This is a genomic window from Erythrobacter sp. JB2-19 (assembly GCF_057365005.1).
On the sequence record NZ_CP200290.1, the window covers coordinates 2,493,376 to 2,551,046 of the forward strand.

Annotated in this window: 46 protein-coding genes and 1 other RNA gene (2 of these 47 only partly in view); 22 read left to right on the forward strand and 25 right to left on the reverse strand. The window is 58.1% G+C overall.

The window, feature by feature from the left end; translation table 11 throughout:
* On the forward strand, positions 1–1,489 hold the 3' end of the coding sequence (locus AC0V6O_RS12045) for a TonB-dependent receptor domain-containing protein (RefSeq protein ID WP_486144305.1). 1,559 nt of this gene lie to the left of the window's left edge; only the last 1,489 of its 3,048 coding nucleotides appear in the window; its start codon lies beyond the left edge, outside the window; it ends in the stop codon at positions 1,487–1,489.
* 475 nt (positions 1,490–1,964) lie between these two features.
* Entirely contained in the window at positions 1,965–5,054 is a 3,090-nt protein-coding gene (locus tag AC0V6O_RS12050) for a TonB-dependent receptor domain-containing protein (RefSeq protein WP_486144307.1), read from the forward strand.
* Positions 5,055–5,227: 173 nt separating this feature from the next.
* Here the strand turns inward: AC0V6O_RS12050 and clpB are convergent, their stop codons facing one another.
* Positions 5,228–7,807, reverse strand: coding sequence for an ATP-dependent chaperone ClpB (gene clpB, locus AC0V6O_RS12055; RefSeq protein WP_486144309.1), 2,580 nt, complete (start codon positions 7,805–7,807; stop codon positions 5,228–5,230).
* A 169-nt stretch (positions 7,808–7,976) separates the two neighbouring features.
* Between clpB and AC0V6O_RS12060 the strand changes: the two genes are divergently transcribed.
* From AC0V6O_RS12060 to AC0V6O_RS12090, 7 genes are all read left to right on the forward strand, one after another.
* Positions 7,977–10,208, forward strand: coding sequence for an acylase (locus tag AC0V6O_RS12060; RefSeq protein ID WP_486144311.1), 2,232 nt, complete (start codon positions 7,977–7,979; stop codon positions 10,206–10,208).
* Between the two features lie 102 nt (positions 10,209–10,310).
* Entirely contained in the window at positions 10,311–13,157 is a 2,847-nt protein-coding gene (locus tag AC0V6O_RS12065; RefSeq protein WP_486144313.1) for a M16 family metallopeptidase, read from the forward strand.
* 127 nt (positions 13,158–13,284) lie between these two features.
* Positions 13,285–13,587, forward strand: a complete 303-nt coding sequence (locus AC0V6O_RS12070; RefSeq protein ID WP_486144315.1) for a hypothetical protein — start codon at positions 13,285–13,287, stop codon at positions 13,585–13,587.
* A 134-nt stretch (positions 13,588–13,721) separates the two neighbouring features.
* The gene (locus AC0V6O_RS12075; protein ID WP_472639507.1) at positions 13,722–14,351 is read left to right on the forward strand and encodes a hypothetical protein; all 630 of its coding nucleotides are present in this window, start codon (positions 13,722–13,724) and stop codon (positions 14,349–14,351) included.
* A 140-nt stretch (positions 14,352–14,491) separates the two neighbouring features.
* Positions 14,492–16,090, forward strand: coding sequence for a peroxidase family protein (locus AC0V6O_RS12080; RefSeq protein WP_486144318.1), 1,599 nt, complete (start codon positions 14,492–14,494; stop codon positions 16,088–16,090).
* An 83-nt stretch (positions 16,091–16,173) separates the two neighbouring features.
* On the forward strand, positions 16,174–16,821 hold the full coding sequence (locus AC0V6O_RS12085) for a hypothetical protein (protein WP_486144320.1): 648 nt from the start codon (positions 16,174–16,176) through the stop codon (positions 16,819–16,821).
* Positions 16,802–17,833, forward strand: coding sequence for a hypothetical protein (locus AC0V6O_RS12090; RefSeq protein WP_486144322.1), 1,032 nt, complete (start codon positions 16,802–16,804; stop codon positions 17,831–17,833). Before AC0V6O_RS12085 ends, AC0V6O_RS12090 begins: the two co-directional genes overlap by 20 nt.
* 117 nt (positions 17,834–17,950) lie before the next feature.
* Here AC0V6O_RS12090 and gatB read toward each other — a convergent pair whose 3' ends face one another.
* From gatB to rpsU, 9 genes are all read right to left on the reverse strand, one after another.
* A complete protein-coding gene (gene gatB, locus AC0V6O_RS12095) occupies positions 17,951–19,447 on the reverse strand; it encodes an Asp-tRNA(Asn)/Glu-tRNA(Gln) amidotransferase subunit GatB (RefSeq protein ID WP_486144324.1) in 1,497 nt (498 codons plus the stop codon).
* On the reverse strand, positions 19,447–20,304 hold the full coding sequence (locus AC0V6O_RS12100; protein WP_486144326.1) for an FkbM family methyltransferase: 858 nt from the start codon (positions 20,302–20,304) through the stop codon (positions 19,447–19,449). Before AC0V6O_RS12100 ends, gatB begins: the two co-directional genes overlap by 1 nt.
* On the reverse strand, positions 20,301–21,482 hold the full coding sequence (locus AC0V6O_RS12105) for a glycosyltransferase family 4 protein (RefSeq protein ID WP_486144328.1): 1,182 nt from the start codon (positions 21,480–21,482) through the stop codon (positions 20,301–20,303). The genes AC0V6O_RS12100 and AC0V6O_RS12105 overlap by 4 nt, the downstream gene beginning before the upstream one ends.
* A complete protein-coding gene (locus tag AC0V6O_RS12110; RefSeq protein ID WP_486144330.1) occupies positions 21,475–21,732 on the reverse strand; it encodes a hypothetical protein in 258 nt (85 codons plus the stop codon). The genes AC0V6O_RS12105 and AC0V6O_RS12110 overlap by 8 nt, the downstream gene beginning before the upstream one ends.
* Positions 21,733–21,736: 4 nt before the next feature.
* Positions 21,737–22,069 (reverse strand): hypothetical protein, encoded by a 333-nt coding sequence (locus AC0V6O_RS12115; RefSeq protein ID WP_486144332.1) that lies wholly within the window; start codon positions 22,067–22,069, stop codon positions 21,737–21,739.
* Entirely contained in the window at positions 22,066–23,547 is a 1,482-nt protein-coding gene (gene gatA / locus AC0V6O_RS12120) for an Asp-tRNA(Asn)/Glu-tRNA(Gln) amidotransferase subunit GatA (protein ID WP_486144334.1), read from the reverse strand. The genes AC0V6O_RS12115 and gatA overlap by 4 nt, the downstream gene beginning before the upstream one ends.
* Before the next feature lie 125 nt (positions 23,548–23,672).
* The gene (gene gatC / locus AC0V6O_RS12125; RefSeq protein ID WP_472639515.1) at positions 23,673–23,975 is read right to left on the reverse strand and encodes an Asp-tRNA(Asn)/Glu-tRNA(Gln) amidotransferase subunit GatC; all 303 of its coding nucleotides are present in this window, start codon (positions 23,973–23,975) and stop codon (positions 23,673–23,675) included.
* A gap of 21 nt (positions 23,976–23,996) precedes the next feature.
* A complete protein-coding gene (locus tag AC0V6O_RS12130) occupies positions 23,997–24,593 on the reverse strand; it encodes an FKBP-type peptidyl-prolyl cis-trans isomerase (RefSeq protein WP_486144337.1) in 597 nt (198 codons plus the stop codon).
* Between the two features lie 114 nt (positions 24,594–24,707).
* Positions 24,708–24,914 carry a 30S ribosomal protein S21 gene (gene rpsU, locus AC0V6O_RS12135; RefSeq protein ID WP_006834591.1) on the reverse strand — a complete coding sequence of 69 codons (207 nt, stop codon included), beginning with the start codon at positions 24,912–24,914 and terminating at the stop codon, positions 24,708–24,710.
* Between the two features lie 287 nt (positions 24,915–25,201).
* Here rpsU and crcB point away from each other — a divergent pair, with 287 nt between their 5' ends.
* The 5 genes from crcB (at position 25,202) to AC0V6O_RS12160 (ending at position 28,450) form a co-directional block, all read left to right on the forward strand.
* Positions 25,202–25,582 carry a fluoride efflux transporter CrcB gene (crcB, locus tag AC0V6O_RS12140; RefSeq protein WP_486144339.1) on the forward strand — a complete coding sequence of 127 codons (381 nt, stop codon included), beginning with the start codon at positions 25,202–25,204 and terminating at the stop codon, positions 25,580–25,582.
* On the forward strand, positions 25,579–26,865 hold the full coding sequence (locus AC0V6O_RS12145; RefSeq protein WP_486144341.1) for an RluA family pseudouridine synthase: 1,287 nt from the start codon (positions 25,579–25,581) through the stop codon (positions 26,863–26,865). The genes crcB and AC0V6O_RS12145 overlap by 4 nt, the downstream gene beginning before the upstream one ends.
* Positions 26,862–27,521, forward strand: a complete 660-nt coding sequence (locus AC0V6O_RS12150; protein WP_486144343.1) for an HAD-IA family hydrolase — start codon at positions 26,862–26,864, stop codon at positions 27,519–27,521. Before AC0V6O_RS12145 ends, AC0V6O_RS12150 begins: the two co-directional genes overlap by 4 nt.
* Positions 27,518–27,751 carry a hypothetical protein gene (locus tag AC0V6O_RS12155; RefSeq protein WP_472639520.1) on the forward strand — a complete coding sequence of 78 codons (234 nt, stop codon included), beginning with the start codon at positions 27,518–27,520 and terminating at the stop codon, positions 27,749–27,751. Before AC0V6O_RS12150 ends, AC0V6O_RS12155 begins: the two co-directional genes overlap by 4 nt.
* Before the next feature lie 66 nt (positions 27,752–27,817).
* Positions 27,818–28,450, forward strand: coding sequence for an ATP12 family protein (locus tag AC0V6O_RS12160; RefSeq protein ID WP_486144345.1), 633 nt, complete (start codon positions 27,818–27,820; stop codon positions 28,448–28,450).
* A gap of 11 nt (positions 28,451–28,461) precedes the next feature.
* On the opposite strand, the gene AC0V6O_RS12165 is transcribed toward AC0V6O_RS12160, so the two are convergent.
* From AC0V6O_RS12165 to AC0V6O_RS12180, 4 genes are all read right to left on the reverse strand, one after another.
* Positions 28,462–29,097: an ABC-type transport auxiliary lipoprotein family protein gene (locus AC0V6O_RS12165; protein ID WP_486144347.1), complete on the reverse strand. Its 636-nt coding sequence runs from the start codon at positions 29,095–29,097 to the stop codon at positions 28,462–28,464.
* 14 nt (positions 29,098–29,111) lie between these two features.
* Positions 29,112–30,059 (reverse strand): MlaD family protein, encoded by a 948-nt coding sequence (locus tag AC0V6O_RS12170; RefSeq protein ID WP_486144349.1) that lies wholly within the window; start codon positions 30,057–30,059, stop codon positions 29,112–29,114.
* A 66-nt stretch (positions 30,060–30,125) separates the two neighbouring features.
* Positions 30,126–30,938: an ABC transporter ATP-binding protein gene (locus AC0V6O_RS12175; RefSeq protein WP_472639524.1), complete on the reverse strand. Its 813-nt coding sequence runs from the start codon at positions 30,936–30,938 to the stop codon at positions 30,126–30,128.
* A gap of 2 nt (positions 30,939–30,940) precedes the next feature.
* Positions 30,941–32,053 (reverse strand): ABC transporter permease, encoded by a 1,113-nt coding sequence (locus AC0V6O_RS12180; RefSeq protein WP_486144352.1) that lies wholly within the window; start codon positions 32,051–32,053, stop codon positions 30,941–30,943.
* A 234-nt stretch (positions 32,054–32,287) separates the two neighbouring features.
* On the opposite strand from AC0V6O_RS12180, the gene AC0V6O_RS12185 reads away from it, so the two are divergent.
* A complete protein-coding gene (locus AC0V6O_RS12185) occupies positions 32,288–35,359 on the forward strand; it encodes a valine--tRNA ligase (RefSeq protein ID WP_486144354.1) in 3,072 nt (1,023 codons plus the stop codon).
* Positions 35,360–35,522: 163 nt separating this feature from the next.
* Here the strand turns inward: AC0V6O_RS12185 and AC0V6O_RS12190 are convergent, their stop codons facing one another.
* Positions 35,523–36,338, reverse strand: coding sequence for a hypothetical protein (locus AC0V6O_RS12190; RefSeq protein ID WP_486144356.1), 816 nt, complete (start codon positions 36,336–36,338; stop codon positions 35,523–35,525).
* A gap of 130 nt (positions 36,339–36,468) precedes the next feature.
* On the reverse strand, positions 36,469–37,371 hold the full coding sequence (locus tag AC0V6O_RS12195) for a hypothetical protein (protein WP_486144358.1): 903 nt from the start codon (positions 37,369–37,371) through the stop codon (positions 36,469–36,471).
* Positions 37,372–37,757: 386 nt separating this feature from the next.
* Here AC0V6O_RS12195 and AC0V6O_RS12200 point away from each other — a divergent pair, with 386 nt between their 5' ends.
* Positions 37,758–38,501 (forward strand): 7-carboxy-7-deazaguanine synthase QueE, encoded by a 744-nt coding sequence (locus tag AC0V6O_RS12200; protein ID WP_486144360.1) that lies wholly within the window; start codon positions 37,758–37,760, stop codon positions 38,499–38,501.
* Here the strand turns inward: AC0V6O_RS12200 and AC0V6O_RS12205 are convergent.
* The 5 genes from AC0V6O_RS12205 to AC0V6O_RS12225 all read right to left on the reverse strand — a co-directional run bounded on the left by AC0V6O_RS12205 (position 38,498) and on the right by AC0V6O_RS12225 (position 44,782).
* The gene (locus tag AC0V6O_RS12205) at positions 38,498–40,330 is read right to left on the reverse strand and encodes an ATP-binding protein (RefSeq protein WP_486144362.1); all 1,833 of its coding nucleotides are present in this window, start codon (positions 40,328–40,330) and stop codon (positions 38,498–38,500) included. The genes AC0V6O_RS12200 and AC0V6O_RS12205 overlap by 4 nt on opposite strands.
* A 110-nt stretch (positions 40,331–40,440) precedes the next feature.
* Positions 40,441–41,205: a TIGR02186 family protein gene (locus tag AC0V6O_RS12210; RefSeq protein ID WP_486144364.1), complete on the reverse strand. Its 765-nt coding sequence runs from the start codon at positions 41,203–41,205 to the stop codon at positions 40,441–40,443.
* Entirely contained in the window at positions 41,202–42,113 is a 912-nt protein-coding gene (locus AC0V6O_RS12215; RefSeq protein ID WP_472639531.1) for a sulfite exporter TauE/SafE family protein, read from the reverse strand. Before AC0V6O_RS12215 ends, AC0V6O_RS12210 begins: the two co-directional genes overlap by 4 nt.
* Before the next feature lie 90 nt (positions 42,114–42,203).
* Positions 42,204–43,376 (reverse strand): hypothetical protein, encoded by a 1,173-nt coding sequence (locus AC0V6O_RS12220; RefSeq protein ID WP_486144367.1) that lies wholly within the window; start codon positions 43,374–43,376, stop codon positions 42,204–42,206.
* The gene (locus AC0V6O_RS12225) at positions 43,373–44,782 is read right to left on the reverse strand and encodes a glycosyl transferase family protein (RefSeq protein ID WP_486144369.1); all 1,410 of its coding nucleotides are present in this window, start codon (positions 44,780–44,782) and stop codon (positions 43,373–43,375) included. Before AC0V6O_RS12225 ends, AC0V6O_RS12220 begins: the two co-directional genes overlap by 4 nt.
* A 101-nt stretch (positions 44,783–44,883) precedes the next feature.
* Here AC0V6O_RS12225 and nhaA point away from each other — a divergent pair, with 101 nt between their 5' ends.
* Complete coding sequence (gene nhaA, locus AC0V6O_RS12230; RefSeq protein ID WP_486144370.1) at positions 44,884–46,107, forward strand: Na+/H+ antiporter NhaA; 1,224 nt, start codon at positions 44,884–44,886, stop codon at positions 46,105–46,107.
* Positions 46,108–46,193: 86 nt separating this feature from the next.
* Here the strand turns inward: nhaA and AC0V6O_RS12235 are convergent, their stop codons facing one another.
* A complete protein-coding gene (locus AC0V6O_RS12235; RefSeq protein WP_486144372.1) occupies positions 46,194–46,631 on the reverse strand; it encodes a VOC family protein in 438 nt (145 codons plus the stop codon).
* 195 nt (positions 46,632–46,826) lie between these two features.
* Here AC0V6O_RS12235 and AC0V6O_RS12240 point away from each other — a divergent pair, with 195 nt between their 5' ends.
* Positions 46,827–47,477 carry an SIMPL domain-containing protein gene (locus AC0V6O_RS12240; protein WP_486145619.1) on the forward strand — a complete coding sequence of 217 codons (651 nt, stop codon included), beginning with the start codon at positions 46,827–46,829 and terminating at the stop codon, positions 47,475–47,477.
* Between the two features lie 151 nt (positions 47,478–47,628).
* On the opposite strand, the gene AC0V6O_RS12245 is transcribed toward AC0V6O_RS12240, so the two are convergent.
* Positions 47,629–48,489, reverse strand: coding sequence for a TorF family putative porin (locus tag AC0V6O_RS12245; protein WP_486144374.1), 861 nt, complete (start codon positions 48,487–48,489; stop codon positions 47,629–47,631).
* 272 nt (positions 48,490–48,761) lie between these two features.
* Between AC0V6O_RS12245 and AC0V6O_RS12250 the strand changes: the two genes are divergently transcribed.
* The 4 genes from AC0V6O_RS12250 to AC0V6O_RS12265 all read left to right on the forward strand — a co-directional run bounded on the left by AC0V6O_RS12250 (position 48,762) and on the right by AC0V6O_RS12265 (position 56,133).
* Positions 48,762–49,565: a metallophosphoesterase family protein gene (locus AC0V6O_RS12250; RefSeq protein ID WP_486144376.1), complete on the forward strand. Its 804-nt coding sequence runs from the start codon at positions 48,762–48,764 to the stop codon at positions 49,563–49,565.
* Entirely contained in the window at positions 49,562–50,872 is a 1,311-nt protein-coding gene (locus tag AC0V6O_RS12255) for a UDP-glucose dehydrogenase family protein (protein WP_486144378.1), read from the forward strand. The genes AC0V6O_RS12250 and AC0V6O_RS12255 overlap by 4 nt, the downstream gene beginning before the upstream one ends.
* Before the next feature lie 209 nt (positions 50,873–51,081).
* Positions 51,082–54,483 (forward strand): autotransporter domain-containing protein, encoded by a 3,402-nt coding sequence (locus AC0V6O_RS12260; RefSeq protein WP_486144380.1) that lies wholly within the window; start codon positions 51,082–51,084, stop codon positions 54,481–54,483.
* Between the two features lie 165 nt (positions 54,484–54,648).
* On the forward strand, positions 54,649–56,133 hold the full coding sequence (locus AC0V6O_RS12265; RefSeq protein WP_486144382.1) for an FMN-binding glutamate synthase family protein: 1,485 nt from the start codon (positions 54,649–54,651) through the stop codon (positions 56,131–56,133).
* Between the two features lie 863 nt (positions 56,134–56,996).
* Here the strand turns inward: AC0V6O_RS12265 and rnpB are convergent.
* An RNA gene (gene rnpB, locus AC0V6O_RS12270) (RNase P RNA component class A) lies at positions 56,997–57,438 on the reverse strand.
* A gap of 105 nt (positions 57,439–57,543) precedes the next feature.
* Positions 57,544–57,671: the 3' portion of an aquaporin Z gene (gene aqpZ / locus AC0V6O_RS12275; protein ID WP_472639541.1), read on the reverse strand. Its footprint extends 586 nt past the window's final position; only the last 128 of its 714 coding nucleotides appear in the window; its start codon lies off the right edge, out of view — the gene reads right to left on this strand; its stop codon occupies positions 57,544–57,546.

Here is a 57,671-nt window from a genome sequence, read left to right on the forward strand (position 1 = left end):
TGAAGCCATCGCATTCATCGATACCGGCAACCAACAGTCGAACTTCAACGAACTGCTCCAGGTTGGCGGCTTTATCTCCGGTGAACCAGGCCTTACCCTGCCATGGGCAGAAAACGGCGTTAACTTCGTGCTGGGCGTAGAGTATCGTGACTACTTGGCCGGTACTGCTTCGGACGTCGCATCGCAGACTCCTTCAGAAGTTCTCGGTAACGGCGCGGCCGCTGTCGACTTCACAGGTTCATACGATGTGTCGGAAGTCTTCGGGGAGCTTGTCATTCCGGTTGTTGAGGGCGCGTCATTCGCTGACGAGCTGACCCTGCAATTGGGTGGTCGTATTTCCGACTATTCAACCACGGGCACGGAATACACCTGGAAAGTTGGTGGCACATGGTCACCGGTGCCTTCGCTGCAGGTTCGCGGTAACTTCCAACGCGTGACACGTGCTCCGAACACTTTCGAGTTGTTCTCGCCACTGGTCACCGGTCTCGCAAACTTCTCAGCTGACCCATGTGCCGGAGGCACTCCGGCCGGTAACGCCGATCTTCGGGCAATCTGCCTTGCGCAGGGTGCCGATGCGAGCCAGATTGGTTCGATCATCGTCGACCCGGCTGGTCAGGTGAACGTGACATCGGGCGGCAACCCGAACCTGGATGCGGAAGACGCCGATACGTGGACCATCGGCATGGTGTTCCAGCCGGACTTTGCTCCTGGTCTCGTTGCGACGATTGACTACTACAACATCACCGTCACCGACGCGATCACACAGGCTACTGAAGATGACATCTTCGCGCTTTGTTTTGGCACAGACTACGCTCAAGGCAATTTCGCGATCGATGGCGCTTCGGCTGCTGATCCGAACTGCACCAGTATCCGTCGTAACCCGGCGACTGGTAACCTGTTCGGTGAACTGGCAACCACTCCTGGCCTGCCACAGCCTTTCTCCAACCAGGGCACCATCTTTACTGACGGTATCGACATTAACGTTAGCTACAGCACTGATCTAACCGCAGATATCGGATGGTCATCCAACTTTGCTGGTAACTGGACTGCGAATGAAGAATTCCAGTCGTCGGCAGTTGGCGTTAATCGTGAATGTGTCGGGTTCTTCTCGACCAACTGCGGTGGAGTCGGTTCGGGTGCTCTTAACCCGGAACTCTCGTTCAACTGGCGCAACACGTTCACTTATGATGTGCTTGCATTGTCACTAAACTGGCGTTGGATCGACAGCTTCGAAATCGAACCGGCCCAGGCAGGAAACTTCCAGCCTGAGTTCGAATCGATCGATGCATTTAGCTACTTCGATCTGACACTTCGTGCCGATCTGGACCCACTGACTGTTGTCGTTGGCATTCAGAACTTGCTCGACAAGCAGCCGCCAATCGTAGGTTCCAACATTGGTTCAACTGCCAACAACTCGGGCAATACATTCCCGTCGGTCTACGATATTCGTGGGCGGAGCTACGCAGTGTCTGCGAAGTTCGCATTCTAACTGTTGCTATAGGTAACACCCAAAGGAGGGGGTGGCGGTTTTCCGCTGCCCCCTTTTTTGCCCATCACCCAGTTCGCCAGGCAATTCAACTTTCCTGCCATCAGATTGAGCGCCGCCAGCAACACATCAACTGCCGTTCCAGAGCGGCAATCTTGGACGCCCAAAGTCGACTTTATTGCCTCCATTTTGCAGGTGATCTGCTATGTTGCAATTCTGATACACTGCGCGTTCATTTTCAAAAGTCGCGATGTAACGCTTCACATTCAAACCCAGAACGGTCTTAACTCAGTGCAGGAATAGCTGGCTTAGAGTCTTGGCGTTGCAGCGTCGAATTTTGGCTGGCTAGTACCTTATCGAAGGAGAGAACGTCATCGTAAAGTCGCACAACGCCTAGGCGATGAGTGCTTTCCTAAAAGAATGCCAATTATCGCATTCACAAAAAAGATTTGGACCAATCATAGGGGTATGAAACCAAATGAAAATCTCAACACAACTCCGGCTTAGTGCCGGATCGTTGGCAGTCGGGCTCGCGCTCGCATCAACGCCAGCATTTGCCCAAGATTCAGAGGTTGCGGAGGACGTAACCACTGAATCAGCCGAACTAGAGAATGAGCGCAGCATCATTGTTACGGGTTCGCGTATCCGCAATCCGAACATTGAAAACCTTGAGCCGACTCAGTTTATTGATGATGCGTATCTTCGTGATCGTAACTTCATCAACGCTGCGGACGCGCTGAACGACCTTCCGGCTATTCGGAACTCCGTCACGCCAGATGGCAACCAAGGTGAGTCAGGTGTTGGCGCCAACTTCATCAACATCTTCGGTCTTGGCTCACAACGCTCTCTGACCCTGATCAATGGTCGCCGCGTTGTCTCATCGAACTCACCCGCGAACAATGGTCTGGCTAACCCTGGCGTTCAGGTCGACTTGAATATTCTGCCAACCGCTCTCATCGAACGTATCGACGTCGTATCGATCGGCGGTGCACCGATTTATGGTTCGGACGCTATCGCCGGTACCGTAAACTTCATCCTCAAAGATGATTTTGAAGGTCTTGAACTTGGTGGCACCTCCGGGATCACCGAAGAGGGCGACAGCTTTCAGTACCAATTGACTGGTACCTTCGGCACAAACTTCGATGGTGGCCGTGGTAACGTTACTGCAACTGCATTCTATTCTCGCCAAGACGGTCTTCTCTCGAACCAGCGCGCAAACGAGCGTGCGGCGATTGCGGGCTGCTCGAACGCTGTCGGGATTGATCGCACAACGAACTTGAATCCGAATATCGGCGCTGACACGGGCGCGGGCGACGGCATCCCAGCGATTGTGCTTTGCACAGGCTTCGGTCTGCCTGGCATTACCCAAGGCGGTGTTGTCGATCTCACAGGCGGTGCTGGCTTCTTTGATCCGGCAGCTCGCGCAAACAACTTCGTTTTCAATCCAGACGGAACTCTGCGTCCGTTGGACCCAGGCACGCAAGACCGCGCGTTCTTCGGTCGTGACGGCGATGCTTTCCGCTTCGCTGACTTCGAGCAGCTGACATCTGATCTTGAGCGTTTCAGCGCTCAGGTTTATGCCAACTACGATCTGACCGATAATGTCGAGCTGTTCTTCGAAGGCATGTACTTTGAATCGGTAGGCACAAACCTTGTTGAGCAACCCGGTTTCAACACCTCACTGCTCGGCGGGAGCCTTGGTTCGGTATTCTTCCGCGCAGCCAACCCGTTGTTGACCGATCAGGCCCGTGGTATTCTTGTCGGGCTTGGCGACGATGACGCTGATCCGACCACTGAAAGACTGTTCGAGATTTCTCGTGTAAACCTTGACCTTGCGAACACTTCGACCAGCACAGAAAATCAACTGCTGCGTTTTGTTGGCGGCGTCCGTGGTGAGTTCGAAGTTTTTGGCGACCGTGCCTGGAACTACGAAGCGAGCTTGAATTACGGTCGTTCAAAGATCGTTGACCTTCGTCAGGACATCGACCTGCAAAATTACGTCAACGCACTCAGCGAGTGCCGTACGGACCTCGATTTCGTGGCATTCCCAGGTCTTGAGGCAACCAGAGGCATCCTTCCGATTGCTGACCCGAACTGTACACCGGTCAGCCTGTTTGGCTTCGGCACGGCGACGGATGAAGCGATTGACTACATCACATTCGAAAATCGTAACGTGTCCACACTCGAACAGTATGTCTTCAACGCCAACGTTGGTGGTGACCTGATCGAATTGTTCAGCAACCCAGTATCGTTCAACGTGGGTTACGAATTCCGCCGCGAAGAAGGTTTCTTCGATGCGTCTGAACCTGCAGAAGAAGGTCGCGGTCTAAACGCCGCAGTTTCTGACATTGGCGGTTCCTTCGAAGTCAATGAATTGTTCGGCGAACTTTTCGTTCCGATCATCACTCCTGAAAATGACTTCTTCATCAACCGTCTCGATGCCTTCGGTCGCGTCCGTTACGTCGACAACTCGGTGAATGGTAGCTTCACAGCATGGAGTGCTGGTGGTGCGTTCGGCATCATTCCGGACATCACCTTCCGTGGTAACTTCACCCGTTCGTTCCGTGCACCAGCGATTACTGAGCTCTTCGCTCCACAAATCGTCGTCCGCGGATTTATTGGTGATTTCTGTTCACCACAGAGCATCGGCGCTGGTGCTGTTCCCGAAACTCGGACAGCCAACTGTAACGCGTTCTTGGCACAATTCCCGGGCGCAACCCCGCTTCTGGCACAGAACGCTTCGGTTTCGCAGCTTACTGGTGGTAACCCGAACCTGCGCAACGAAGTAGCAGACAGCTTTACCTTTGGTGTGGTGATTGAACCACGTTGGATTCCAAATCTGGCGATCACTGTTGATTATATCGATATTGAATTGGCCGACCCGATCGTTAACCTGACAGGTGGACAGATCGCGGCAGCTTGCTTCGACAACTCGAACTTCGACACCACAGACACGGCAAATGCGAACCAGTTCTGTTCTCTGATCCGCCGTGATGCCAATGGTCAGATCCCTGACGATCCAGGCAACCCAGCTGTGACGACTGGTACCGTGAACGGTGCTCTTATTGAGTACTCAGGTATCGAAGGCACGATGAACTACCGTACCAGCCTCGACGGCATCGGCCTGCCAGGTGATATCGCTCTTCGGGGTAACCTCACCTATGTCCGTGAGCGTTTCAACTCGTCGACCGGTGTTAACGTGCAACGTATCGATGCTATCGTTGATGATCCCGAATTCCGTGGTCAAATCGGCTTGAATTACAGAGTTGATAACTTCGGTTTCGGTACCGTTGTAAACTATACTGGTGAGCAACTGGTTTCACGGTTCAACCGTGCACCCGGCCCGAACGACACTCGCGAGTTTGACCAGTACGAAGACTTCGTAACGGTTGACGCGAACTTCTCGTTCACCACTGAATCGGACTTCCGCTTCAACTTCAACGTGACCAACCTGTTTAACCGTCAGGGCCAAGAATACTTCGGTTTCTTGATCCCTGCTACGTTTACCGGTGCCGGTGGCGATCCATTCGGTCGTCGCTTCACCGTAGGCGTTTCCAAGTCGTTCTAATCAACGACAGGTTCAAACATGACCTAAAAGAAAGGGCCCCGGGAAACCGGGGCCCTTTTTTCTATGTGGGCAGTGGATTTTGGGCGTTCAAGCCTTCCTCTAGGGGGCGACTTGAGCAGGCAGCTAGAGGTCGCGGCCTATGAGAGCCGCACGCCCGGCCCCTCAGCCCGCCCCTAACTCTCGACGTCCATCTTCAGCTCCCCATCGCCTTCGTCGATCTTCACCGTCGAGCCATCCGGAACACCACCCTCCAGCAGCTTTTCTGCCAGCGGATCCTGTAGATAGCGCTGCACCGCGCGCTTCAATGGCCGCGCGCCATAGACCGGATCATAGCCCACCCGGCCCAGCCAGCGCAGCGCCGCCTCGGTCAGATCAAGTTCGATCTTGCGGTCCTTAAGCAGCTTTTGCACGCGCTTCACCTGGATCGCGACGATCGGCGCCATGTGCTCCATCGCGAGGCGGTGGAACAAGATGATCTCATCCAGCCGGTTGAGGAACTCTGGGCGGAAATGCCCGCGCACCACATCCATCACCTCATTTTCGACATCGGCCACCTTACCATCGTCGGGGAGGTTGGAGAGGAACTGACTGCCCAGGTTTGAGGTGAGGATGATCAGCGTGTTCGCAAAGTCGACAACCCGACCCTGCCCATCAGTCAGGCGGCCATCGTCGAGCACTTGCAGCAGCACGTTGAAGACATCGGTGTGCGCTTTCTCGACCTCGTCGAACAGCACCACCTGATAAGGCCTGCGCCGCACCGCCTCGGTCAGCACCCCGCCCTCGTCATAGCCGACATAGCCGGGAGGCGCGCCGATCAGCCGGGCAACCGAATGCTTCTCCATAAACTCGCTCATATCGATGCGGACCAGCGCCTGGTCATCGTCAAACAGGAATTCAGCCAGCGCCTTGGTCAGCTCGGTCTTGCCGACGCCGGTTGGGCCGAGGAACAGGAATGAGCCTAGCGGGCGGCCCGGGTCTTGCAGGCCGGCACGCGCGCGGCGCACAGCCTTGGAGACGGCAACAATCGCATCGGACTGCCCGATCACGCGCTTGCCAATGATCTCTTCCATCTGCAGCAGCTTGTCGCGCTCGCCCTCCATCATCCGCTCCATAGGGATGCCGGTCCAGCGGGCCACAACGCCTGCGATGTCCTCTTCGGTCACTTCTTCGCGCAGCAGCGCGTCTTCATTGAGGTCTTCGGCCTCTTCCAGGCGCTTCTCCAGCTCGGGGATCTTGCCGTAGGAAAGCTCACCGGCTTTGGCGAGATCGCCGACCCGCTGGGCCTGCTCCAGCTCTAGCCGGGCGGCATCAAGCTCTTCCTTGATCTTGCCCTCAGCCTGGATCTTATCGCGCTCATTCTGCCAACGTGTGGTCAGCTCCGCGCTCTCCTGCTCCAAATTGGCCAGCTCTTCCCGCAAAGCGACCAGCCGGTCCTTGGAATTGGCATCGCCTTCTTTTTCAAGCGCGCTTTCCTCGATCTTCAGCTGGATGATCCGGCGATCAAGCTCGTCGACCTCCTCCGGCTTGCTCTCCACCTCCATACGGATGCGGCTCGCGGCCTCATCCATCAGGTCAATCGCCTTGTCGGGCAGGAAACGGTTTTGGATATAACGGTTCGATAGCTGCGCCGAGGCAACCAGCGCACCGTCGGTAATCCGCACGCCGTGGTGCAGTTCATATTTCTCTTTCAGCCCGCGCAGGATGCTGATCGTGTCCTCGACGCTCGGCTCATCGATATAGACCATCTGAAAGCGCCGCTGCAGCGCCGGATCTTTCTCGACATATTTCTGATACTCATCAAGCGTGGTCGCACCGATGCAATGCAGCTCGCCGCGCGATAGGGCAGGCTTCAGGAGGTTGGAGGCATCCATACTGCCTTCACTTGCACCCGCCCCGATCAGAGTGTGCATCTCGTCAATGAACAGGATGATCTGCCCATCGGCGTTCTTCACTTCGTCGAGCACAGATTTCAGCCGCTCTTCAAACTCGCCGCGATATTTCGCGCCCGCGATCAGCGCGCCCATATCGAGCGACATCAGCGTGCGCCCCTTCAGGCTGTCCGGTACATCACCATTGGCGATACGCAGCGCTAGGCCTTCTGCAATCGCAGTTTTGCCCGTGCCGGGTTCGCCGATCAGAGCCGGGTTATTCTTGGTCCGCCGCGCCAGGATCTGGATCGTCCGGCGGATTTCCTCGTCCCGGCCGATCACCGGATCCAGCTTACCATCGCGCGCCGCCTGGGTCAGATCGCGAGCGAATTTCTCCATCGCATCGTAAGAGCTTTCGGCATTCGCGCTGTCGGCTTTGCGTCCGCCGCGTAGCTGATCAATGGCGGAATTGAGGCTTTGCGGAGTCACGCTTGCGGCCTTCATCGCCTCACCAGCGGCACCCGATGCGAGTGACAGAGCGACCAGCAGCATTTCGACCGTCACATAGCTGTCCCCGGCCTTCTCTGCGATCTGCTCCGCATTATCGAGCACGCGCACAGTGTCATTGTCGAGACCAGGGGTCTGCTGAGCGCCGCCGCCGGTCACAACCGGGATCTTGCCCAGCCCTTCGTCGACCTGGCTGACCGCCAAGCCAGCCTCTCCGCCCGCACGCTGGATCAATCCTGCTGCCATGCCCTCTTCATCTTCGAGCAATGCCTTCAGCAAGTGCAGCGGCGTAATCCGCTGATGGTTCATGCGAATCGCAACAGTCTGCGCGCTTTGCAAAAAACCCTTGGCCCGGTCGGTGAATTTCTCGAGATTCATAAAAGACCCCTCATTCAAAAATTAGCTGCCCTCAAAAGAGGTGTATTACTAGACTAGGTGGGTTCCCACCGGCGCTTTGCAAGTCCTGTATGCGACACCGCTTCGCAGTTGACCTTGTCTGGCATGCGGGCGATGCTGGGGCAAATATTGTCCCGGGAGAGGCACGTCGATGAAATGGTTTAAGCGCAGCGCGGCGACGCTGCTGGTATTGCTGATCGCGGGCTTTATTGGATTGGCGACGTGGGAGCCGTTTTTTGCCACCTCCGCTGAGGCTCCGGAAAAGAACCAATACAGCGCTGAAATCATTCGCGATGAATTTGGCGTGCCGAAGATTTACGGCAAGACCGATGCCGATGTCGCCTTTGGTGTGGCGATTGCTCAGTCAGAAGATGACTTTTTCACACTGCAGGATGTCGCGGCTATGTCTCGCGGACGCTACGGCGCGATTGCGGGCGAGGAAGGCGCGCAGTTCGACTTTGCTTATCACCTGCTCGATGCCCGCGGCACGGCGGACCGGCACTATGACGCTTTGCCAGCGGACACTCGCGCCTTGTTTGAAGCCTACGCCACCGGCCTCAACCAATATGCGGCGGACAATCCCGGCGAGGTGAAGCTAGCAAATCTGTTTCCTATGAACGGCAAAGATGTGGCCGCCGGATTTGCCCTGCGCCAACCGTTTTTCTTTGGGCTGGGCAATGTGATCGGGCCGCTGGTTGCTGGAGAGGAGCTGCGCCGCGAGTTTGGCCCCGACATTCCCGGCTTTCCCCGCGCGCCCGGACCAAGCAATGATGCACCGGGAGAGGCGCAAGCTGAGAGCGAACAGACCTCCTACCGACCTCACCCCTTGCCCGCCGCGGGCGATGATGCCGGATTGCTGGGGTCCAACGCCTTTGCCGTAACGCCGGACAAGTCGGGCGGGCCGACAACACTGATCTCGAACTCGCACCAACCGCTGCGCGGCGGGGTCGCGTGGTACGAACTGACAGTGGAGAGCGAGGAAGGTTGGCATTTCACCGGGGCCAATTTCCCCGGATCGCCCTTCCCATTCCTTGGCCATAACCGGCACCTTGGCTGGACCAATACGGTCAACCGCGCAGATATGACCGATATTTACGAACTGACCCTGGACGAGAGCGGCACGCGGTACGAGCTCGACGGTGAATGGCGCGATCTTGAAAGCAAGACCGTGACCCTGCCGGTGAAGCTCGGCCCGATCACCCTGCCTGTACGCCGTACGGTGCATCGCAGCGTCCACGGCCCGGTCATCATCAATGACAAGGGCGCCTTTGCGATCCGCTATGGCGCGATGGACAGCCTCGATCAGCTCGACGCCTATTACCGCCTCAACAAGACGACCGATCTGGAGGAATGGCAGGCGCAAATGGCGCGAATGGACATTCCCAGCACCAATTTCATCTATGCCGATAAGGCGGGTAACATCGCCTATGTCTACAATGCGGCGATCCCGGACCGGCCAGAGCTGGATGAGGTAGAGGCCAATTGGCGCGGCGTTCTGCCCGGCAATCGCAGCGATCTAATCTGGGAAGGAACGGTGAGCTATGAGGAACTGCCCAAGCTGATAAACCCCGCGTCCGGATGGCTCTATAACTCCAACAACGAGCCCTTCACTGCGGCGGGCGCTGGCAGCGACCTCGATCCGGCGGATTTCTCGCCCGTTCTGGGTGTCGAGCGAAAGCAGACTAACCGCTCGCGCCGCGCGTGGATGCTCTTGTCTGAGGCGGGCGTTCTCGATCGCGAAAACCTGGAGCGGATAAAATATGACGTGACCTACGAGCGCGCGGGCTATGTCGCGGATTTGTGGGATGCGGTGGAGGCGCTCGATCCGGCGGGCGACGCCGGCCTTACCGAGGCGCGCGATCTGCTGCTCAGCTGGGATTTCACCGCCGACAGCGAAGGCCCGGCCGACGCGCTCGCTCTGCTGATGATCCGAGAATATATGTCGGCCGAATATCAGAACAAAAACGACGCGCCCGACCCGCGCGAATTCCTGTTGGAAAAGCGTGCGCATCTGATGGAGCACTTTGGTCGGATCGACCCGCCCATGTCAGAGCTGCTGCGTTTGCGCCAAGGGGATGTTGATCTACCGCTAGATGGCGGGTCCGACACTTTGCGCGCCTCCACCACCTGGCAGGTAGATAATGACGGTCGATTGTCGCTGGTTCACGGCGACAGCTTTATCCAATGGGTTGAGTGGCCAACCGATGGCGGGCGGGTGTTTTCACGCTCGGTCCAACCGTTCGGCGCGGCCATCACCCGGCCAGACAGCCCACATTACACCGATCAGATGCAATTGTTCGTCGATCATCAGTTGAAGCCGGTGTATTTCTGGCGCGACGACGTGATCGCCAACGCCGCCCGGCGATATACCGTTAGCAATTGAGCGCAATCATGCTTATTTGCTGACTATTCAAAATGATCGGGTCAAAACGATCAGGTTAAAACCATAAGGCCAATTTCAAGCACAGCTTCTTTGGGGACTATTATGCTTTCGCGTTTCACCACCACCACTTTCACCGCCATCGGCCTCGCGCTGGCAGCAACCACAGCCGCGCCTGCTATTGCGGATAATCATGCCGCAGCCTCCGAGGCGACCAGCGACCTCAGCGATCTGGTTTCCCAGGTTGCCATTCCGTTTGAGGAATTTGAGCTTGAAAACGGGCTGACCGTGATCGTTCACGAAGACCGCAAAGCGCCGGTAGTTGGTGTTGCCGTATGGTACAATGTCGGTTCCAAAGACGAGCCTAAGGGTCAGACCGGCTTTGCCCACCTGTTTGAGCACCTGATGTTCAACGGCTCTGAAAACGCGCCGAACGACTATTTCCAATATCTGCAGGAAATGGGCGCTACCGACTACAACGGTACAACCAATTTCGACCGTACCAATTATTTCCAAACGGTGCCCCGCCCCGCGCTCGAACGCGCGCTGTGGCTGGAAAGCGATCGCATGGGCTATCTGCTAGGCGCAGTGACGCAGGCCAAGCTCGATAACCAGCGCGGCGTGGTGCAAAACGAGAAACGTCAGGGCGACAATCAGCCGGGCGGCCTCATATTCTACGAGATTCTCGACACAATGTTCCCCGAAGGTCACCCCTACAGCCATTCTGTGATCGGCTCGATGGCTGACCTTGATGCGGCGAGCATGGAAGATGTGCGCAATTGGTTCCGTGACAAGTACGGTCCGAACAATGCAACCCTGGTGCTGGCCGGCGATATTTCCGCCGCCGAAGCGCGCCCGATGGTCGAAAAATGGTTTGGCCCGATCGCGCGCGGCCCGGTCAACAGTCCAGCAGAGGCCGCCGTGCCGGTTCTTGAAGAAGACGTACGCTCGGTCATGAAAGACAAGGTCGCAGCGACCACCGTCAACAAATATTGGGCGGTCCCGGGCATCACCTCTGACGAGCTGACGGCGCTGAACGTGGGCGCCAGCGTGTTCGGTGGGCTGTCCTCCAGTCGCCTTGACGAAATTCTGGTGCGTGAAGAGCAATTGGCCGTTGGCGTATCGGCGGGTAATTTCGACTTCCAGCGCGTCGGTATCCTGACCGTCAGCGCCACTTTGCGTCCGGGCGTAGAGCTCGCCACGCTGGAGGCGCGCCTTGATGAGCTGATCGCGGAATACATCGCCGAAGGTCCAAACGCAGACGAGGTGCGCCGCGCAGCGACCAGCTCCTTGGCTGGCACCATTCGCGGCCTTGAGCAGGTTGGCGGCTTTGACGGCAAGGCGGTAACCCTCGCGCGGGGCGAAGTGCTGGCCAGCGACCCAGCGTTTTATCGCACCCAACTGGACGTTCTCGCCACGCTGACACCAGCCGACGTCAAAGCAGCAATGCAGCGCTGGATGACCCGCCCTGCCTTTACTCTTGTGCTAGAACCGGGTGAGCGCGATGGAAGTTATGAAGAGGCAGCTTCGGTCGCGGCTGCAGATGCAGCCACCGATGAAGCGCCAGCTGATGACACTCTAACCGTTTCGGTTGAGCGCCCAACGCCGCCAATCGATATGGTAGCAGAGCTCGATTTTCCTGATGTGCAGCGAGCGACCTTGGCCAATGGTATGCAGGTCACCTACGCAAAGCGTGATGCCGTCCCTGCGACCTATGTCACCTTGTCATTCGATGCAGGTAATGCGTCTGATCCCGCCGGCAAAGACGGGCTTGCTGGCCTGACGCTTGGCCTGTTTGACGAAGGCACAGCGGCAATGTCCTCGCAAGATATTGCAGAGGCACGCGAGCGTCTCGGCGTCAACATTGCTAGCAACACCAGCGCAGATCGCTCCACCTTCCAACTTTCCGCGCTCTCCGCGAACCTCACTCCATCACTCGACCTGATGTCGAAGATTATCCGTGAGCCAGCGTTTGATGCGAGCGAGCTGGAGCGTGTCCGCGCCCAGACCATCACCGGGATCAAACAGCAGATGAATTCGCCGCAAGGTGTGGCGGTGCGCGCGATTGGCCCGGAAGTGTTCGGCGCTGACAATCCTTACGGCAACACCAGCACGGTTGAGAGCGTCAGTGCGATTAGCCGCGATGATCTGGTTACGTTCAAGGACAGCTGGATCCGGCCGGATAATGGCGAAGTCTTCGTCATCTCTGATCGTCCGCTGGATGAGATCGTCACCTCGCTCAACGCAGTGTTCGGCGATTGGACCGCTCCGGCAGAGACTAAGGGCGCTAAGAACTTTGGAAATGTCGCAGAGGCTGAGGGTAATCGGATCATCCTGATCAACCGTCCGAACTCACCGCAAAGCTTCATCCTTGGGGCTCAGCTAACCCCATTGGATGCAAGCGATCCGGCCTATGTCGATTTCACCAATGCCAACAACTCGCTGGGCGGCAACTTCCTCGCCCGATTGAACTACAATCTGCGCGAAACCAAGGGTTGGAGTTATGGCGTGCGCGGCGGAGCGCAGGCACGTGAAAACGCGGTGGTGTACCAAATCTCTGGCGGCGTTCAGGCCGATCGCACCGGCGATTCAGTGGCGGAGATGATCCGCGAAACCACTGAATTTCTTACCGCTAATGGCGTGACCGACGAAGAGCTTGCTCGCAATGTTGCCGCGGAAGTTGGTGAACTGCCCGGCCGATTTGAGACCTCTGCCGCCGTGCTGCGCGCTTTGCAGACCAACGCCCAGTTTAAGCGCCCGGACAACTACCATGAGACGCTGGTAGATCGCTATCGCGGCCAAACCAAGGAAAGCCTGGACGCCGCCGCACGCGCCGCGATCAGCGCTCACAAATTCGTTTGGGTTGTCGTTGGCGATGCCAGCGTCGTTCAAAGCCAGCTGGAGCAGCTCGGGATGCCTGTGGAGGTGCGCGAGCTGCCTTCAGCCGAATAATCGCATGAGGTTATGTTCAGCCACCAGGCCGCTCTGGCGATAGTGGTTGAACACTACTGACACGCGTGTAAATGAGGATGCCAGAGTTTCTGAGCACCCCGCTCAGTCAAGACCAACGGAGAATATTATGTCACTTTCAGGTAGCTATACCACCACCGTTAAAAGCCCAATGGGCGACCAAGCCGGCACATTCACCGTCGTCGACAATGGCGACGGCACGTTCAGCGGCAATATGGCCGGCGGAATGGGTTCGATGGATGTTGAGAACGGTAAGGTCGACGGCAACACGCTGACCTGGGAAATGAACATGACTGTTCCAATGCCAATGAAGCTTGAATGTGAAGCCACCGTCGAAGGTGATACGCTGGCTGGCAACGTCAACGCAGGCGCATTTGGCGCAATGCCAGTGACCGGCACCAAAACTGCCTAAGCCACTCGCGTAATAGCGAATACAAGGGGTCGTCGGAGCAATCCGGCGGCCCTTTTGTTTTGGAAAGCATCTGATACCTTACTGTTTTTCTGTGGGGGAGGAAGATCATGAGACAACGATTGAAAAGACAGAGTATGGGATTTGCAAGTCTAGCCGCACTTGCCATTTTCACGGCAAATCCGGCTTCAGTGGCGGCGCAAGAAGCCGAAGCTGCCCAGTGCGAGTTGCATATCTGGCCGAGTGAAGCCTTCACCAGCATCGGCTTCAATATGGGCACTCTGTTTCCCGGTTTTGATGAAGCCGAAGTTGAAGAGCAGTTCTATCAATTGGCCGGGCAGGAATTGCAGTTGAAGGCGCTTGAGAACAGCGACATCAAAGGCACTTTAGGCCTTCCAGCCACCACGCAAGTCATCGTCCACGATAAGCTGGAGGATTATAAGGTCACGAAGAAGCGCAAAGAGCGACGCGCGCCTTCGGCGGCTCCGTGCTACTATGAACTTCATATCGGTTTTCATTACCTCGTCGAAGACGTCGTATGGGGCGATCGGTTCGCCAGCTATTTCGATTTCCGCCAATACAGCAATACCGATGAGTGGGATTTTCGCTACAAAGGCGAAGGCGCAAACAAGATGACGGCATTCCCCGTATCTGAAGAAGAAGATCTGGAAAGCATAACCGCAGAAATTCGCGTCGGGATCGAGCAGAACTTTGCCGAATATGCGGTCAAGGCGCGCAAGAAGATGGCCCGGAAAAGGCGGAAATAGAAACCGAAAACCGCCGCTGAATCTAAAGGCATTGGAAAATTATGCCTCAAGATTGTCGGATATCGACAATCTTGCCTGCCCGTGATGCGCTATATCCTTTGCCAGAGCGGCAATGCCGCAAGCGGGGAGGTCAGGCGTTCATGCTAATCAAGTTCGCATATCGTATCGCAGCGATCCTATCGAAAATTTCGCCGGGAATCGCGCGCTGGATCAATGGTTTTGCGATTGGCCGCCTGGTCAAGAAAACCCGCAGCCGCCCGCAGCCTTGGAGCACGCTAAGCGAGCATGTCAGCTGGCGCGGCCTAACCGATCGCAGCTACAGCGCGCGGCACCTGCCCGCTGTGACCATTCCTGATTTGCCAGACAGCGCGCGGGTCGCCGATCTGTTCCGCGTGCCCGATGGCGAGGAACAGCGGCTATGCCCCAAATCAACCTGCCTGTTTCCAGCTTTCGCGCAATATCTCACCGACGGTTTCATCCGCACGATGATCTCCAACAATTTTTCCACTGGCGAGAGTTTTGAAGACCGCGCACGCAACACCTCCAATCACGAGATTGACCTGTGCCCGCTCTATGGCCGCACCCAGTCGCAAGTCCATGCCCTGCGTACCCTGTCTCAGGTGCCTGGCAAGCGCGGCAAGCTCAAATCTGAGATCGTTAATGGCGAGGAATATCCGCTGCGCCTGTTCCAACCCGGCGGTATGGAGTTCAACCCGGAGTTTGTCGGCGAGGATGGTGAGCCTTTGCTCGATACGCCGCTGGGCATTGATCACACCACGTCTGAAATGCGCGAGACCCTGTTCGCGGTAGGCGGCGACCGCGCCAATGCCGCACCGCAAGTGACCATGCTCAACACGCTGTTCCTGCGCGAGCACAACAGGCTGGCTGATATGATTGCCTGCAGCCATCCCGACTGGAACGATGGCCGGGTGTTTGACGCCGCGCGCGCCTGCAACACCGTCATCTTCATCAAGATCGTGGTTGAGGAATACATCAATCACATCAACTCGACTCCGCTGATGCTAAAGGCTGATCCCTCCGCCGCGTGGAATGCAGAATGGAACAAACCAAACTGGATCAGCGCCGAATTCAGCCTGCTCTACCGCTGGCATTCGCTGATCCCGCAGATGATGGTCTGGGCCGGAAAGAAACTGCCCGGCGGTGCCTTGCGGCTCAACAATGCGGCGGTGCTGGAACATGGGCTGGCGAGCGCCTTTGCCGATATCAGCGCTAATCAGGCGACTGAGCTTGGCCTGCACAACACCGCGACATTCCTGGTCGATGTGGAGGAAAGTGCAGTCAAGCAAGCGCGGCACAATGATATCGCGCCCTTTACCCGCTATCAGGCGGTCTTTGGCGAGGAACCTGCGAGCAGCTTCGCCGATATCACCCGGGACCGCGCGCTGCAGAGCGAACTGGAAAGTCTGTATGGTAGCGTCGACCGGTTAGAGTTTTACACCGGCCTGTTTGCTCAGCCGCGCACCAAGGACGGCCCACTGCCATCGCTACTACAAACCATGGTGGCGGTGGATGCGTTCTCACAGGCTCTCACCAACCCGCTGCTCTCAGAGCACATCTGGGGCGACCCGGCGGTCCGCCGGGATACCTTCACGCAGGAAGGCATCGAGGCGATCGAGGCAACATCCACCCTACACGATGTCCTGACCCGCAATGCAGAGGGGCTTGATGGCCGCTTTGTCGGGATGACCCGCGAAGGCTGGAGACCAGGGCAGGAGTAATCGGCTACGATCACCGCAAGCGACTTTTAGGATTGCATCGCCAATAAAAGCATGGAAATATTTCCCTGGGAATAGGGGGAAATATGAAGAATACACCACGCATTGCACTATCCGCGATGGCGCTCGCCATCACCGTTTCCGCATCCGCACAGGAGGCAGAAACAGCACCAGAGGCTAATGCCGCAGAGCCAACTTGCTCGCTGCATGTCTTTCCGACCATCGAAGGCCAGGCACAAAATATCGGCCTGTTTGGACCAGGTCTGATTAACCAGGCGATCAACAGCGACAAAAACATCTCGAATGCCGAGTATATGCGCGAGGCATTGAGTCCGCGTTTTCAGGTTGAATCGTTCAAAACGATTGACCTTGCCGAAGCTGTCGGCCTGCCAGATGGCACCGAAGTCATTTATGAAGTTCCCATTGCGGATCGCGACATAACGACAAAGGTCAAAACACGTCTGACTGACAGCAATGCCGATTGTTACGCCGAGCTTATCGTGACGCAGAACCTCTATCAGAAAAAAATGATTTATGGCCGATCACTCAACAACCGGTTTATCTTCAAGGATTTCCGGGGCGGGCTAGAAAAGACTAAGATGATTAAAGGACGCGGCGGCAATGGCATTAGCCACTTCCCGCCAAAAACCGTTGAAGATCGTCCTGCCGCCGATGCAGATTTGCAAAGAGCATTCCTTGCCAACTTTGACGAATATGCAAAACGTTTCCGGTAAGCGCAGCATGCTAGGGGTGCGTTTGGCACTCGGCCTTCTTGCCGCATGCAGTGTTCAGCCCGCGTTCGCGCAGACTGAACGTTACATTGCCGCAGAAGACCGGGTGACAGAGCCCGCACGACCGATAGCTGTAATCGTCGCTCAGGAAGAATTGGCCACCAGCATAGAATTGGGGCGCATTGTTCCCAATGAAGGGGGTTTGCTCGGTGCTCTTGTGGATAGGACCCCCGAGAGGCTGGCACAAAATGCTGCTGCGAAAGCTTACGGCTTTGCTAGCCCATTGAGAGAGGCCCTAGGCAAATTTGATGCTGCGCCGTTGGCGCTGGCCGCGACCAAGCAAGCGCTTGTCCAATCAGACTGGTTTGCAGCCCCGACTCCGCAGGCCTATTCCGGCAGTTCCATGGCGATAACGACCGAAAACCCGCGGGCCGCTGAGGGCGATACAACGGTCAGCATGACCTTTAATATCGGGGCATTCGGCAATGAAGCGAATGACAGTATCGGTGCGATAAACTGGAAAAGAGAGAGTGAACGCCTCGAGCAGGAGTTCGCCGCAGCCCATACGGGCGCGAAGGAACTGGCGATCATCAGCTGGCGCTATCAAACGTCGGCTGACTTCACCAATATGCAGGTGATCGCCGATATCGCCATCAGAAGCCCCAAGGCACCTTTGCGCCAATATCAACAGCAGTTGATCAGCGTGGTGAAGCTACGCCGTCCGACTTTCGTCGAAGAGGACAATGTGGCTATCTGGGCAGCGAATGATGGGGCCTTGGCACGTGAGGCGCTCGAAATGGCATTTGCCCGCGCTGGCGAGGTGCTTCCAGCCGTGCTCGCGCTTGATGAGCAAGGGTACAAGAACGCGACGAACAAGAAGAAAAACCCTCGGGCAACAGGGGCGAATTTTTCCGGCCCTCAATTGCTGCGCGATGACAAGGGATCGGTCTTTTTTGCCAAAGATGGCGATCAACGGCTTCGCGCATTTGTAGCGGTTCAAACCATCCGCAATTGATCCGACAGACTGAGCGGTTTTTCGATCAATGAGACTTCGCCGAAAGGGCTTCCCAATTTAAGTCTAAGCCCTTTCGGCGGTGTTCTTTTCCATCTTTCGTGGACAGGCTTCTAAAACCTACCCCAGCTTATCCTTCAGGATTTGATTGACCACGCCGGGATTGGCTTTGCCCTGCATCGCCTTCATGGTTTGTCCCACGAAGAAGCCGAACAGCTTGTCCTTGCCGCCCTTATATTGCTCAACCTTGTCCTCGTTATTCGCGAGGATTTCGTCGATCGCGGTCTCAATTGCGCCGGTATCGCTAACCTGTTTTAGGCCTTCGGTGTCGGCAATTTCTGCCGGTTCGCGCCCGGTTTTCAGGACGATCTCATAGATCTCTTTCGCCTGACCACCGCTGATCTCGCCCGCATCCTGCATCTTCAGGATCGCGGCCTGAGCCTCTGCGGTTGCGTGCTCAGCATTGGCTTCATCGCCGAGCATTTTCATCACGCCCGGCGCCACTGACAGCGTCCAGTTCGCAACCTGGGTCGCGACCTTTGCATCTGGCTTGCCAATCGCGCCTGCGGCCGCGCCGAGCAAAGTTTCAAAGCGCGCAAATGTCTCCACCTCGGCGGACAGCTCGCGCGCATTATACGGCGTCAGACCAAGCTCATCGGTGTAGCGCGTGCGCTTCGCATCGGGCAGCTCTGGCAGGCTAGCACGGCATTCTTCGAGGAAGGAATCCTCAAGCTCTACCGGCAGCAGGTCCGGATCGGGGAAGTAGCGATAATCATGCGCGTCTTCCTTGCTGCGCATGGTCCGCGTGGTGCCGGTGGCAACATCGAACAGGCGGGTTTCCTGATCCACCGTGCCGCCGCCCTCGATCACATCGACCTGGCGGCTGGCCTCATATTCGATGACCTGCATGACAAAGCGGACGGAGTTCACGTTCTTCGTTTCGGTCCGGGTGCCCAGCGGATCGCCCGGCTTGCGCACAGAGACATTGACGTCGGCCCGCATAGAGCCTTCCTCCATATTGCCATCGCAACTGCCGACATAGCGCAGGATGCTGCGCAATTTGCGCACATAGGCGCCCGCCTCTGCGGGGCTGCGCATATCCGCCTTGGAGACGATTTCCATCAGGGCAACGCCGCTGCGGTTGAGATCGACATAGGACATGGTCGGGTGCTGATCATGCATCAGCTTGCCCGCGTCTTGCTCTACGTGGATGCGCTCAATCCCGATGACTTTGTCTTCCGGAATGCCCGCTTTCTCATCGGCTTCAACCAGCAGCTCGCCCTCGCCCACAATCGGGTGGTAAAGCTGGGAGATCTGATAGCCTTGCGGCAGATCGGCGTAGAAGTAATTCTTGCGGTCAAAGCGTGACCATTTGTTGATCTCAGCCTTGATCGCCATGCCGGTGCGCACAGCCTGACGGATGCATTCGGCATTGGGCACAGGCAGCATGCCGGGCATGGCCGCATCGACCAGGCTGACCTGCGTATTTGGCTCCGCGCCAAATTCGGTCGAGGCCCCTGAAAAGAGCTTGGAATTGCTCGTCACCTGCGCGTGCACTTCGAGGCCGATTACGACCTCCCATTCGCCCGTTGCGCCCTGAATGCGGTAGTTACTCATCAATCCTCCGATGGCTCGTCAGCGGGCCATTGCGCCGATGACGAGTGCAAGAAAACCAGATTGCTCAAGCCGGGATAGCGGCTGAATTCTTCTGCTTTGCGATAGCCGAGCTCCTCTAGCAATGCCATTGCTTTTGCGCGATGTCTTTCCTCGATTTCGGCGAAAATTGGCGGGGTGCAGCGCGCGAGGGTTTCGGCCATGCCGTTGATCACGGCCAGTTCGTGCCCTTCGGCGTCGATCTTGATGAAATCCACCTGCGTTCCGGCCAGCACTTCGTCGCCGCGTGCCAGGGTAATGCCTTGCGTCTTGCCGGTGCCTTTGCCTGCGTGATCAATCCGCGCCGCGCCCAGATTATTGGTGGTGAAGGCAAGCTGAGCCTCGCCGTCCTCATCCGACAGGCCAAGGGGGTGAACAATGGTCTTTTGCGCAAGGCCATTGAGCGCAAGGTTGATTTCTAGCAGGGCCTGCGCCTCAGGATTGGGTTCAAATGCGATGATGCGGTCCGCACCGAGAGCGCTGCCGGCAAACACCGCGTGATTGCCGACATTTGCGCCGACATCGACGTAGCAGCCGCCGCTGAAATAGCGGGCAATGATGGCCAGTTCTTCCGGCTCATAGAACCGGCCGCGCACGTGTTCTTTCTGAATCAGGTCACGCTCATTGCTGACAAAGAAGCGCGCAGTGTGCTCGCCGTGGGTGACGGGCGCGATGACCCCGCGCAGCTCACCCGCTGCTTGCTTGCCCCAGCCGAGCGAGAACCCGGCATAGCCGCCGGTGCGCGCATTCGTCATCGGGCGGATGGTGAGGCCGCGCCTGCTCGCGGCGCCGCGCGCCTTGGCCAGCAGTTTGCGGATCATGGCGCGGCGTCCTCAATCAATTGCTTCATCGCTTTTGCCCAAACGCTCCAATCCAGGCGTTCCTCACTATCACGCAAAGCCGCCGCCGACAGCGCCCGATAACGCACGGGGTCATTAGCGAGCGCCGTGATGGTCGCCGCGAACTCCTCTGCCCCCGCGTCTGGCGGCAGGAGCAGACCGGTCTCACCGTGCTTCACCACCGTTTCCACCCCGCCTGTGGCAAAAGAGATGGACGGCAAGGCCATCGCCGCCGCCTCGGCGAACACCATGCCCAGCGCCTCTGCGCGAGTCGGCAGGATGAAGAGATGCGCGCCCGCGAACAGAGCCTCCAACTGCGCGGCTTCTGCAAGATCGCTCTTGTCGAGCCGCCCGTGGAAGCGGACATTATCTGGCACTGGCTCGCGCGCAGCGGAGGTCGCTACTCCGACGATATCGAGCATGCATTCGGTTCCGCGTCGAGCGAGCAAGCGTGCAGTCTCCAACGCGATCTCGCCGCCCTTGCGATCCCACGCAATGCCCACGAACAGCAGCTTTAGCGGGCCATCGGTTAGGGTACGGACCTGAGGCGCGGGCGGCTTGGCCATGTTTGGCCCCCATGGCAGCATGGCAATCTTTGCTGGATCAATTCCGAAGTCTCCGCTCGCCGATGCCGCTGCCCAATGCGAGGGATAGGTCAGCCACTGCGCCTGCTCCATCGCGGTGCGCTCCATCGCGCTGAACCCGCTGCGCAGCGACGGCCATAGGCGCTGCATCTCTGGGTAATATCGGGTCAGCGCGGTGCTGGTCGCATCGGAAATCAGGATTTGCCGAGTATCCTCGCTCAGCATGCCCGCGAGGCCAGAGGACGCGGCGGAAACGTAGACATCCGCATCGCTCTTTCGCAGCCGCCGCCGCGCAGGCGCGCTCGCTAGCCGGATCACCCAGCGCAGCATGCGAATGTCGATCCGCCCTCCGCTTAGCCGCAGGATCAGCCGCGCAAGTGGATGGAGGAAACGCGGGAATGGGCGGCGCTCAACATAGGTGACATCGCAGAGCTCGCGCAGCGCGCTCAGCGCAAAATACGGCGTACCGGACCACAATTTGATGTCGAACGGATCGCCGCCTGCGAAGAATGCGACTTTGGGCGAGCGTGTGGGGGTCGCAGCGAGCTGCGCCGAACCAGACGCCGGATTAGGCATCCCCGCTCGTGTCAGTGCCTGCGTCTTTTTCGCCCAGCTCAATGCGCTTCGCCGGTGTCGGATTTTCTGGCGGCTCGCCTACCCGGCCTTCAGGCTCATCAAAGGTCGAGACCTTGGGCAATGTCTTGCCGCTCTCGCTGTCAAAACGCGCCTCGCCGTGATCAATTGTCTTTGACAGATACATCACGACACCTGCGATGATAACGAAGGCCACCAGAAATAAGGTCGCAAAGATGACCGTGAAAAGCATGCGTCTAGTTTTTCGCCCGCATGCTCTCTGCTGTCAAACGCATTTCACGTGCTAAGAGATCAGCGGCACTGCCCTCTAAGCGTGTATCTTCGCACATACGAATAATGACTTCAGAATACTCAGGAAATTTCCGTAGCTCATATACCGCTGCAAGATTTCCAGGAACCGTAGAATCACTACTCCCCAGCTCACGCATGATCTCAAAGAAACGCCGATATTCTTCGTGATCTCGTTTACGTTTTTCGTTTGAGACATGCTGGATCGCAGCCCAAGCCAGACCAAAGAGCGGAATCACGAGACCTAACCACGCGATGATCTGGTCCCAAGTATAGTTCACCACCACTTCTCCGGAGCATGGTCGAACCCGGCGCGCTGCTGGATCGCGAGGCCCGCATCGAGCACAGTCTGCTCGTCATAGGCCTTGCCCACCAGTTGCAGCCCGAGCGGCAAGCCATCGGAATTGAGCATTGCAGGCACGCTCATCGCGGGCAGTCCAGCCAGCGAGGCAGGCACGGCGAACACATCGTTCAGATACATCGTCAGCGGGTCAGCATCGAGCGAACCCAATGGGAAACTGGCCGTTGGCGTGGTCGGTGCGAGGATCAGATCACACTCCTCCCAAGCCTTCTCAAAGTCCTGCGCCACCAGAGCGCGTATCTTCTGCGCCTGATTGTAATAGGCATCATAGAAGCCCGCTGAGAGCACATAGGTGCCGATCAGAATGCGGCGCTTCACCTCATCGCCAAAGCCCGCGGCGCGGGTTTCGGCATACATGTCCTGCAATCCCGCCCCATCGGGCAGATCGCGCAGGCCGTAGCGCACGCCGTCATAGCGCGCGAGATTGGAAGACGCCTCTGCGGGCGCGATAATGTAGTACGCTGGCAGCGCGTATTTGGTGTGCGGCAGCGAAATATCGACGATCTCTGCGCCGGCATCTTTCAGCCACGCCTTGCCCTGTTCCCAGCTGTCGAGGATCGCCTGATCGGTGCCTTCCATCCGGTATTCACGCGGGATGCCGACCTTCTTGCCTTTAAGGTCAGCCGACAAGGCCGCTTCCCAATCCGGCACATCAACCTTTAGCGAGGTCGAATCTTTCGGATCGAACCCGGCCATCGCGCCCAGCATGATCGCGCAATCTTCCACCGAGCGCGCCATTGGCCCGGCCTGATCGAGCGACGAAGCAAACGCCACCACGCCCCAACGCGAGCAGCGACCGTAAGTCGGCTTAATCCCGCAAATGCCGGTGAAGGCGGCGGGCTGACGGATCGAACCGCCGGTGTCTGTGCCGGTTGCAGCAGGCGCGATCCGCGCGGCAACCGCGCTGGACGAACCGCCAGAAGAGCCGCCCGGTGACATGGCCGCATTCGTGCCTTCCTTGCGCCAAGGCGAGGCAACATTGCCGAAATAACTTGTCTCGTTTGAGCTGCCCATGGCGAACTGATCAAGGTTCAGCTTGCCCAGCATGCCTGCACCAGCAGCCCAGAGATTGCTGGAGACAGTGCTTTCATAATGCGGGGTGAAGCCTTCCAGAATGTGGCTCGCCGCGGTGGTTTGCACGCCCTCGGTTGCGAACAAATCCTTCATGCCGATCGGCACACCGCCCATGGCGCCCAGCTCTTCGCCCTTCGCGCGCTTCGCATCGGCCGCGTCCGCTGCGGCCAGCGCATGGTCAGGCGTCGCAACGATAAAGGCGTTAAGCGCGCTCGCCTCTGCCACGGCGGCGTTAAAACCTTCCGCCACTTCGCGTGCGGTAAAATCGCCCTTGGCCACGCCATCGCGGATGGCCTTGATCCCGAGATTGGTAAGTTCAGTCACTAGAAACTCCGCTCATCCTGAGCTTATTGAAGGATTATTTTTTCTTCTGACTCAGCGGAAAAACAAAGGGCAACCCTTCGACAAGCTCAGGGTTAGCGGGGAAGGGAAAGGCGCATAGGCGCATCTTATTCAATAACCTTAGGCACACCGAAAAAGCCGTGCTCTGCCGCCGGGGCATTGGCTAACACATCATCGCGCCGCCCGCCTGCGGTCTTGGGATCGGCATCAATCACATCCGCGCGGAGGCGCAGGGCATTGGGTATGACCGCGCTCATTGGCTCAACACCGCTGGTGTCAACCTCGCCCAGCTGCTCAACCCAATCGAGGATATTGCTGAGTTCTGGCGCCATACGCTCCAGCTCTTCATCACCCATCTTGATGCGGGCGAGCTTCGCAATCTTTTCAACGGTGGCTTTATCGACCGACATAGTGATCCGTCCTTTTGGCGACTATTGACCCGGCTGAATTTGCTGCGGCGCGCCTTCTGGTGGAGGACCACCGGGGCCGCCTGGACCGCCCAGCCCGGCTGCGCCCATGGCTTGCTGTAGAATGCCGAGTTTGCGCTGAAATTCTTCCTCCGTCATGAAGTCGACCATCTCAACCTCAAACACCAAATCTGCACCCGCTGGGATCGGCGCATTTGGCGGCGGCGCATCACCGTAAGCCTGATCAGCCGGAATGAAGAGTTCGTATTGGCCGCCCTTTTGCATTTGCACCGCGCCATCGCGGAAACCGGGCAGCATCTGAGCAAGAGGCAGAGGATTGCCATCGGGGAAGATGCCTTCAACCGGCAGCGGTATATCCTGAGATTCGTCGAACACCTCGCCCGTGTCCGCCAGCTTGCCCTTATACTTCACGAACACGACATCTTCTGGACCCGGCATTTCGCCAGTGCCTTCCACGATAGTGTCGAGCGACAGGCCCTTTGGCATGGCCGACCATGCCAGTGCACCGCCAATAAGAATGGCAATCAGCACGCCAAGCCACAGCTTGGTCAGCGAGCCCTTGGCAATCGGTTGCAACGGAACGCGAGTAACTTCGGCCATGTATCGATCCTGATATAAAGGTGGCGCCAAACAAAAGGGCGCGGAATGAACCCGCGCCCTGATGGCTTATCATGTTGTAGCATTCAAGCGAATATCGCTCGAAAAACAGACGGCTTACTTAATGCCGTCGCGTTCCATACGCTTACGCTCAAGCTTGCGTGCGCGGCGCACAGCGGCGGCCTTTTCACGAGCACGCTTTTCGCTTGGCTTTTCGTAGTGGCGACGCAATTTCATTTCGCGATAGACGCCTTCACGCTGCAGCTTCTTCTTGAGCGCGCGGAGGGCTTGATCAACATTGTTATCGCGAACCATGATTTGCATAAAGCGAAACTACCTTCTCAAATTCAATCGGGCCCGCACCATTCAGCGCGGGAAGCACCATATATAGAAACAACGAAAATTGCGCCGAATCCATACGGAACGGCTAAATCTGAATCGCGCCTAGTGGATTTGCGGCCCTATGGCAAGTTTTTGTGAGGGGGCGTCGGACCTGGCGGAGCAGCAAACTTGCAGCGGAGAATAAAATCGCGTGTGCTGGCATTGCGCAGATGACGAATGCAGCCACCCGGTCTAAGAGCCTCGCAATGTCTGCCACACTTTCTCCTTTTATGGCCACGTCCATTGTCGCGCTTGGCGGCGCCGTGGGCGCTGCGGGTCGCTATCAATTGGGCCGCGGCTTTGCGCATTTCGTTGGCGTACCAGGCACGCTTCCCTGGGCGACGTTGACCGCCAATGTGCTGGGCAGCCTGGCAATGGGCGTATTGTTCGGCTGGCTGGCACGCCATGGCGGCGCAAGTGAAAGCACGCGGCTGCTGCTGGGTGTGGGCGTGCTCGGCGGGTTTACCACTTTCAGCGCATTCAGCCTTGAAATGCTGCAATTGATTGAGCGCGGACAGGCGGGCCTTGCCATGGGCTATGCGCTGATCTCTGTTTTGGCGGGCGTCGCAGCGCTTTACGCAGGCCTTATCATTATGCGGGGTGCAGCATGAGCAATTCTGAAGCAGAAAATGCGGCCGGTGCAGATAGGACTGGTGCAGACAAGAACGTGCGTCAGTTTACCGTTGGCGAGGATGACGATGGCATCCGCCTGGATCGCTGGTTTAAGCGCAATTTGCCGCAGATCGGCTTTGCCACTGTCTCGCGCTGGGCGCGCACCGGGCAAATCCGGGTGGATGGCAAAAGAGCGAAGCCTGAGGACCGCCTGAGCGAAGGGCAAGTTTTGCGCGTGCCGCCAGGCGGTGAGCAGAAAGAGCGTGGGCCGCGCCAGCGCCGCGAGCTGACCACGGAAGAAATCCAAGAAGCGCGCGATATGGTCATCCGCGAGACAAAGACCGCGATTGTATTCAACAAGCCGCCGGGCCTCGCGACCCAAGGCGGCAGCAAGACGCACAAGCATATCGACGGCTTGCTTGATGCCTTCGTCCCTGCAGAGGGTGAGTACAACGCCGGGGTGCGCCCGCGTCTCGTCCACCGGCTCGATAAGGACACCTCCGGCGTGCTGCTGGTGGCGCGCACTCCGGGAGCAGCGGCAAGTTATTCCAAGCGATTTTCCGGGCGCAGCGCGCGCAAGGTGTATTGGGCACTGGTGGTCGGCATTCCAGAGGTTTCGCAGGGCACGATCGACGCGCCGCTCGCCAAGCAGCCCGGCTCTGGCGGGGAAAAAATGCATGTCGATGAGGAAGACGGCCAACCGGCCAAGACCCGCTACCGCGTGGTGGAGCGGGCTGGCAATCGCACCGCCTGGGTTGAGTTGGAGCCGCTAACCGGGCGCACACACCAACTGCGCGTGCATATGGCCGCGATTGGCAATCCGATTGTGGGTGACGGCAAATATGGCGGGCAAGACGCGTTTCTGACCGGTGCGATCAGCCGCAAGATGCATCTGCACGCGCGTCGCCTGATCATCTCAGAGCCGGGCCGAGGAACCACTGGCGACAAGAGCAACAAGGGCAAGGAAACCGGCGGCGGACGGCTGGATGTGGTCGCCGATCTGCCAGAGCATTTCGCCGCCAGCATGGAAGCGCTCGGCTTTGATGAAAACGCCAGCAATGCCGACCCGAACCTCGATCTTGCCCCGGAAAAAACCAAGGCGGAAAAGAAGCAAGTCGCGCGTCAGCACGCCAAGAAATACCGCAAGGAACGCCGGGGCGAGCGTAAGACCCGAACGGCTGGAACGCGCGGGAATACAGGCGGCGATCCTAAGGGCAAGAAGCGCAAACCGCTAAAGCGCTCTGGCAAGCCCAATGGCAAACCCGCAGGTAAACGCAAATGAGCGCTGGCGCAGGCAAGCTCGCGGTGTTCGACTGCGATGGCACGTTGGTCGATGGCCAGGCGGACATTTGCGATACGATGGAACAGGCCTTTGAACGCGCCAAGCTGACCCCGCCGCCGCGCAATGACGTGCGCCGGATCGTCGGCCTCAGCCTGCCGGTCGCAATCCGCAATCTGGCCCCCGGAATTCCCGATGATGATGTGAAGAACGTCATCGAGTTCTACAAAAGCGCCTACTTCGCGCGCCGCCAAGAGGGTCTGCTGCACGAGCCGCTGTATGACGGGATCGCCGACCTACTTAACCGTCTGCGCGACGATGGCTGGCAGCTAGCCGTGGCGACCGGCAAATCGGATCGCGGCCTGGAGGCGGTGCTGGCCGCGCACAATATTCGCGGGCACTTCGTGTCCCTTCAAACCGCCGACCGGCACCCGTCAAAACCGAACCCTGCGATGTTGGAGGCCGCCGTTTTTGAAGCTGGGGCGCGCCCGCAAGATACAGTGATGATCGGCGACACCACCTTCGACATCATGATGGCCGCAGAGGCGAACATCCGCAGCATTGGCGTCGCCTGGGGCTATCACGAGCCGCATGAGCTGACCGAGGCGGGCGCAGCTAGCATCGCGGCGGAGGTTGGCGAGCTGGAGGCGCTGCTATGACGGACAAGCCGCCGATTGATAAAGAGCAACAAGCCAAACAGCGCCTCGCCATGATGAGCGGTGCGCGGTTCCTCGGCATTGGGGCGGTCATGCTGGGCATTGCGATGACGCGCGGCGTGGTGGAGGGCTATCCCGACTGGCTCGGATACGTCATCAGCGTCGCGGGCATGCTCTGCTTTTTCTTCGGCCCTTATGCGCTCGTGCGCCATTGGAAAGGCCCGAAAGAGTGAAGCGGTTCTACAAGCAAGTTGCCGTGACCCAGCTAGACGATGGCGCGGGCTGGCAAGTGACGCTGGATGGGCGCGGGATCAAGACCGTTCGCGGTGCGGCCCAGTGCCGTGCCCAGCAAGGCGCTGGCCGAGGCGATGGCGGAAGAATGGGCGGAGCAAGGCGAAAAGCTCGACACCAGCAAATTCGTCTACCGCGATATGGCCGATTACGCGCTCGATGTGGTCGAGAGCACGCAAAGCGATTTGATCGACAAGCTGCTAAACTACGGCGAGACCGACACTCTGTGTTACCGCGCCGACCCAGAGGATGCGCTGTTTGCGCGCCAGCAAGAGGTTTGGGAGCCACTACTTAAGCCTTTGGAAGAAGAGAGCAATATCATCTTCACCCGGGTCAGCGGCATCGTTCATAAACCGCAAAGCAAGGCGGCGCTTGCCGCTTTGCGCACCCGGATCGAAGGACAAAGCGCATTTGCATTGGCGGGGCTGGAGGCGATGGCATCTTTGGCCTCTTCGCTGATCACAGCCATTCTGGCGAGCGAGCCGGGCGCGGACGCAAAAAGCCTATGGGATGCGGTGTGCGTAGAAGAATTGTGGCAGGCCGACCTATGGGGCAGCGATGAAGAGGCCGAAGAACGCCGCGCCAAACGCCGCGCAGACTTCCTCGCCGCTCAGCATTTTGTCGAACTTTCCCGCGCTTAGGTGAGAGCGGTCTAGCCCTCATTCATCCAAACAGTCACTTCAGCAGCAACCTGATTGGCCGCACGGTTAAGCGCTTGGCCGACATCACTCGGCTCTGCCAAGACGCCCGTCTCGACCGCTTCGAACCGGCGTGTCTCAAATTTGCTGTCCTCTGCCCCGCCATCGGTGGAACGGATCGCATCAAATTGCACCACCACGGCAGAGCGGGTCGCGTCATAGCCGAACTCGCGCAATGTCCCGCGAAGGGCGCGCGGCGCATTCAGCGGCGTGTCCTCTGTGTCGAGCACCAATACGCCAGTTTGCATCCGTAGGCTTTCACCGATCAACTGGCGGAACAGGCGGGCGGGCTTTTCAACCCAGAATGCCTCTTGCAGATAAGCGATTTCCGTGTCGCTGACCTTTACCGGTACGCGCAGCACATCAAGCTTTGCCGGAACCTCTGGGATTAAAACTGCAATCGCGCCTTCCGCACCAGCCGCGCTGGTCGTCGCCTCGCTGGCGGTCGCTGTTGACGACAGAGTGAGCAAGCTTTCCGGCGGCTCTGAGCCTAGGCTGACGCAGGCGGAAAGGCCCATGGCCAGCGGCGCGAGCAATGCCAGTTTCGCAGGCCTCAATGCGGCGGGCAAACGGCCAGATGAACGGTTCATAGTGAGCGGCCCTCTCATGGCTCGTAATCCGGTAAAGTCTGACCCTGCAGCAGCGCACCTGCGCCCTGATTGTCGAGCTTTTCAGTAACATTGCGCAGCGCCCGGCTGGTCGCGCGCAGATCCTGCAGCGTCGCCTCGGCGCTGGGAATGGTGCTCTCGCGCAATTGCCGCGCGGCAGGCCGCGTATCTTCCAGCGTTTTCGCCAGCTCCGCCGCCGCCAGATTGGCCGAGGCGAGCGTGCCGCGCAGTTCCTTAGACAGCGCAGTGCCTTCTTGATTGATCAGCGTATTGGTCGATTCGGTGATCTGTTCAAACGCATCGAGCGCCTCGCCCGCTTCGCGCAGGGCGACCTCAAGTTCGGTAAATGTACCCTCCAGCCGCGGTGCGGCATTGGCCAGCTCGCCCGACAGACGATTGGTGTTGGCCAGAATGCCAGAAATTTGCTCCTGGTTGTCAGGGCCAAGAATGGTGTTGAGCTGTTCCGTCAGGGTCGCCAACCGTTCCAATAGCAGCGGTGCGTTCGCAACAATTTCGCCAAATCCGCCGCGCCCCGGCGGGATTACCGGCGCGCCTTCTGGGCAGGCGGTCGTCTCGCAAGTGATCGCGGGCGCATCCTTGCGCGCCCCATCGAGCAGAATGGTGGAGACACCGGTAAAGCTCGCTTGAATGGTTGCCTCAGTCCCGACGAGGATCGGTACGTCTTCTTTTACGCGCACGCGCACCCGGACAAATTCGGGGTCTTCGCGAGACAAAGCGATTTCACGCACTTGGCCGACGGGTACGCCCGCGTAGGAAACCTGACTGCCATTGGCGAGGCCGGAGACAGACTGGTTGTAGAAGATGTCATATTCGTTCTGTTCGCCCTGCCCCAGCCGCGCGATGATGACGATAAACGCCGCCAGCGCCACCAGCAGCACCAACGTCACAGCTCCTACCCAAAGGTGATTGGCCCGTGTTTCCATTACCCTACCTATGCCTGTCCATCGCGCAGCTTGTCCATGGGCTTGTCTATCGACTTGTCCATCTGTCTATCCCTGCTCGCCGCGCTGATGCGTCGATAATGCCGCGCGTCCGCGCGGGCCGCCGAAATATTCGGTGATCCAGGGATGACCGGTTTCGATCAGCTCCGGGATGGTGCCCACCGCCACCACTTGCTTGTCCGCCAGCACCGCGACCCGGTCACAAATCTCATACAAAGTGTCGAGATCGTGGGTGATCAAGAACACCGTTAGACCAAGAGTTTCTTTCAACTCCTTGGTCAGGCTGTCGAAGGCAGCAGCACCGATGGGATCGAGGCCAGCGGTCGGCTCATCAAGGAACAACAGCTCTGGATCGAGCGCGAGTGCGCGGGCGAGGCCAGCGCGTTTCTTCATACCGCCAGACAGCTCAGATGGGTATTTGGCGATGGCATCTTCGGGCAGGCCAGATAGCAGCACTTTGTAACGCGCAATCTCGCGCCGCAGCTCATCATCAATGTCCGGGAAGAATTTCTTCAGCGGCACTTCGACATTTTCGCCCACGGTCAGCGTCGAGAACAGCGCCCCGCCTTGAAACATCACGCCCCAGCGGCAGCGCACGCCGAGGTCTTGATCGGGGTCGATCCCGGTGATCTTGCGACCAAACACCGAAATATCGCCAGCGGTGGGGATTTGCAGGCCGATGATCGAGCGCATCAGCACCGATTTGCCAGTGCCAGATCCGCCGACCACGCCGAGGATTTCGCCCTGGCGCACTTCGAACGACAGGTCTTCGTGCACGGCAAAATCGCCGAACCGGTTCTCCAGCCCCTCAACCACAATCGGAGGATGGCCGCTAAAGCGTGGGTGGAGCGTGTCTTCCATACTCACCCCCAACCAATTTCGGTGAAGAACACGGCGAAAAACGCATCGAGCACAATGACCGCAAAGATCGCAGAGACCACTGCCATGGTGGTGCGCAGACCGACCTGTTCGGAGTTCCCCTCCACCCGCATGCCGTGATAACAGCCGGCCAGGCCAATGATCAGTCCGAACACGGGCGCTTTGATCAGGCCAACCCACAGATCATAGGTCGGCACAACCTCCTGAATACGCTCCAGGAAGGTGAAGAATGGAATGCCTAGCGAAAATTGTCCGACCACAGCACCGCCGATTATGGCGACGATTGAGGCGTAGAAGCCCAGCAGCACCATCATGAATGTGGATGCGAGAATGCGCGGGATCACCAACACCTCTGCAGGTGAAATGCCAATGGTGCGCATCGCGTCGACCTCTTCGGTCAGTTTCATCGTACCCAGTTGCGCGGCAAAGGCGCTGCCCGAACGTCCAGCCACCATAATCGCGGTCATCAGCACGCCCAGCTCGCGCAGGGTGATGCGGCCCACCAGGTTCACGGTCAGCGCCTCTGCGCCAAATTGCTCCAGCTGCACTGCGCCCTGCTGAGCGATCACAATGCCGATAAGGAAGCTCATCAGGCCGATAATCGGCAAGGCAGATACGCCAACCAGCTCCATCTGACGAACCATCGCCTTCATCGGGAAACGGCTGGGGTGGCGCAGCAAGCGGCCTGCGGCGATAAGGACCCGGCCAAGGAACCCGACAACGCCGATGATCCCGGCGCGCATGTCATAAACCAGCTCGCCCATCGCCTCGGGCACGCGTTCCCACACCGGCACGCGCGGCGGGGTAATATCGGCATCGCTACCAGCGGTCTCGACCGCATTGAGCAGGCGCTTTGCGCGCGGGCTGGCCCCGGTAATTTCTGCCTGGTGATCGGCGGCGAGGCGGCACATCACCCAGGCGCCAATGGTATCGATTTCCTCCACGCCGGACAGATCAATGGCGGTGATCTCTTGCGAGAGACCGTTTAGCTCCCGGTCGAGCGGGCCGACGGAGGATACGAGCAAGGGCCCCTCGAGCGCCAAGGCGATGCGCCCGGCCTCGTCCTCGGTCACAGAGAATTGCGCGGCCCCGTCCATGGTTAAGGCTATGCGGACAAATTTCGCGCATCACAAGTCATCTGTGTCTGCACATACGAAACTCTCCGTTGCGTCGCAGCATGACGGCTGTATTGAGAAGTTGACTTTTTCTGAGGTCCGTAGCCTCCCACGCCCTCCGCCCTTCCACCCGGATAGTGTCCTGGTAGGATCCGGGTGGAAGGGCGGAGGGCGTGGGAGGCATGGGCCGCGAGCGCACGCGAGCACAAAACCAAAATGACCGACCAATTACCCACCACATTTAGCCCCGCCGATATTGAGGCGCGCTGGTACCAGCATTGGGAAGAGAAAGGCCTGTTCCGGCCCGAGCGTCCGGATGCGGAAGCCTTCACCATCGTGAACCCGCCGCCAAATGTCACCGGGTCGCTGCATATCGGCCACGCGCTCGACAACACGCTGCAGGACATCGTCGTGCGGTATGAGCGGCTGCGCGGCAAAGATGCATTGTGGGTCGTCGGCACCGACCACGCCGGCATCGCCACGCAAATGGTGGTCGAGCGCCAGATGGAAGAACGCCAGGACAAGCGCACCAATTATTCGCGTGAAGACTTCGTCGACAAGGTTTGGGAGTGGAAGCACGAAAGCGGCGGCACGATCACGCGCCAGCTGCGCCGGCTGGGCTGCTCAATGGATTGGTCGCGAGAGCAATTCACGATGGACGAGCATTTCACCAAGGCGGTGCTCAAAACCTTCGTTGATCTGTATAATGATGGCCTGATTTACCGCGATAAACGACTGGTCAATTGGGACCCGAAGCTAAAGACCGCAATTTCTGACCTTGAGGTTGAGACGCAGGATCTGAAGGGCAGTTTCTGGCACTTCAAATATCCGCTGGAAGACGGCGTGACCCTATCCGATGGCCGCGATTATATCGAGGTTGCGACCACGCGGCCCGAGACAATGCTGGCCGATATGGCGGTCGCAGTGCACCCCACGGATGAGCGCTATGCCAGCGTCGTTGGCAAGCATGTCGTGCTGCCGATCACGGGCCGCAAAGTGCCGATTTTTGCCGATGAACACGCCGATCCAGAGCTGGGCAGCGGCGCGGTGAAGATCACGCCGGGCCACGACTTTAATGACTTTGAGGTCGGCAAGCGCGCCGGGATCGCCGCGGGCGATATGCTCAACATGCTCGATGGTGACGCCAATGTTTGCCAGACCTCGGACGGGCGGGTGCCAGAGGAATTCCTCGGCCTGCACCGCTTCAAGCGCGATGGTACGCCGGGCGCGCGCGAATTGGTGATCGAGCGGCTGAAGGAGCATGGCTTCCTCATCCCGCATGTCACCAAGACAAAGAAGGGCGAAGAGGTAGAACTCGACGCTGAACCGCGCACCATTGCGACGCCATTTGGCGACCGCGGCGGCGTGGTGATTGAGCCGTGGCTGACCGATCAATGGTATGTCGATGCAGAAAAACTCGCGGCGAAACCAATTGAGCAGGTGAAGTCGGGCGAGATCGAAATCATCCCGCAAAGCTGGGAGAAGACCTTCTTCAACTGGATGGAGAACATCCAGCCATGGTGCGTTTCCCGCCAGCTGTGGTGGGGCCACCGGATCCCGGCCTGGTTTGGGCCCAAAATCCAAGATGACGTTGTCAGTTTCGATCAAACAGCGAGCGATAATCCAGTCTTTGTAGCCGCAACCGAGGCAGAAGCACTCGACAAAGCACGGGCCTATTATTCGAAGGCAGGTTACGAAGTGTCTGTCTCTGACGGAGTCGAGGGAACATTTGAGGATTTTCTCGATGATTTCGATGAAGATGAAGAGCAGGCGCTAAAAACAGTCCAAGTTTGGCGCGACCCCGACGTCCTCGACACATGGTTCTCTTCCGCGCTGTGGCCTTTCGCCACGCTCGGCTGGCCGGAGGAGACATCCGTTCGTGCTGAGCCTGTCGAAGTACGAGCGGATAACGACGTTTCCTCAGACGACACCGGCCCTTCGACAAGCTCAGGGCGAACGGTGTCGTTATTGGAAAAACACTTCCCCAACAATCTGCTGATCAGCGGTTTTGACATCCTGTTCTTCTGGGACGCACGGATGATGATGATGGGCCAATACAATATGGGCAAAGCGCCCTGGCCCAAGCTGTATCTACACGGTTTGGTCCGCGCGGCAGACGGCGCAAAAATGTCCAAGTCGAAGGGCAATGTCGTCGATCCGCTCGGCCTGATTGACGAATATGGCGCGGATGCGCTGCGTTTCTTCATGGCGGCGATGGAAAGCCAGGGCCGCGATATCAAAATGGATAATGAGCGGGTCAAGGGATACCGCAATTTCGCGACAAAGCTCTGGAATGCGACGCGTTTCTGCCAGTCCAATGGCATTGGCGCATCCAGCACTCTGGCCGCGCCTGAGGCGCGGCTGGCGGCGAACCAATGGATCATTGGCGAGGTTCAGCAGACCGTAGAGGCGCTGGATGCGGCGATGGCCGATCTGCGCTTCGATGCGGCGGCGAACACGATCTATCAATTCACCTGGTCGCGCTTTTGCGATTGGTATCTGGAGCTGATCAAGCCTGTCTTTGCTTCTGAATCCGTTCGCCCTGAGGTCCTGAGCCCGTCGAAGGGCGAAGGGTCGGATTCAGATGCCGCCCGTACTTCGACAAGCTCAGCACGAACGGCTGTAGAGGAAACTCGCGAGGTTGCCGGATGGGCGCTCGATCAAATCCTCGTGATGCTGCACCCGTTCATGCCGTTTATCACGGAAGAGCTGTGGCATGCGCAAGGCGCGCTAAACGGCCCAGAAAACGGAAACCCTCGCAACGAATATCCGATCATCACCGCCAAATGGCCCGATCCGCGCGCGAATGTCAGCAAGCCTGCAACCCAAGCGATTGATTGGGTGATCGAACTCACCAGCAACGTCCGCAGCGCCAAAAACGAGCTGGGCATTGCGCCCGGTGCGAAACTGGCCGCGTTCCTGCCAAGCGCATCGGAGCTGGCCAGCAGCACAATCGAGCGCAGCAGCGCAGCGATTGAACGGCTCGCTCGCCTGACCCCGGTGAACTTGGGCGAGGCGCCCGATGGCCCGGCCATGCAAGTGACCGCAGGCAGCGACGTGTTCGTGATCCCACTCGAAGGGATCATCGATATCGCCGAAGAAAAGGCTCGGCTGGAGAAAGCGCTCGCAGCAAGCCAGAAAGAGGCAAAGTCTCTCGAAGGCCGCCTGGGCAATGCAAACTTTGTCGAACGCGCCAAACCCGAAGCAGTAGAGAAGGCCAAAGCCGACTTCGCGCATCACTCTGCAGAGGCAGAGCGGCTAACAGCGGCGCTGGCGCGGCTGGGGTAGTTTCCCGCCTCCCTACGTCCGTATAGATGCCACGGTGCTAGCTGGTTTCAAGCAAGCACTGGGGCTGCGCTATGGGCAGGTTTTGGGGGTGGGAGCGGACATTGGTTTTGAACAGATTTACAGCGCCAAATTAGTTCGCCCTCCAGTTGGAGGACGCTCTCAGTCATTCGGAGAAGAACATCTTACGCAATCCTTTGGCCTTTATGATCTCACGACGGTTTCGGAATGACCCGAAGTCTTCCGCTACATCGCCTATCTGATCCGTAACAGTGAAAAGAAATCCATCACCGGTTTCTTCACTCTTCCGAACCACTCCTTGGAGTTTTTGTCGATTGTACTGGCCGTTGAAATTCTTTCCGAGCCATGTTGCCCAAGTTATCTCCGGCAACGCCCTAAAGGTATGTAGGTCAGGATCACCGGGTCCTGTGGCACGGCGGATACCATACGGATCAGTCGTGTAGGTGAATGCGTGCTGACCGTAGATGCCCTCCCGATATAGCAATCCCTGATCCGGGTCCAACTCAGCAATCTCGCCTGGAGTGTAGAGGTGCAGCATTCCATGAGCAGCTTTGGTCAGCACACACAACCGCCTGAACAGATCTAGCCAATCAACGCGCGCGCGCCATTCGGAACGCAAGATCAATGCCTCCGTCTGGTTCGCATATGTGATGCCTTGGTGTTCGATTTTTCCTCCGCTTTTTATCGCAGACCGCCGCGCCCATTCCACGCCCATGTAGATGCCTGTTGATTGAAGCTTCCCGCGCCTCCCTTCGGATGAATACATTTGTCTGTCTTTTAGCCAAAGCGCGGCAAAGTCCTCTTTTGAAGTCACGTCGTAAGAGAGGGTTCCGAGCCAACCGGCCTTTTGGGGCAGCAATCGTGGTTCGACCGCACTGATTGATGAATACAGATCACTACCGAACTGTTCGCTGTTCAGATCAGCATACGTCGTCAAGGCAACAATGACATAAGGCTTCATAGCGATTTTATCCTTTGCGCACCTTGCGGCGGCTAAAGTTCGTGGACGTGGTCGAGTGGGTGTCTCTATCCTATCTGTCGCAGAACTGCGCAACGTCCCAAATTGGGTCGGAAACGGCCTGATCGCGGCGCTATCCCAGCATGGTTTGCGCCAACCAGACAATCAACCAGATTGGCAGGGCCAAAACGGCCGCACCCAGCAGGATGATAGTCCACTCGCCAGGATCCCAATCTCGGCCATCTTTTACCGCCCCGATCATCGCGGCAACAATCAGCCTAGTTAAGAGGAATGGAAGTATGATAGCCGAACCCACAAACTGGAAAGGAACGATCACTCGCTCAAGCTTAGTACGCTGCGGCGGTGCGTGGCTAAGTCGTTTAAATACGCCAAAACCGTCGAGATAGGCTTTGATCGAAATATCCCGTTCGGCCGTAAGCAGCTTGGCATCTTCACGCGTCGGTTTTGGGCTTGAGTAGTCGTATAGGTTTAACCCCGCTTGACCATGCACTTCTGCGATGGCCTTGTGCGCCACGCTGTAGGCCACCTGGGCCGATTCATGGTCAATCACAAAGCCAGCCTCAGGTGTGTAGACCGCCTCTACTCCGCCCTCCAAGTCAGGCGCATCCTTCAGCATAGTCTTGAAACGCAAATATTGGATAGCCTCACTATCGACCACGACTGCCATTCCGTATTCATCGTCAGTGTCTTCTGCGGCCAGAACACTCATGCCAAGCTGCTTTGCGAGTGTTGCAGTTTGCTGAATGAGATCGACACTGATTTCGTGCTCTTTTGGGTCAACCGCGCTGTCTTTATCTGACATGAAAGCTTCCAACGCAGACACATCGATCTTGTGGGCGATCTGCCGATCCAAAAACTGGCTGAAATCCGGGCGGCTGCCTAGTGGCTTGCTATGGGCAGTGAGATAGAACAAGCCGGTGATGCCCTCGCGCCAGAGCTGATAGCCGTCCTTGACCCGCTCGAGCCTGCTCTCGGTAGGTTCCCCGGCCAATACGACAAAATGCGAACGCCACATCCTTTGAATTTAGCCGATAAGGCAATGTCCGCAAGTGGGTCGTGAGCAGTCAGTCCGCTCTTCTCGAATGTGCCGCAAAGGGTAACGCTCTTCCCTAGTTTCCTACGCGGCCGGGATATGCGAAAGGTGCGGGTTATGAACCATGCTGCATACTCACCGTTTCGATCAATAAAATCGATCAAAAGCCCTGTCTGTGATCGATTGGTTTTTGACGCTAGGACTGTGTTCCAGGTGTTCCAAGCGTGCTCTAAGAGCGATGAACTGAACCAATCGGCCATGCAATGGCCGCAAGGGCGACTGCCCGCCCGCAGCGACGCGACCTTCAGGTCGCATGTGCGAGGATATCGCGCGCCGGATGGCGTGCGCAAAGAAGAAAGCGCTCAACCATGAAGCTGGTGCTGGCCACAGACGGAGCGGTCGCGGATGGCGGCGGGCCGGAGATCTTCGCTTCTCTGCAAGGCGAAGGACCAAGCGTCGGAACCCCGGTGGCGTTCATGCGGCTCTCGCGCTGCAACCTAGCCTGCACGTGGTGCGACACGGCCTACACCTGGCGCTTTGACGAGAGCCGCCCGCACCGAGATGGTATCGCCTTTGAGCGCAAAGCCAATCAGGTGTCGCTGGAGGTTGCCGATGTCGCAGCGCGCATCCTGGCGCTGGGGCAGAAGCGGCTCGTCATCACTGGCGGAGAGCCGCTGTTGCAAGGCGCGGCGCTGGCTGATCTGATGGCGCTGATCCCGGATATGGAGATCGAGATTGAGACCAACGGGACAACCAAAGCGCCGTCTCATGTCGACATCCGCGTCGATCAGTACAACGTCAGCCCCAAGCTTGCGCATTCGGGCAATGAGGGAAGCCAAGCGCTAATCCCGGAGCGGCTCGACTTCTACGCTTGCGATCCGCGCGCCTACTTCAAGTTCGTGATCGCTGCGCCAGAGGATGTGGAGGAAGTGATCGCCTTACAGACGCGCTATCGCTTCAAACCCGGGCACGTCTTCCTGATGCCAGAGGGGACCGATAGCGAGACACTGCGCACGCGCGAAGAATGGCTCAGCCCGCTGTGCCTCCAGCATGGCTTTCGCATGTCAGACCGGCTGCACATCCATCTGTACGGTGATGAGCGCGGAACCTAACCTTGAGAACGCCAACGCTGGACAACGCGGTTGACGACTTCCTCTTCACCGCCGCCTTCAGACCACAGGTCAACAAAGCTCGGGTCTTCAGATGCCGGACGCTTGCTCTCTTCGAGGTTGTCGAAGCTCACGCGGATGGGGATTGCGACACCCTCGCCGCAGATGATCACCTCGCGGTTGCGCAAGGCGGGAATGGAATCGAGGAAGCCGCGCGCGCCTTCTGGCATAGCCGCCTTCACGAAGGCTTGGTCGCGGTCGTTGTTCAGACGCATGGAAAGGATGGTGCCGCATTGTGACAACACGCCTTCAGCAAGGTCAGATGGGCGCTGGGTGATGAGACCCAGGCTGATGCCGTACTTCCGGCCCTCTTTGGCGATCCGGCCCAGGATACTGGCAACCGACGAACCGTCCGAGTTCTTCTCGTTTGGAACGTAGCGGTGGGCCTCCTCGCACACGAGCAGGATCGGGCGGGTCTTCTCTTCGCGTCCCCAGATCGCAAAGTCGAACACGAGGCGACTGAGAACAGCAACCACGGTCGAGGTGATGTCCGATGGGACGCCCGAAACGTCGATGATCGAGATCGGTTTGCCATCGCCAGGCATGCGGAACACCTTGGCGATAAAGTCAGCCATCGTATCGCCGACGAGCATGCCGGAGAACATGAACTGATAGCGCGGATCGGCTTTGAGCTCGTCGAGTTTGCCCTTGATCCGCATATAAGGCGCAGACGACGTGGCCTTGTCGAGCTTGCCCATCTCGTCCTGTAGCTTGGTAGCCAGGTCGGAAAGGAGATACGGGATAGGAGAATCTGCGGTGATCTTGCCCATGGTCTCCGCCAAGCGGTTCTTGGAGCGAGCATGTAGCAAGCACTTGGCGAGAATGTCAGAATCGACCTGGCGTTCGTTGCCATCGCTGGTGAGGAGGACTTCGCAATGCTCCTCAAAGTTCATCAGCCAATACGGCATTTGCAGGTTCGACACATCGAGGATGTGACCGGTTTGGCGGAACGCTGCGGAATACTCGCCGTGAGGGTCAATCATGACGATGTGACCTTGGGGCGCGGCCTCACAAATGCGGTGCAGGATGAGCGCAGCGCTGGTCGACTTACCGGTACCGGTGGATCCCAGCAGCGCGAAGTGTTTGCCCAACATCGCGTCAATATACATGCCGGCACGGATGTCCTTGGTCGGATAGACGGTGCCAATCGTGATGTTGGCTCGGCCATCGCTGGCGTAGATCTGTTTCAGATCCTGCGTCGTCGCCGGATAAACCAGCGCGCCAGGAACCGGATAGCGCGTAACACCGCGGCGGAAGCCGTGGATACGCCCAGTTAGCTTCTCTTCCTGGCCTTCGCCGAGGAAGTCGATATTGGCGGTGATGCCTTGATCGTTGCGGCGATCCTTGCGTTGGTCGCGCACATTAGCCAGCAACCATGCATCACCGACGCGGATCTTGATCTGGCTGCCGACCTGGCCAGCTAGCGCGATAGAAGGATCGACGTCTTCCATACATTCGGCAAGGCGCTGAAGATCGATGGCGACTTGAGAGCCTGCACCAGATATCTCCAGGACGACGCCGATCGGTTGCTTGGCATTTTCGTGAGACCTTTGCTCAGCGGACGACAGCGAGCTTGGCTCAGCGGCAGCGGCGGGCTGCGGCGCTGGAGCCGCTGAAGGTGCTGGCGCGGTCGTAGCCGCTGGAGCTGCGGTTGGCACAGGCGCACTTGTGGTGGCTGCGTTCATCCCTGCAACTGCCTCGTTAGCGCCATCTGTGGCGCGAGCACCGCTTTCTTGCGAACGTCCAAAACCTGGATTGCTCATATCGGTCATGAGATCACTCTTTCCCCAAAACTATCTGGGACGAGCGGTAACCATATTGGGGTTAAGATCGCGTCAAGATTGCCCGAAAAGCTGCGCCATACGCCGCGCTGCAAAACGGCTTAGACCTTCGCGAACACCCGGCCAGCAAACCACCCCATGAAAACCGACAGAGCGATTGCGCCCAGCCCATAGAGCAGCGCCCAGCGATTGGCGGCATTCACAACCCGCCCCTCTAGCCCGACTTTTTCAACCGTGATTGGCGCGGTCGCGCTGGCAAGCACCCGGCCATCAGCAATCGCGAAGGTTTCCGCTGTGTATTGGCCCGTCGTTACGTTGGAGGGCAGGTTGATCCGGGCCTGATACAGCACCTTTTCCGTGATGCTGACGCCATTCATGTCCTCTTTGTAGAGCCCCAGCCGCCTGCGCATATCAACCAAGCCATCGGAAAAACGGGTCTGCTTTTCCGGTTCAATCTGCCCGGAAGGGCTGAGCTGAATAAAGCTCGTGCCCAGCTCATAGATCGCGGCAGTACGCTCATCGACAATTTCAGGGATAGGGCGGGATGATGCGACCGCGAAGAATGCTGGTGCAGAGCGGAAATCAGTGCTGCCAGCGTTCATCCAAATCCCAGCAATGCGATCTTTCTCACGCAGGCGGATCGCCTCAGCCGGCCCTTTCAGAACAACTACAATATCGTATTCGGTGCCGCGTGCAGGGCCTGCCGGATCGACGATTGCACCATAGAGGAGCAGATCAGCTCCGGTGAAGCCTTGGCGAACCTCCACCCGGCTTTGACTGACTTCTGGCACCAGAATGGGCTCACGCTGAGCACTTAAAAAAATCGCCGCAAGGCCCAGGAATACAAGGCGCGCCGCCGCCATCATAGCGGGCTCACCGTGTAAATCTCATCAGGCTCAATACCCAAACCATAAAGCATGCGCAGCGCCACCAGAATCACGATCCCGGCCAGGATCAGCCGTAGCAGCTCTGGCTTCGCCTTGAGCGCGATCTGCGTACCAAATTGTGCGCCCATGACCGAGCCGAGCAGCAGCAGGCCGGCCAAGACGATGTCCACCGCTTTGGTGGTCAGCGCATGAGTCATCGTCGTCACCATCGTCACAAACAAGATTTGGAACAGCGAGGTTCCCACCACCACATTGCCGCTCATCCCCAGGAGATAGAGCATTGCGGGTACCAGAATGAAGCCTCCGCCAACGCCCATCAGCATGGTGAGGATACCCACCAGCACGCCCAGGATAAGCGGCGCAAGCGGGGAGATATAGAGACCGCTGCGATAGAACCGCCAGCGGATCGGCAGATTGGCAACCAGTGGGTGGTGGCGGCGTTTGCGCGGCTGCTTGGTCGCGCCCTTGCGCGGCCACAATGCCTCGACTGCCTCTCGCATCATCAGCCCGCCAATCGTGCCCAGCATCACCACATAGAGCACGTTGATCACGACATCGATCTGGCCAATGGATTGTAACAGTCGGAACAGCAACGCCCCGATCAGCGCGCCGACAACACCGCCGCCGACCATGACCAGCCCCATACGGTAATCGACACCATTACGCTTGCGATGCGCGAGCACGCCCGACACGCTGGCGCCGGTTACCTGCGTCGCCGCAGACGCGGCCGCGACTGTAGGCGGAATGCCGTAGAAAATCAGCAGAGGCGTGGTCAGAAACCCGCCGCCAACGCCAAATAGGCCGGAAAGAATACCCGTCAGCCCGCCCAGCATGACGATGTAAAAACCGTTCACTGACAGATTGGCTATGGGCAGGTAGACATCCATGGCAGCGGAGTAGCCCAGCAAGCTTCTGGATTAAAGACAATGCTGCACGCAAACCCCGTTATTCATGAAGGGGTTGCGGTGAAGCCTCGCTCAAAAGCGAGTAGAGATGGTCGCAGCAACGCCTGACGACGGCGCAGCATCGCCAGACACACGCTCTCGCCAATCGACCGAAAGGCGCGCTGGCACCTGGCCAATGCGCACATCCAGGCGCGCGGTTGGCCCCAGATCGACCCGGTGAACGTCCGCCGCTTGCCCAGCCCCCTGGTACCCGGCCCACGCGCCGCCGCCCACGCTGACGCGAGCCGATTGCGACGTGGCAAGATCGAACTTGGCGACCTCCCGCGTCACCGCCAGTTGGCCATCAACAAAGGCTGTGGAGCTGTCGCCGCCGACATATCCGCCTTGGGCATAGACTTCAGCTTTCGCGCCCACTGGCAAAGACAGCGGCGGGATTTCGGTCGTGGCAAAGGCAGCGCCGCGCACTTCGGTATCAAAAGTGCCGTCAGTCACTCGCATTTCACCGTGCAAACGCAGTGGCACCGCGCCAATTGGACGTGCGGACACTCCGAGCGCAGCTTCGCTCTCTCCATTGCTGACCAGCGCGCGGTAGGCGCGAACATAGGCACGCGGATCATGGCGAGAGCTAGGCACAACGCGATATTGCAGCACTGCGCCCGCTTGGCTCGCGCCGTAGACGGGAACCCGCCCTTGCGAAATCAATCCGGAATTGGAACCCTGACGCCAGAATGCCCAGGCATCGAGCGACCAGCGATCAGGTTTGGCGGTGTCGGCGCCTCTGTCCGTACCGCCTTTCGGTAAGCTCCAGCCTGCACCCGGCGCGTCTTGCATCAGCAAGCTAGGAGCGCCTGAGCGCGCCCATACCTCTTCAACCGCGCGCGGCAGCGGCAGCTGGCTCATCGCCGCCATCAGCAGCATCTGGTGGCCTGCCGCAATTTGTAATGTGTCCGAGAATATCTCTTTGCCGCGCAGCTCATCTGCGGTGAGGCCCATTGCAGGTGCTCTGATTTGAGCGGGCGCGATAAAGCCTGTGCTGGCGAGCTGAACCGGGCGTACCGCTCGCGCAGGTGCGAGATCAGGCTCAGACGGAGCCTCAGTCAGGATCGCATCAACCGATTTCGAAAAGCTCTCGGTTATGGGAAACGGGCTTTCCCACATCATAGCGCGGCCGCTGATCCATACAGCCAAGACAAGCCCAAGCATGGCGAGCGGCCCGCCACGGCGTGATTGCGAAACCTGGGTCATGACCGACCACCTGCTGGCTGAGTCAGCCGGGCAGGCTGCGCCGAATGGTCTGTTTTGTCCCACACGATCGCGCGTCCAGCGAGCGTCCCGATGTAAGCCATCACTGCGCGGCGACCAGCCATGATCGAAATGATGTTGGCAATCGGAATGCGCAGGACCGCTCGGACACCCTCCGCCGTGCCATATTCACGGGCAGTGAATGCGAACCTCGAGGCCGAGCGCCAACAAAATGCAGCAAGATTCACCCAAAGCAGTACGATCGCCATCTGAGAAAACGGCAATGGCTCGCCATATCCTAGCTTGATCCCGAGCCAGATCGCAGCGGAAACAGCCAGCAAAGTATAGCCCATGACCAAAACCAGGGCGGTAAACGGACCGCGCCGGTCGCGCGCTCGCATCCAGCTCTCGATGAGGCCTCCTGACCAGCCCATCCTGTCCCAACCTTGTAAGGCAATGCCGTGCACCCAACGGGTCTTCTGACGCACCACCGTATCGATCCTATCAGGGAAGAATGCACGGGTCGCAATCAACCGGCCATTCGCGGCGCGCGCGCGTATGAAGCGCGACTTTCCGCCCATCTCAGTGATGCTGAGACCCATCTCATAATCCTCGGTCAGGGAATCCGCGACGAATGGCTGACGGTCGGCATGGCGCATGCGCAATTGCTCGATCGCCTCTCGCTCAATCGCGCAGCCAACGCCCGCCCCGGGCAATGCCGCGCCTAGAGCATCACGCACCACCATGCCCTTGCTGTGGGATTCGGCGAATTCCTCGCAATAATGGCTACCTATCCAGCGGCTTTCCTCATTTCGCAACGCATGGACGGGAAGCTGCACGAATTGCGCGCCGCCCATATGCTGGCCAATATGCCGATCGAGCAGCGACAGTGCGGCGGGGTCGACCAGATCTTCTGCATCGTGGAACACGACCATATGATTGCGCACACCGCGACGCCGCTCATCATCGCACATCGCAGCGTAAATCCGGTTCAGACAATCGGCCTTGGTACTGGGCCCGTCGCGGTCGTGAATCACGATGCGAAGGCGTGGATCGCCATTGGCGGCGTCACTGGCGGCCGCGATAGTAGCCGAGTCGTTGCGGTAACAGCCGACGTACAAACGCAGGCCCTTCTGAGGCCAGCGGCCCAGCACTTCAGAAACCGTAACGCCGATCACCTCTGCTTCGGACCAGGTCGGGATGAAGACCGCCGCATCGCCGCACAACTCGCGCGTTTCGTTTTCATCTTTTTCAAATTGTTGCGTTTTTGCACGCCCAGTGAGCTTCAACCACAACCAAGTAACGTCTATTAAAAGATCGTCGACTGCACCAATTAGGAAGAAAATACCTGCGAATAAAAGTAGCTCTTGCTGGAACAATACCAACCACTGCCAGACGTCAAAATTCATTACTTGCAAGGCTGCCCCCATCCCCACTTGTGTAAAACAACCTATCGCGCTCGGTTAAGGCTTGCAACGGGAGAAAGTTTTAGAGAGGGGGTAGAGCAACTATGGCTCAATCAAACTCCCCCTTACGCTCGGTGTTCGCGCCAGTGCGCGCCTTGTTCGTTGGCGATGCGTCTGCTGGCATACTGCTGATCCTTGTGGCGGCCGCCGCAATGCTGGCAGCCAACTCTTCCTTGTCGGGCGAATATCGCGAGCTGTTCTACGGCGATCTGGCCTGGACGCCGATTGCAAAGCTCGATGATCTGCACCTCTGGATCAATGACGGACTGATGGCGATATTCTTCTTCGTCGTCGGCCTGGAGGTAAAGCGCGAGCTGGTTGGCGGGCAATTGTCTGACCCGGCTGCACGCAGACTACCCATGGCCGCCGCTGCGGCCGGTATGGCGATCCCTGCCCTTGTCTATATCACGGTTTCTGGCGGCGGCGAATATGCCAGTGGCTGGGCTATCCCTGCGGCGACCGACATCGCTTTTGCGATGGGCGTACTCGGTCTGCTGGGCAGCCGGGTGCCAGCATCGCTGCGCCTGTTCCTGCTAACGGTGGCCATCGTCGATGACATTGGCGCGGTGATGGTGATCGCCGTGTTCTATACACCGACGATCAAGCTCGTATGGCTGGTCGCCTCAATTGTCGTTTTCGGCCTAATGATTGCGCTGAACCGGATGAAGGTCAGCGTCTTTAGTCCCTACATTCTGCTCGCCCTGGTGCTGTGGTATTGCGTGCTCAACACCGGCGTCCATGCCACCATCGCTGGTGTTCTGGCGGCGCTCACGATCCCTATGCAGCGCAAGGATGGCAATTCCATGCTGGAGCGGCTTGAGCATGGCATGGCCCCGTGGAGCGCCTATCTGGTGGTGCCCGTATTCGGTTTCGCCAATGCCGGCGTCTCGTTTCAGGGCATGGGGATTGGCGCATTGTTTGATCCGCTACCCGTGGCGATCGCAGCGGGCCTTGTGGTCGGCAAGCAATTGGGCATCTTCACAACGATTGTGATTGCCGAAAAGACTGGCTTTGCTCAGCGTCCGGAGGGCGCGAGTTGGGCGGAGATTTGGGGCATATCGATCCTGTGCGGGATCGGCTTTACCATGAGCCTGTTTATCGGCGGGCTGGCTTTTCCGACCCAACCGATGTTCATCGAGGAAGCGAAAATCGGCATCCTTACCGGCTCAGCAATTTCGGCGGTGCTGGGCTTTATTGTCTTGCGCCTGACCACGACGCATCCCGATGCCGACTGTGACGATCAGGGTAATCAGCCCACCAACACGTAAAGCGTAGGCAGCTTAGCCGCACTAATCTGAATTACTCATTGGGCATACTCACCGCCATATGCCGGCACCCATGCCCGATCAGTTTCTTACCAACTGCCGATATTTTCCATACTGGCCCACGGCTCTTGCGGTTCCAGATTGCCGTCCTGCAGCAGCTCAATCGAAACGCCGTCTGGTGACTTTACAAAGGCCATATGGCCATCGCGCGGTGGGCGATTGATGACCACGCCCGCATCCATCAGACGCTGACACGTGTCGTAGATGTCTTCCACTCGGTAGGCGAGATGGCCGAAATTGCGACCATTGTCATACGTCTCTGCTTCACTGCCATCTTCAGATGGCCAATTGTAGGTCAGTTCAACTTCGGCCACGCCTTCCTGTCCCGGTGCAGCCAGGAAGATCAGCGTGAAGCGGCCCGCCTCGACATCAAACCGTCGCACTTCCTCCAGCCCGATCAGCTTAAAGAAATCGACCGTCGCATCGGGATCGGTCACGCGGATCATGGAATGAAGATATTTGGTCATGATGGGCCTTTTTCAGTTCAAACTCAGTTCATCGACAAATAAGCACAATTCATCGCATCAGCAAAGGAGGATGTGATGACGGATACAGCGACGGATACGCAGCAAGAGATGGAGCGTGAAGGTGCGCGGCGCAAGGGTGGGATTGGCCGAACCACCACACGCTGGTTCGGCACAGCCGCCATCGCAGCAATCGGCATGACATTGGGCGGGTATCTGCTTGGCGACGGGCTGCTGCGCGCGAAGGAAGCCGAACGTTCTGTCACCGTACGCGGATTGGCCGAGCGCGACGTCACGGCCGATCTCGCCACTTGGACGATCTCCTATTCAGCCAGCGCGGCCAATCTTGCGGAGGCGCAAGGGAAAGTGCAGCGAGATACTCGCGCAATCGAAGGTTTCTTTAGGGGGCTCAGATTTCCAGCGGACAGCCTGCAACCAACCGGTGCCAATGTCTCCAGCCACACCAATCGCGGCGTCACGACCTACACCGTGCGCCAGCGGCTCGCGCTGAGAACCGACAATATTGAACTCGCACAAAAGGCGGTTGCTAATCAGTTCGATCTGGTTGGGCGCGGTGTATTTCTGGAAGAAGGCTCTGGCATGAGCTACACCTTCACCAAATTGAACGACATCAAGCCGGAAATGGTAGCCGAGGCGACCCGCGATGCCCGCGCCTCTGCGGAGCAGTTTGCGCAAGATTCCGGCTCAGGCGTCGGCGCGATCAAGGATGCGACCCAGGGATACTTCTCTATCGAAGCGCGCGATGGCGATGGCGGCGGATGGGGCAAGAGCGACAGCCCTTATAAAAAGGTCCGTGTCGTCACCACGGTGAACTTTTCGCTTGATTGAGTAGGCGCTCAGCCTGACCTGTTTGGCACGAAATCGGCGGAGCACTCAATCCGCCCAAAACAAAAAGGCGCGGGGACAATGCGCATAGCCCCCGCGCCTTTTCTGCTCCACTCGCAAAAGTGGGATGTGACCCTAAGTATCTAAGATGTGATTAGATGCTGGCGCTCAATGTGAACACAACAGCATCATCGGTGAAGACGCCGCCTGGATCGATCAGGCCATCGCCTTCGACACCAACATACGAAATGCCAACGCTGAGCGGTCCGTGGACCGATGCTTCTGCACCGATTGACCAGTCAAATGCCTTGCTGTCATTCGTGAATGTCAGGAAGCCATCGGTGTAACCAAGGTGACCAGTCAATGTGATCGGCGTATTTGGGATTCCGACACCTACATCGCCGTAGATGTAGAAGTTGTCAGTACTGCCGAGCGAATCCTGATCAGGCGCATAAGCGACGCCGACCGTTGTTTCAGCTGGACCAAATGTGAAACCAAGTGAGCTGTAGAATTCGATATAGTCGAAATCACCAGCCCCAGCGTCTGGATAGAGATAGGCGATCGCGCCCACATCTAGGCTTAGGCCTTCGGCGACATCACCGCTCCAACCACCGTAGACGTCAACTTCAGTTGAACCAAAACCAACCGTGTCCTCATCAAGTGAAGAGGCCCAAGTACCGGCATAAATGCCGATATCGGTTGAGAGATCGATGCCGCCCTGAATGGCAATTTCGCCGCCGGACAGGTCAACACCGCGGAAGCGGTATTCGCTGACCAAAGCAACATTAGCGGTCACTTCAAAACCAGCTTCGCCATCGGCATAGCTTGCTTTCGCAGCGTCAACCGGCGCGCTTGCGCGGTCAGTTTCGCTATCAATAACGGTAGCAATTTCGGATGCTGCCAGCGCTGGAGTATTCTCGCCAGCTTCGGCTTCATTAGCAAATGCTGGAGCTGCAGAGAGGAGCAAACCAGCGGATAGAGATGCGGCGGAGAGGCCGCGTTTGGACGTGAGCATTACAACTTCCTTATGTTGTGTTGTTGCTTCGTCCCACCTGCGTCATCAGTGGTTACCAACTTATTTACGGCAATCTCATCTGAGTACGCAGTTTTCTTGCCCAGAAATGCCGCAGTGCACAAGAGAAATTGCGCATTCGCCTGTGAACAGTCGCAAGTGTGTGTATTTTGCATCACCCAGAAAGTGAACGCTCGATCAGTTGCTGTTCAGCCCACACTTGCCTAAAGCGCCCCGACGCCCAACTACGGGCGCGACCGCATTCTTATTGCACCATGATCAAAACGCTTCGCAAACTCTTCCAATCGCGGCCCGACGCGCCTTTGCCTGCCGTTCCTGCTGGGACGCGTTATTACGCGATTGGGGATATTCATGGCCGACTTGACCTGTTCAAGGCATTGATCAAAGCGGTTGAGGCGGATGATGCGGAAGCGGGCGAGGCCAACAGCCATGTTATCTTACTTGGCGATCTGGTTGATCGAGGCGACGATAGCGCGGGTGTGATCGCGCGCGCGCGAAAGTGGCAGCAGAAGCGCCCTGTCCGCATTCTTGCAGGCAATCATGAGGAAATGTTCCTCGAGGCCTTTGATGATATCGATGTGCTGCGCCATTTCCTAAAGCATGGCGGGCGCGAGACAATTCTGAGTTATGATATCACGCCGAAGAAGTTCAATGCGATGTCGCTCGAGGAACTGTTCAAGGCGCTGCCAGAGATCGTTCCAGCTGAAGAGCGTGCATATGTCGAAGCGTTCGAGGAAATGATAATCGCTGGCGACTATTTATTCGTTCATGCCGGAATTGACCCTGCGCGCGCCCTGGATGAGCAGAAGCGCAGTGACATGCTGTGGATTAGAGATCGGTTTTTGCGGCACCAAGGCGGATTTGGCAAAGTCGTCGTGCACGGACACACCATCTTTCCCAATGTGATGGACAATGGCCATCGGATTGGGGTCGACACCGGTGCCTTTCGCTCGGGCGTGCTCACGGCGCTGGTGCTCGAAGGGACCGAGAGAAGAATTCTGCAAGCTGTTGATGATAATGGCACGATAAAGACATTCAACGAGGAACAAGTGCGATGAAAATTGCCATGGTTGGGTCGGGCTATGTTGGCCTGGTATCGGGCGCATGCTTTGCGGATTTTGGCCATGAGGTCGTCTGCATCGACAAGGATGACAGCAAGATTGCACGCCTCAAAGACGGCATCATGCCGATCTACGAGCCTGGGCTTGATAGCCTTGTCGCAAGCAATGTCGCCGCTGGCCGCCTTTCTTTCACAACCGATTTGGCCGCAGGCATTGATGGCGCACAGGCGATTTTCATTGCGGTTGGCACGCCAAGCCGCCGCGGCGACGGCCATGCAGACCTGACCTTTGTTTACGAAGTAGCCCGCGAAGTCGGTGAACACCTCGCCAATGAAGCGGTGATCGTTACCAAGTCCACCGTGCCAGTTGGCACCGGCGATGAGGTTGAACGGATCATCGAAGACACTGGCACTGAGCATAAGTTCGCGGTCGTCTCTAACCCGGAATTCCTGCGCGAAGGCGCCGCGATTGGCGACTTCAAACGTCCCGACCGGATCGTGATAGGTGCGGAAGATGATCTGGGGCGCGAGATCATGCGTGAGGTCTATCGCCCGTTGTTCCTGAACGAATCGCCCATTCTGTTTGTTGGTCGCCGCACCAGCGAGCTGATCAAATACGCCGCCAACGCATTCCTCGCGACCAAGATCACCTTCATCAATGAAATGGCCGATCTGTGCGAAAAAGTGGGCGCCAATGTTCAGGATGTCGCGCGCGGCATCGGCATGGACAATCGGATTGGCTCTAAGTTCCTCAACGCTGGTCCGGGCTATGGCGGATCATGTTTCCCCAAGGACACGCTGGCGTTGCTGAAAACAGCTGAAGACTACGACAGCCCGACCCGGATCGTCGAAGCAGTGGTCAAGACCAATGAGAGCCGCAAGCGCGCGATGGGCCGCAAGGTGCTCGACGCGCTGGGTGGAACGGAAAAGGCGCGTGGCAAGAAAGTCGCCATGCTTGGCCTGACCTTCAAACCAAACACAGACGACATGCGCGACTCCCCCGCGATCGCTATTGCTCAAACCTTGGGTGATGCCGGGGTAGAGGTTGCCGCGTTTGATCCCGAAGGCATGGAGATTGCCAAGCCTCTGATGCCAAATGTGATCATGTGCGACGAGCCGTATGCGGCCATCAAGGACGCAGATGCTGTCGCGATCGTCACGGAATGGGATGCTTTTCGGGCGCTTGATTTGAGTCGGGTGAAGGAGCTGGCCAATGCGCCCGTGATCGTTGACCTGCGCAATATCTACAATCCGGATGATATGCGATCTGCTGGCTTCGATTACTCCAGTATCGGCCGAAATTAACCATAACTAACAACAAAATTTGGAATTTTCCACGTCGGTAAAACGCGGCTCAGAACCGCAGTTTCCCGGCTGTTAGCGGCTGCGTGTCGCAAAACAAAGTCACATTTTTGTCGTTTGGTTCAGCGATCGTGCAGAATTCGAGTCGTGTTCATGGTTAAAATATTGTAACTTCCGAGTCGTTGATAGAAACAACTTAGTGGGGGTTTAATATGATTAAACGGTATGTTCTTTCCAGCGCAGGCGTAATCGGCATCGCAAGTGGGCTCTTAGCGGCACCTGCCTATGCCTCTGAAAACGATGGAGATAGCGAAGGTATCTCAACTGAAGCGCAAGGCGATTTCGCCGGTTTCAGAATCGAGCAGAGCAGCACCTCATTCGAAATCCCTGAAGTTGTTATTCCAGCGGCAACCGCCACAATCGCCCGTACTTCGCGCACAAGCGGCGGCTATATCGGTTCGATCAGTGATCCAGAACAACGTCTTCTAGTCCGTGATGACGTTGGCGTCGATTTCGGCGATCCTGATAACATTGCGCCATATGCAGTGCACATTTTCCAGCAGCGCAATTCAGATGGCGGCGTGTTCTTCAACTGCTCAGGCAGCGTGATCAATCCGCGCACGATCCTAACTGCTGCGCACTGCGTTAACGGAAGTGATGGCCCAATCGCGACCACTTCGTCGGAAACTTATGGTTTGCCGGGTTCAGGAGCTGACACCACGCTGCTGATCTCGACAGGGCAAAGCAGCGCAGACCGCCTGTTTACCTACATTGGTACAGGGGCAGGCTATGCTGATGGCGGCGTCGCTTCGAGCACTGACGTAGTGATTCATCCCACTGGCAACGCCGATAACACTGGTCTCGGCTTCCCATGGGCAGACATTGCTCTGATCGCAGTGGACGCGCCGATCACCGATGTGCCGTCCTTGCCTCTACTGCTTACGCCGCTGTCAGAGCTCACTCACGTTGTGCAAGTTGGATATGGTACAAATGGCACCGGCCTGACCGGTGGTTCGAATACCGGTGACCGTTTCCTTCGTCGTGTGGGTGAGAACATGCTTGGCCTGCTCGGCAGCACAGCAGACTTTATCGATGGAGTTTTCCCGGCGTTGGCGCCCTCATCATCATCCCTCGGGTTTGAAAGCCAAGTCTACTACTGGACCGACTTCGACAATCCTGATCGTACGCCAGAACAACAAGCTGGCTGCGACTTCCCAGGCGATACAATCAGCTGCGGCACTCTCGAAGATGTGCTGGCAATCGATTTCTTCGATGGCGATGCTCTTCCTGGCGAAGCCGGCACGGGTCCTGGCGACTCAGGCTCACCACTTGTCGCTGATCAACTCGCGGAATTCCCGCTTGCGATCGGAGTTCTCTCGGGCGGGTTTGATTTCTTCGGCCTAGGTGGCACTTACAGCGACGTAAGCTTCTACAATCCGCTGTTTCCATTCTTCGAATTCATTACAGAGAACACGGCTTACAAGTATGTTTCTGCGAAAGCTGGAAACGGTCGCTGGTCTGATCCAAACCACTGGACTCAAGATCTCGATCCGGGCTTCTTCATCCAGGATGCCGATGGCAATATCGTGAATGGTATTCCAGGCGGAAACGAGCCGGGCATCACGGCATCAGGTCCGAAGCTTGGCACGGTTCTGGGTCAGGACATTTCAGGCTTCAGCACCGATATCACCCCAGGTTTTGAAGACATCCCAACCACGCTTCCTGAAAGCTCTGCTCTGCTTGGTCCGGGTTCAACCGGGTTTGTGCCAAACAACACAGACGGAACCCCAGGGACTGCGTTTGAAAACCCAGCGCAATATTTCGACGTTCTTCTGACCAATCGCGGTCGGACACGCGTCGACATTGATGTCGAGATTGATCGTCTGACGGTCGACAATGACCGCGCTGTGTTCATACTGCCTCGGCGTTACGAGTTCACTAGCATCATCGGCGTAGAGCAGTTCTCTGGCGAATCGCGCATCGACGGTACGTTGAACACAGGTCTTCTGACCTTGCTCGGCGGTGAGTTCGTCGGTCGCGGCACCATCAACACCAACGCATTCTTCAATGTGAACGGTTTTGTTGGTCCGAACCGGCTCGGCCAGGTTGGCACGCTGGCCATCAATGGTGACTATGTCCAAACCAGCGGCGGCTTCTTGTTCGCTGACTTTGAAACCCGCGGAAACCAAGTTACATCTGACTTGCTTGAAATCTCCAATCTTGCCGTCCTTGGCGGTAATCTTGTTGTCTTCAGCGAGCGCGGGACGCCACAGTTCGGCAGCACCTTCACTGTTCTAAGCGCAGGCGAAATCGACGGTGCATTTGACACGACCTTGCTGATTTCTCAGTCGCCACTGCTGACTGCCGAAAGCCGGGTTGAAGGCGGGGACGTTGTCGTCGAAATCGGCGCGCTCAGCTTGGCTGGCCTGCTCGGACAGGGTAGCTCACTGGCTTCACTTGGCACATCGCTTGATACGCTGCGGTTTGGCGGACGCTATGCTGAATTCGCCGCAATCTTCGATGTTATCGACAGTGCTGGTGCAGATACGCTGGGTGCATCGCTCGGTGCGTTGACGCCGATCAATGCGTTTAATCAGCAAACGATCGCGAACGGCTTCTCGCAGCGTTTCACTGGCCAAATCGCGCAGCGCACTCTCGCGCTTCGCGGTGCGAACAGCGCAGCGGCAGGCTTCTCTGCTGCGGGCAACGCTGGATTTGCAATGGGCGGTTCGGCTCCACAGCAAGACGGTCAGCTGGGTTTCTTCGGCACCGTTAGTGGAACCTTCCTCGATGCAGGCAGCGTCGACCGGTCTAGCGGTTCGAATGCCTTTGAGGAGGCCGCCTTTACCCAAGCGGGTGAACTCACCATTGGTGCAGATCTGCGGGTCTCGGAGAATTTCAGCCTTGGTGTTGCGATGACGAACATTCGCAACAGCGCAGCTGGAATTGGCGCTTCACGGCCAAACGAAGATGAAAGCCGGTCGGCTGCGATCTACGCCGCCTATCAAGCGGGCAATGGCTTTGCTGATATGTACTTCGGCTTTGCCAACCAGAACTATGGCACGGAACGCGCAGGCACTGCGGGCTTCAGTTCATCGTTCAGCAGCGCGCTTGGCCAAGCAGATGGTGAACAAAGCTTCGCCGGGGTTCGCCTTGGGTACGCATTCGACATCGCCAAGGGCTTTGAAGTTGGTCCAGTTGTGAGCATGGATTATGTTCGCAACCAGATCGGCGGCTACTCAGAGTTCGGTGCTGGCAAGCTCGGGCTTGATGTACAGGGCCGCGATTTCACCTCGCTCGGCACGAAGGTTGGCCTGATGTCATCACTCGACCTTGATGTAGGACGCACTGGCAAGATCACGGCCTTTGGCTCGGTCGCCTACGCCCGCGAATTGGCGGACAATGTCGACACGGTTACGGCCAGCTTCTTCGGCGCACCAGATGCCGCATTCCAGATCAGCAACCAACTCGATCCAGAATGGGTATCGGTAAACGCTGGCGCTGAAATGGCTCTGTCTAGCCGCGTGAAGGCTGCGCTCTCGGTCACATCTGATCTTGGCCGCGGTGTCCTCACCAACAATCAAGGAAGCTTCTCGCTGAACTGGAAGTTCTAAGCTAGAAACTGACGCACACCAACAAAGGCCGGGTTCCCGACAAGGGTGCCCGGCCTTTTCGTATCGGGGCAGCATCAATCGCGCTGTGCCTTGCTCAAAACCTTGCAATTTGTGCTATCCGCTAGATAAGCGTCCGTAAGTGGATGCCCCCCTTTGGAGAACACAATGATCGACACACTCGGCTGGCTGAGCACAATCTTCATTTTCGTGATCGGCTTGATTTTGGCAGGAGTAGTCATCCTGTTTTTCATCGACCGTTTTCAAACCGCCGATGCCGTGCGCCGCAACTACCCTGTCATTGGCCGTTTGCGCTACGTCTTCTCCGAGCTGGGTGAGTTCTTCCGTCAGTACTTCTTCGCAATGGACCGCGAGGAGATGCCGTTTAACCGAGCGCAGCGCGACTGGGTGTACGACGCTGCTGGTGCCAAATCGACCAATGTCGCGTTCGGCTCGACCCGCAATCTCGACCCCGTGGGCACGCCGATCTTCGTCAATTGCCCCTGGCCCACGCTGGAGCAGGACGCGGTTGAGGCGGGATCCCTGGTTATTGGCGAAGGCGCCGCACGCATCCCCTATGACGCCCCGTCGGTCTTCAACATCTCCGGCATGAGCTACGGCGCACTGTCCACTCCCGCCGTGCGCGCGCTGTCGAACGGCGCGGCAAAGGCGGGATGCTGGATGAACACCGGCGAAGGCGGCCTGTCGCCCTATCACCTCGAAGGCGGCTGCGACATCGTCTTCCAGATTGGCACCGCGAAGTACGGCGTGCGCGACAAAGACGGTAACCTGTCTGACGAGAAGCTGCGCGAGGTCGCCGCTCATGACCAGGTTCGCATGTTTGAGCTCAAGCTTTCCCAAGGCGCAAAGCCCGGCAAGGGCGGTATTCTGCCCGCTGCCAAGGTCAATGAGGAGATCGCCGCCATCCGCGGGATTGAGCCGCACACGGCCTCTATCTCGCCCAACCGTCACCCTGATATCGGCAATATTGACGAGCTGCTCGATATGATCGCCCATATTCGCGAGGTCACTGGCAAGCCGGTTGGCTTCAAGACTGTCGTCGGCGCTTACGGCTGGCTCGATCAGCTGTTCACGGCCATTGGCGAACGCGGCATCACCAGCGCGCCCGACTTCATCACCGTGGACAGCGGCGATGGCGGGACCGGCGCTGCACCCCTGCCCCTGATCGACAATGTCGGGCTGACCCTGCGTGAGAGCCTGCCGATGATGGTCGACCTGCGCGACAAGCACGGCCTGAAGGACCGCATCCGCCTCATCGCCAGCGGCAAGCTGGTGACACCCAGCGAGGTCGCCTGGGCGATGTGCGCGGGCGCTGACTTCGTGATTTCGGCGCGCGGCTTCATGTTTGCGCTCGGTTGTATCCAGGCGATGAAGTGCAACAAGAACACCTGCCCGACCGGCATCACCACCCATGATCCCAGCCTGCAGCGCGGGCTGGACCCGACCGACAAGGCGGTGCGCGTGGCCAACTTCGTCGAGCAGATGCGCAAAGAGGTGGGCGTGATCGCGCACAGCGTGGGCGTGCATGAGCCGCGCGAAATGCGACGCTATCACGTGCGGATCGTATGTGCCGATGGGCGTAGCCGCCCGCTGGATGAGCTGTATCCGAGTGCTGGAGTTCGCGCAGCCTGACACTCCACTCGCCGCTCGTAACACACGCTTGGAACGGCTGGAACACAGTATAGGGCCAAAAATCCAATCGATCACAGACGTGCTGATTGATCGAGTGGATCGATTAAAGGCCTGAGGCTCTGGGCAGCGCCATTTGAGTCTGTGTATTGCGCGCTCGTATCCGCGGACGCGATGTCCTCGGCCCTGCCAGGCCTGCGATCGGCCGTTTTCTTTCGTCCTACCGCTTCGCTGTTTGAGGACGAGCGGGCCTTGCGGTGGATTGATCGCCGACCGTGCTCCATAACCAAGCCAATGGGTATGCGTAGGGTCTCTTCGTGCTCGTCCGATAGCCTGGATTGATCCCAGATTCTTTTGCGGTGAGCGTATTGCGGGGAGAAGCATGCCCCAGCCCTAACGGGCGCGCGCCAAGTAGGAAAATTTCTGCTCCCCACTCCCTATCATCGTCATGCTGAATTCAGTTCAGCATCCATCGCCAGTTCCGTGCTTTGTTCGTCGTACGGGGAATGGATCCTGGAAGCGCAGCTGGCCAAAGGTCAACCAAGTTCAGGGTGATGCGTTTTTTGTTCCGCAGCACATCCGTGCTGCGATTTGTTCTCCCTTCGGTCGTTCAGCTTCGCTTCCCTCGCGGCTTGCGGACAAGTCCGCGCCGCTGCGGGCGGGGACAAGCCCCTTGCGAGGCCTGCGGCCTCGATCCATTCCAAGCCAATTGGCAGGCTCCAGTGCGTCTTGGCGCGATGTAACTGGCTTGGTCGCGGAGCACGGTCGCGCCAGCGATCGCAAGGGCGACGCCCGCCCGGAGCGCTTTTGCGCGGAGGAAAGCCAAGTGAACGGATGTGAACGCCGGCGCCTGAGGCTAAAACAAAAAGTCAGGGGGCCTCATAAGCCGGGTTCTGTCTCCGCACGCGGTTTCCTCGAGGGGACCAGCCACGCGGCGGCAACCATTCATCTGGGCTACGGATTGCTCCGCAGCTCAAGCAGCCAACCCGGGTCTCTCAGAGCGAAGCGCTCCTGCCGCAAAACGGCGCGAGACCCCTATTTGGCCTTGCTCCGGGTGGGGTTTGCCATGCGGACCGTGTTACCAAGGCCCCGGTGCGCTTTTACCGCACCCTTTCACCCTTGCCTGTGACCTTTAGGGTCCATCGGCGGTATACTCTCTGTGGCACTTTCCCTGAGCTTCAGGCCCGAAAGCCCTCGCTCGGCGGGCGTTACCCGCCACCCTTGCTTCGTGGAGCCCGGACTTTCCTCGCACCTTCAAACCCGCTCATCCTGAGCTTGCCGAAGGAACGCGGCTGCCTTGGCCCCCTGACGAGTGGCGCTATAGAGAAGCATGCCCAATAAACAAAGGGCCAGCTTTCCTGTGAAAGCCAGCCCTCTGCACGTCATGTTCCAAGGTACGAGCGGTTATTCGCCTTAACCGCCAACATTCTCGGCGTTCTCATCGGTTGAGATCAGGAATTTCCAGATCAATGCGCCAATCGCGGCACCAACCAGTGGTGCGACCCAGAACAGCCACAGCTGACCCACAGCACCCGTCTCGG

Coding starts and splice junctions, on each gene's coding strand:
- AC0V6O_RS12050 (WP_486144307.1), top strand. CDS start 1,965: ATGAAAATCTCAACACAACTCCGGCTTAGTGCCGGATCGTTGGCAGTC.
- clpB (WP_486144309.1), bottom strand. CDS start 7,807: ATGAATCTCGAGAAATTCACCGACCGGGCCAAGGGTTTTTTGCAAAGC.
- AC0V6O_RS12060 (WP_486144311.1), top strand. CDS start 7,977: ATGAAATGGTTTAAGCGCAGCGCGGCGACGCTGCTGGTATTGCTGATC.
- AC0V6O_RS12065 (WP_486144313.1), top strand. CDS start 10,311: ATGCTTTCGCGTTTCACCACCACCACTTTCACCGCCATCGGCCTCGCG.
- AC0V6O_RS12070 (WP_486144315.1), top strand. CDS start 13,285: ATGTCACTTTCAGGTAGCTATACCACCACCGTTAAAAGCCCAATGGGC.
- AC0V6O_RS12075 (WP_472639507.1), top strand. CDS start 13,722: ATGGGATTTGCAAGTCTAGCCGCACTTGCCATTTTCACGGCAAATCCG.
- AC0V6O_RS12080 (WP_486144318.1), top strand. CDS start 14,492: ATGCTAATCAAGTTCGCATATCGTATCGCAGCGATCCTATCGAAAATT.
- AC0V6O_RS12085 (WP_486144320.1), top strand. CDS start 16,174: ATGAAGAATACACCACGCATTGCACTATCCGCGATGGCGCTCGCCATC.
- AC0V6O_RS12090 (WP_486144322.1), top strand. CDS start 16,802: ATGCAAAACGTTTCCGGTAAGCGCAGCATGCTAGGGGTGCGTTTGGCA.
- gatB (WP_486144324.1), bottom strand. CDS start 19,447: ATGAGTAACTACCGCATTCAGGGCGCAACGGGCGAATGGGAGGTCGTA.
- AC0V6O_RS12100 (WP_486144326.1), bottom strand. CDS start 20,304: ATGATCCGCAAACTGCTGGCCAAGGCGCGCGGCGCCGCGAGCAGGCGC.
- AC0V6O_RS12105 (WP_486144328.1), bottom strand. CDS start 21,482: ATGCCTAATCCGGCGTCTGGTTCGGCGCAGCTCGCTGCGACCCCCACA.
- AC0V6O_RS12110 (WP_486144330.1), bottom strand. CDS start 21,732: ATGCTTTTCACGGTCATCTTTGCGACCTTATTTCTGGTGGCCTTCGTT.
- gatC (WP_472639515.1), bottom strand. CDS start 23,975: ATGTCGGTCGATAAAGCCACCGTTGAAAAGATTGCGAAGCTCGCCCGC.
- AC0V6O_RS12130 (WP_486144337.1), bottom strand. CDS start 24,593: ATGGCCGAAGTTACTCGCGTTCCGTTGCAACCGATTGCCAAGGGCTCG.
- rpsU (WP_006834591.1), bottom strand. CDS start 24,914: ATGCAAATCATGGTTCGCGATAACAATGTTGATCAAGCCCTCCGCGCG.
- crcB (WP_486144339.1), top strand. CDS start 25,202: ATGGCCACGTCCATTGTCGCGCTTGGCGGCGCCGTGGGCGCTGCGGGT.
- AC0V6O_RS12145 (WP_486144341.1), top strand. CDS start 25,579: ATGAGCAATTCTGAAGCAGAAAATGCGGCCGGTGCAGATAGGACTGGT.
- AC0V6O_RS12150 (WP_486144343.1), top strand. CDS start 26,862: ATGAGCGCTGGCGCAGGCAAGCTCGCGGTGTTCGACTGCGATGGCACG.
- AC0V6O_RS12155 (WP_472639520.1), top strand. CDS start 27,518: ATGACGGACAAGCCGCCGATTGATAAAGAGCAACAAGCCAAACAGCGC.
- AC0V6O_RS12160 (WP_486144345.1), top strand. CDS start 27,818: ATGGGCGCGGGATCAAGACCGTTCGCGGTGCGGCCCAGTGCCGTGCCC.
- AC0V6O_RS12165 (WP_486144347.1), bottom strand. CDS start 29,097: ATGAACCGTTCATCTGGCCGTTTGCCCGCCGCATTGAGGCCTGCGAAA.
- AC0V6O_RS12170 (WP_486144349.1), bottom strand. CDS start 30,059: ATGGAAACACGGGCCAATCACCTTTGGGTAGGAGCTGTGACGTTGGTG.
- AC0V6O_RS12175 (WP_472639524.1), bottom strand. CDS start 30,938: ATGGAAGACACGCTCCACCCACGCTTTAGCGGCCATCCTCCGATTGTG.
- AC0V6O_RS12180 (WP_486144352.1), bottom strand. CDS start 32,053: ATGGACGGGGCCGCGCAATTCTCTGTGACCGAGGACGAGGCCGGGCGC.
- AC0V6O_RS12185 (WP_486144354.1), top strand. CDS start 32,288: ATGACCGACCAATTACCCACCACATTTAGCCCCGCCGATATTGAGGCG.
- AC0V6O_RS12190 (WP_486144356.1), bottom strand. CDS start 36,338: ATGAAGCCTTATGTCATTGTTGCCTTGACGACGTATGCTGATCTGAAC.
- AC0V6O_RS12195 (WP_486144358.1), bottom strand. CDS start 37,371: ATGTGGCGTTCGCATTTTGTCGTATTGGCCGGGGAACCTACCGAGAGC.
- AC0V6O_RS12200 (WP_486144360.1), top strand. CDS start 37,758: ATGAAGCTGGTGCTGGCCACAGACGGAGCGGTCGCGGATGGCGGCGGG.
- AC0V6O_RS12205 (WP_486144362.1), bottom strand. CDS start 40,330: ATGACCGATATGAGCAATCCAGGTTTTGGACGTTCGCAAGAAAGCGGT.
- AC0V6O_RS12210 (WP_486144364.1), bottom strand. CDS start 41,205: ATGATGGCGGCGGCGCGCCTTGTATTCCTGGGCCTTGCGGCGATTTTT.
- AC0V6O_RS12215 (WP_472639531.1), bottom strand. CDS start 42,113: ATGGATGTCTACCTGCCCATAGCCAATCTGTCAGTGAACGGTTTTTAC.
- AC0V6O_RS12220 (WP_486144367.1), bottom strand. CDS start 43,376: ATGACCCAGGTTTCGCAATCACGCCGTGGCGGGCCGCTCGCCATGCTT.
- AC0V6O_RS12225 (WP_486144369.1), bottom strand. CDS start 44,782: ATGAATTTTGACGTCTGGCAGTGGTTGGTATTGTTCCAGCAAGAGCTA.
- nhaA (WP_486144370.1), top strand. CDS start 44,884: ATGGCTCAATCAAACTCCCCCTTACGCTCGGTGTTCGCGCCAGTGCGC.
- AC0V6O_RS12235 (WP_486144372.1), bottom strand. CDS start 46,631: ATGACCAAATATCTTCATTCCATGATCCGCGTGACCGATCCCGATGCG.
- AC0V6O_RS12240 (WP_486145619.1), top strand. CDS start 46,827: ATGACATTGGGCGGGTATCTGCTTGGCGACGGGCTGCTGCGCGCGAAG.
- AC0V6O_RS12245 (WP_486144374.1), bottom strand. CDS start 48,489: ATGCTCACGTCCAAACGCGGCCTCTCCGCCGCATCTCTATCCGCTGGT.
- AC0V6O_RS12250 (WP_486144376.1), top strand. CDS start 48,762: ATGATCAAAACGCTTCGCAAACTCTTCCAATCGCGGCCCGACGCGCCT.
- AC0V6O_RS12255 (WP_486144378.1), top strand. CDS start 49,562: ATGAAAATTGCCATGGTTGGGTCGGGCTATGTTGGCCTGGTATCGGGC.
- AC0V6O_RS12260 (WP_486144380.1), top strand. CDS start 51,082: ATGATTAAACGGTATGTTCTTTCCAGCGCAGGCGTAATCGGCATCGCA.
- AC0V6O_RS12265 (WP_486144382.1), top strand. CDS start 54,649: ATGATCGACACACTCGGCTGGCTGAGCACAATCTTCATTTTCGTGATC.